Origin of the sequence: Catellatospora chokoriensis, from assembly GCF_011297315.1 — a bacterium.
Lineage (GTDB): Bacteria > Actinomycetota > Actinomycetes > Mycobacteriales > Micromonosporaceae > Catellatospora > Catellatospora citrea.
The window spans coordinates 1-54,864 of sequence record NZ_JAAOTI010000009.1 but is presented as its reverse complement, the minus strand read 5'-3'; the positions used below and the strand labels follow the sequence as shown (position 1 = coordinate 54,864).

The 54,864-nt window shown below is 71.7% G+C and carries 61 protein-coding genes (1 of these 61 only partly in view); 14 read left to right on the top strand and 47 right to left on the bottom strand.

Going from position 1 to position 54,864, the window contains the following annotated elements:
- From HAV39_RS15080 to HAV39_RS15050, 7 genes are all read right to left on the bottom strand, one after another.
- Positions 1 to 1,075: the 5' portion of a GH1 family beta-glucosidase gene (locus HAV39_RS15080; protein WP_191840035.1), read on the bottom strand. 287 nt of this gene lie to the left of the window's left edge; only the first 1,075 of its 1,362 coding nucleotides appear in the window; the start codon lies at positions 1,073 to 1,075; its stop codon lies off the left edge, out of view.
- A 32-nt stretch (positions 1,076 to 1,107) separates the two neighbouring features.
- Positions 1,108 to 1,929, bottom strand: coding sequence for a carbohydrate ABC transporter permease (locus tag HAV39_RS15075; protein ID WP_191840036.1), 822 nt, complete (start codon positions 1,927 to 1,929; stop codon positions 1,108 to 1,110).
- 95 nt (positions 1,930 to 2,024) lie between these two features.
- Complete coding sequence (locus HAV39_RS15070) at positions 2,025 to 2,924, bottom strand: carbohydrate ABC transporter permease (protein WP_191839849.1); 900 nt, start codon at positions 2,922 to 2,924, stop codon at positions 2,025 to 2,027.
- Between the two features lie 84 nt (positions 2,925 to 3,008).
- A complete protein-coding gene (locus HAV39_RS15065; protein WP_191839848.1) occupies positions 3,009 to 4,301 on the bottom strand; it encodes an ABC transporter substrate-binding protein in 1,293 nt (430 codons plus the stop codon).
- Positions 4,302 to 4,412: 111 nt separating this feature from the next.
- On the bottom strand, positions 4,413 to 6,626 hold the full coding sequence (locus HAV39_RS15060) for an RICIN domain-containing protein (protein ID WP_191839847.1): 2,214 nt from the start codon (positions 6,624 to 6,626) through the stop codon (positions 4,413 to 4,415).
- The gene (locus tag HAV39_RS15055; RefSeq protein ID WP_239121073.1) at positions 6,623 to 8,515 is read right to left on the bottom strand and encodes an RICIN domain-containing protein; all 1,893 of its coding nucleotides are present in this window, start codon (positions 8,513 to 8,515) and stop codon (positions 6,623 to 6,625) included. The genes HAV39_RS15060 and HAV39_RS15055 overlap by 4 nt, the downstream gene beginning before the upstream one ends.
- A 446-nt stretch (positions 8,516 to 8,961) precedes the next feature.
- Positions 8,962 to 9,990 (bottom strand): LacI family DNA-binding transcriptional regulator, encoded by a 1,029-nt coding sequence (locus HAV39_RS15050; protein ID WP_191839845.1) that lies wholly within the window; start codon positions 9,988 to 9,990, stop codon positions 8,962 to 8,964.
- Between the two features lie 344 nt (positions 9,991 to 10,334).
- Here HAV39_RS15050 and HAV39_RS15045 point away from each other — a divergent pair, with 344 nt between their 5' ends.
- Both HAV39_RS15045 and HAV39_RS15040 read left to right on the top strand, forming a co-directional pair.
- Positions 10,335 to 11,069 (top strand): DsbA family protein, encoded by a 735-nt coding sequence (locus HAV39_RS15045; protein WP_239121074.1) that lies wholly within the window; start codon positions 10,335 to 10,337, stop codon positions 11,067 to 11,069.
- A 2-nt stretch (positions 11,070 to 11,071) separates the two neighbouring features.
- Positions 11,072 to 11,737, top strand: coding sequence for a vitamin K epoxide reductase family protein (locus tag HAV39_RS15040; protein WP_191839844.1), 666 nt, complete (start codon positions 11,072 to 11,074; stop codon positions 11,735 to 11,737).
- A gap of 135 nt (positions 11,738 to 11,872) precedes the next feature.
- On the opposite strand, the gene hypE is transcribed toward HAV39_RS15040, so the two are convergent.
- The 16 genes from hypE to HAV39_RS14965 form a co-directional block, all read right to left on the bottom strand.
- Positions 11,873 to 13,006 carry a hydrogenase expression/formation protein HypE gene (hypE, locus tag HAV39_RS15035; RefSeq protein WP_275413995.1) on the bottom strand — a complete coding sequence of 378 codons (1,134 nt, stop codon included), beginning with the start codon at positions 13,004 to 13,006 and terminating at the stop codon, positions 11,873 to 11,875.
- Complete coding sequence (gene hypD, locus HAV39_RS15030) at positions 13,003 to 14,130, bottom strand: hydrogenase formation protein HypD (RefSeq protein WP_191839843.1); 1,128 nt, start codon at positions 14,128 to 14,130, stop codon at positions 13,003 to 13,005. Before hypD ends, hypE begins: the two co-directional genes overlap by 4 nt.
- A gap of 11 nt (positions 14,131 to 14,141) precedes the next feature.
- Positions 14,142 to 14,414, bottom strand: coding sequence for a HypC/HybG/HupF family hydrogenase formation chaperone (locus HAV39_RS15025; protein WP_120315508.1), 273 nt, complete (start codon positions 14,412 to 14,414; stop codon positions 14,142 to 14,144).
- Between the two features lie 4 nt (positions 14,415 to 14,418).
- On the bottom strand, positions 14,419 to 14,763 hold the full coding sequence (locus HAV39_RS15020; protein WP_191839842.1) for a hydrogenase maturation nickel metallochaperone HypA/HybF: 345 nt from the start codon (positions 14,761 to 14,763) through the stop codon (positions 14,419 to 14,421).
- A 220-nt stretch (positions 14,764 to 14,983) separates the two neighbouring features.
- Complete coding sequence (locus HAV39_RS15015) at positions 14,984 to 15,790, bottom strand: TIGR03620 family F420-dependent LLM class oxidoreductase (protein ID WP_191839841.1); 807 nt, start codon at positions 15,788 to 15,790, stop codon at positions 14,984 to 14,986.
- Between the two features lie 30 nt (positions 15,791 to 15,820).
- On the bottom strand, positions 15,821 to 15,928 hold the full coding sequence (locus HAV39_RS43630) for a DUF6893 family small protein (protein ID WP_373311944.1): 108 nt from the start codon (positions 15,926 to 15,928) through the stop codon (positions 15,821 to 15,823).
- Positions 15,925 to 16,497, bottom strand: a complete 573-nt coding sequence (locus tag HAV39_RS15010; protein WP_191839840.1) for a hydrogenase maturation protease — start codon at positions 16,495 to 16,497, stop codon at positions 15,925 to 15,927. Before HAV39_RS15010 ends, HAV39_RS43630 begins: the two co-directional genes overlap by 4 nt.
- A gap of 138 nt (positions 16,498 to 16,635) precedes the next feature.
- Complete coding sequence (locus tag HAV39_RS15005) at positions 16,636 to 18,066, bottom strand: hypothetical protein (RefSeq protein ID WP_244958815.1); 1,431 nt, start codon at positions 18,064 to 18,066, stop codon at positions 16,636 to 16,638.
- Positions 18,048 to 18,722 carry a DUF6084 family protein gene (locus HAV39_RS15000; RefSeq protein ID WP_191839839.1) on the bottom strand — a complete coding sequence of 225 codons (675 nt, stop codon included), beginning with the start codon at positions 18,720 to 18,722 and terminating at the stop codon, positions 18,048 to 18,050. The genes HAV39_RS15005 and HAV39_RS15000 overlap by 19 nt, the downstream gene beginning before the upstream one ends.
- A complete protein-coding gene (locus tag HAV39_RS14995; protein WP_191839838.1) occupies positions 18,715 to 19,410 on the bottom strand; it encodes a DUF5947 family protein in 696 nt (231 codons plus the stop codon). Before HAV39_RS14995 ends, HAV39_RS15000 begins: the two co-directional genes overlap by 8 nt.
- Before the next feature lie 67 nt (positions 19,411 to 19,477).
- A complete protein-coding gene (locus HAV39_RS14990) occupies positions 19,478 to 20,071 on the bottom strand; it encodes a hypothetical protein (protein ID WP_191839837.1) in 594 nt (197 codons plus the stop codon).
- Positions 20,068 to 21,840, bottom strand: coding sequence for a nickel-dependent hydrogenase large subunit (locus HAV39_RS14985; RefSeq protein WP_191839836.1), 1,773 nt, complete (start codon positions 21,838 to 21,840; stop codon positions 20,068 to 20,070). Before HAV39_RS14985 ends, HAV39_RS14990 begins: the two co-directional genes overlap by 4 nt.
- A gap of 41 nt (positions 21,841 to 21,881) precedes the next feature.
- The gene (locus HAV39_RS14980; RefSeq protein ID WP_191839835.1) at positions 21,882 to 22,937 is read right to left on the bottom strand and encodes an NADH-quinone oxidoreductase subunit B family protein; all 1,056 of its coding nucleotides are present in this window, start codon (positions 22,935 to 22,937) and stop codon (positions 21,882 to 21,884) included.
- Positions 22,900 to 23,652 carry a D-sedoheptulose-7-phosphate isomerase gene (locus HAV39_RS14975; RefSeq protein WP_203736685.1) on the bottom strand — a complete coding sequence of 251 codons (753 nt, stop codon included), beginning with the start codon at positions 23,650 to 23,652 and terminating at the stop codon, positions 22,900 to 22,902. The genes HAV39_RS14980 and HAV39_RS14975 overlap by 38 nt, the downstream gene beginning before the upstream one ends.
- Positions 23,649 to 23,894, bottom strand: a complete 246-nt coding sequence (locus HAV39_RS14970; protein WP_120315518.1) for a HypC/HybG/HupF family hydrogenase formation chaperone — start codon at positions 23,892 to 23,894, stop codon at positions 23,649 to 23,651. The genes HAV39_RS14975 and HAV39_RS14970 overlap by 4 nt, the downstream gene beginning before the upstream one ends.
- Positions 23,891 to 24,544, bottom strand: a complete 654-nt coding sequence (locus HAV39_RS14965) for a phosphoheptose isomerase family protein (protein WP_191839834.1) — start codon at positions 24,542 to 24,544, stop codon at positions 23,891 to 23,893. The genes HAV39_RS14970 and HAV39_RS14965 overlap by 4 nt, the downstream gene beginning before the upstream one ends.
- A 130-nt stretch (positions 24,545 to 24,674) precedes the next feature.
- On the opposite strand from HAV39_RS14965, the gene HAV39_RS14960 reads away from it, so the two are divergent.
- Positions 24,675 to 25,424: a SanA/YdcF family protein gene (locus HAV39_RS14960; RefSeq protein WP_191839833.1), complete on the top strand. Its 750-nt coding sequence runs from the start codon at positions 24,675 to 24,677 to the stop codon at positions 25,422 to 25,424.
- 23 nt (positions 25,425 to 25,447) lie between these two features.
- On the opposite strand, the gene HAV39_RS14955 is transcribed toward HAV39_RS14960, so the two are convergent.
- The 13 genes from HAV39_RS14955 to HAV39_RS14895 form a co-directional block, all read right to left on the bottom strand.
- Complete coding sequence (locus tag HAV39_RS14955) at positions 25,448 to 26,281, bottom strand: SDR family NAD(P)-dependent oxidoreductase (protein WP_191839832.1); 834 nt, start codon at positions 26,279 to 26,281, stop codon at positions 25,448 to 25,450.
- A gap of 88 nt (positions 26,282 to 26,369) precedes the next feature.
- Positions 26,370 to 27,020 carry a phosphatase PAP2 family protein gene (locus HAV39_RS14950; protein WP_191839831.1) on the bottom strand — a complete coding sequence of 217 codons (651 nt, stop codon included), beginning with the start codon at positions 27,018 to 27,020 and terminating at the stop codon, positions 26,370 to 26,372.
- Between the two features lie 53 nt (positions 27,021 to 27,073).
- Positions 27,074 to 27,709: a MerR family transcriptional regulator gene (locus HAV39_RS14945; protein WP_230690340.1), complete on the bottom strand. Its 636-nt coding sequence runs from the start codon at positions 27,707 to 27,709 to the stop codon at positions 27,074 to 27,076.
- A 214-nt stretch (positions 27,710 to 27,923) separates the two neighbouring features.
- Positions 27,924 to 28,388 carry a bifunctional nuclease family protein gene (locus HAV39_RS14940; protein ID WP_120315524.1) on the bottom strand — a complete coding sequence of 155 codons (465 nt, stop codon included), beginning with the start codon at positions 28,386 to 28,388 and terminating at the stop codon, positions 27,924 to 27,926.
- Positions 28,389 to 28,524: 136 nt separating this feature from the next.
- Positions 28,525 to 29,262 carry a transcriptional regulator FtsR gene (ftsR, locus tag HAV39_RS14935; protein WP_239120982.1) on the bottom strand — a complete coding sequence of 246 codons (738 nt, stop codon included), beginning with the start codon at positions 29,260 to 29,262 and terminating at the stop codon, positions 28,525 to 28,527.
- Positions 29,259 to 29,699, bottom strand: coding sequence for an FHA domain-containing protein (locus tag HAV39_RS14930; RefSeq protein ID WP_120315525.1), 441 nt, complete (start codon positions 29,697 to 29,699; stop codon positions 29,259 to 29,261). Before HAV39_RS14930 ends, ftsR begins: the two co-directional genes overlap by 4 nt.
- Positions 29,700 to 29,865: 166 nt before the next feature.
- Entirely contained in the window at positions 29,866 to 30,243 is a 378-nt protein-coding gene (gcvH, locus tag HAV39_RS14925; RefSeq protein WP_120315526.1) for a glycine cleavage system protein GcvH, read from the bottom strand.
- Between the two features lie 44 nt (positions 30,244 to 30,287).
- On the bottom strand, positions 30,288 to 31,301 hold the full coding sequence (locus tag HAV39_RS14920) for a DUF881 domain-containing protein (protein ID WP_191839830.1): 1,014 nt from the start codon (positions 31,299 to 31,301) through the stop codon (positions 30,288 to 30,290).
- 8 nt (positions 31,302 to 31,309) lie between these two features.
- Positions 31,310 to 31,642 (bottom strand): small basic family protein, encoded by a 333-nt coding sequence (locus tag HAV39_RS14915; RefSeq protein ID WP_120315528.1) that lies wholly within the window; start codon positions 31,640 to 31,642, stop codon positions 31,310 to 31,312.
- A complete protein-coding gene (locus HAV39_RS14910) occupies positions 31,639 to 32,550 on the bottom strand; it encodes a DUF881 domain-containing protein (protein ID WP_191839829.1) in 912 nt (303 codons plus the stop codon). Before HAV39_RS14910 ends, HAV39_RS14915 begins: the two co-directional genes overlap by 4 nt.
- A complete protein-coding gene (gene clsA, locus HAV39_RS14905) occupies positions 32,547 to 33,161 on the bottom strand; it encodes a cardiolipin synthase ClsA (protein WP_239120983.1) in 615 nt (204 codons plus the stop codon). The genes HAV39_RS14910 and clsA overlap by 4 nt, the downstream gene beginning before the upstream one ends.
- Before the next feature lie 209 nt (positions 33,162 to 33,370).
- Entirely contained in the window at positions 33,371 to 34,528 is a 1,158-nt protein-coding gene (locus HAV39_RS14900; RefSeq protein ID WP_191839827.1) for a cellulose binding domain-containing protein, read from the bottom strand.
- A 170-nt stretch (positions 34,529 to 34,698) separates the two neighbouring features.
- Positions 34,699 to 35,805 (bottom strand): hypothetical protein, encoded by a 1,107-nt coding sequence (locus tag HAV39_RS14895; protein ID WP_191839826.1) that lies wholly within the window; start codon positions 35,803 to 35,805, stop codon positions 34,699 to 34,701.
- A gap of 204 nt (positions 35,806 to 36,009) precedes the next feature.
- Here HAV39_RS14895 and HAV39_RS14890 point away from each other — a divergent pair, with 204 nt between their 5' ends.
- Positions 36,010 to 36,597 (top strand): alpha/beta hydrolase, encoded by a 588-nt coding sequence (locus HAV39_RS14890; RefSeq protein WP_191839825.1) that lies wholly within the window; start codon positions 36,010 to 36,012, stop codon positions 36,595 to 36,597.
- A gap of 13 nt (positions 36,598 to 36,610) precedes the next feature.
- Positions 36,611 to 37,345 (top strand): helix-turn-helix transcriptional regulator, encoded by a 735-nt coding sequence (locus HAV39_RS14885; RefSeq protein WP_191839824.1) that lies wholly within the window; start codon positions 36,611 to 36,613, stop codon positions 37,343 to 37,345.
- Positions 37,346 to 37,351: 6 nt separating this feature from the next.
- Here HAV39_RS14885 and HAV39_RS14880 read toward each other — a convergent pair whose 3' ends face one another.
- Complete coding sequence (locus HAV39_RS14880; RefSeq protein ID WP_191839823.1) at positions 37,352 to 38,266, bottom strand: SDR family oxidoreductase; 915 nt, start codon at positions 38,264 to 38,266, stop codon at positions 37,352 to 37,354.
- Between the two features lie 77 nt (positions 38,267 to 38,343).
- Between HAV39_RS14880 and HAV39_RS14875 the strand changes: the two genes are divergently transcribed.
- Entirely contained in the window at positions 38,344 to 38,862 is a 519-nt protein-coding gene (locus tag HAV39_RS14875) for a P-loop nucleotide/nucleoside kinase family protein (RefSeq protein WP_191839822.1), read from the top strand.
- A gap of 15 nt (positions 38,863 to 38,877) precedes the next feature.
- Positions 38,878 to 39,309, top strand: a complete 432-nt coding sequence (locus tag HAV39_RS14870; RefSeq protein ID WP_120315538.1) for an OsmC family protein — start codon at positions 38,878 to 38,880, stop codon at positions 39,307 to 39,309.
- A gap of 120 nt (positions 39,310 to 39,429) precedes the next feature.
- Here the strand turns inward: HAV39_RS14870 and HAV39_RS14865 are convergent, their stop codons facing one another.
- Positions 39,430 to 40,227: a class I SAM-dependent methyltransferase gene (locus HAV39_RS14865; protein ID WP_191839821.1), complete on the bottom strand. Its 798-nt coding sequence runs from the start codon at positions 40,225 to 40,227 to the stop codon at positions 39,430 to 39,432.
- 242 nt (positions 40,228 to 40,469) lie between these two features.
- On the opposite strand from HAV39_RS14865, the gene HAV39_RS14860 reads away from it, so the two are divergent.
- Positions 40,470 to 41,417, top strand: coding sequence for an aminoglycoside phosphotransferase family protein (locus HAV39_RS14860; protein ID WP_203736686.1), 948 nt, complete (start codon positions 40,470 to 40,472; stop codon positions 41,415 to 41,417).
- Between the two features lie 29 nt (positions 41,418 to 41,446).
- On the opposite strand, the gene HAV39_RS14855 is transcribed toward HAV39_RS14860, so the two are convergent.
- Positions 41,447 to 41,659 carry a type II toxin-antitoxin system VapB family antitoxin gene (locus tag HAV39_RS14855; RefSeq protein ID WP_203736687.1) on the bottom strand — a complete coding sequence of 71 codons (213 nt, stop codon included), beginning with the start codon at positions 41,657 to 41,659 and terminating at the stop codon, positions 41,447 to 41,449.
- A gap of 57 nt (positions 41,660 to 41,716) precedes the next feature.
- Complete coding sequence (locus HAV39_RS14850; protein ID WP_191839820.1) at positions 41,717 to 42,376, bottom strand: FadR/GntR family transcriptional regulator; 660 nt, start codon at positions 42,374 to 42,376, stop codon at positions 41,717 to 41,719.
- Between the two features lie 98 nt (positions 42,377 to 42,474).
- Here HAV39_RS14850 and HAV39_RS14845 point away from each other — a divergent pair, with 98 nt between their 5' ends.
- From HAV39_RS14845 to HAV39_RS14835, 3 genes are read left to right on the top strand one after another with little or no spacing between them, the layout of a single operon-like run.
- Complete coding sequence (locus tag HAV39_RS14845; protein ID WP_239120985.1) at positions 42,475 to 43,758, top strand: CynX/NimT family MFS transporter; 1,284 nt, start codon at positions 42,475 to 42,477, stop codon at positions 43,756 to 43,758.
- A gap of 52 nt (positions 43,759 to 43,810) precedes the next feature.
- Complete coding sequence (locus HAV39_RS14840) at positions 43,811 to 45,007, top strand: multidrug effflux MFS transporter (RefSeq protein ID WP_191839818.1); 1,197 nt, start codon at positions 43,811 to 43,813, stop codon at positions 45,005 to 45,007.
- A gap of 41 nt (positions 45,008 to 45,048) precedes the next feature.
- Entirely contained in the window at positions 45,049 to 46,284 is a 1,236-nt protein-coding gene (locus HAV39_RS14835) for an MFS transporter (RefSeq protein ID WP_239120986.1), read from the top strand.
- Positions 46,285 to 46,335: 51 nt separating this feature from the next.
- On the opposite strand, the gene HAV39_RS14830 is transcribed toward HAV39_RS14835, so the two are convergent.
- A complete protein-coding gene (locus HAV39_RS14830) occupies positions 46,336 to 46,965 on the bottom strand; it encodes a DUF305 domain-containing protein (protein WP_191839816.1) in 630 nt (209 codons plus the stop codon).
- 260 nt (positions 46,966 to 47,225) lie between these two features.
- On the opposite strand from HAV39_RS14830, the gene HAV39_RS14825 reads away from it, so the two are divergent.
- Complete coding sequence (locus HAV39_RS14825; RefSeq protein WP_191839815.1) at positions 47,226 to 48,401, top strand: low temperature requirement protein A; 1,176 nt, start codon at positions 47,226 to 47,228, stop codon at positions 48,399 to 48,401.
- A 9-nt stretch (positions 48,402 to 48,410) separates the two neighbouring features.
- On the opposite strand, the gene HAV39_RS14820 is transcribed toward HAV39_RS14825, so the two are convergent.
- Entirely contained in the window at positions 48,411 to 49,199 is a 789-nt protein-coding gene (locus HAV39_RS14820) for an enoyl-CoA hydratase/isomerase family protein (RefSeq protein WP_244958813.1), read from the bottom strand.
- A gap of 55 nt (positions 49,200 to 49,254) precedes the next feature.
- On the opposite strand from HAV39_RS14820, the gene HAV39_RS14815 reads away from it, so the two are divergent.
- On the top strand, positions 49,255 to 49,629 hold the full coding sequence (locus tag HAV39_RS14815) for an Mth938-like domain-containing protein (RefSeq protein WP_239120984.1): 375 nt from the start codon (positions 49,255 to 49,257) through the stop codon (positions 49,627 to 49,629).
- Positions 49,630 to 49,634: 5 nt separating this feature from the next.
- Here the strand turns inward: HAV39_RS14815 and HAV39_RS14810 are convergent, their stop codons facing one another.
- The 5 genes from HAV39_RS14810 to HAV39_RS14790 form a co-directional block, all read right to left on the bottom strand.
- The gene (locus HAV39_RS14810; protein WP_191839813.1) at positions 49,635 to 50,429 is read right to left on the bottom strand and encodes a maleylpyruvate isomerase family mycothiol-dependent enzyme; all 795 of its coding nucleotides are present in this window, start codon (positions 50,427 to 50,429) and stop codon (positions 49,635 to 49,637) included.
- Positions 50,430 to 50,550: 121 nt separating this feature from the next.
- Positions 50,551 to 50,754 (bottom strand): transcription antiterminator/RNA stability regulator CspE, encoded by a 204-nt coding sequence (cspE, locus tag HAV39_RS14805; protein WP_120315549.1) that lies wholly within the window; start codon positions 50,752 to 50,754, stop codon positions 50,551 to 50,553.
- Positions 50,755 to 50,956: 202 nt separating this feature from the next.
- Positions 50,957 to 52,492 carry a GGDEF domain-containing protein gene (locus tag HAV39_RS14800; protein ID WP_191839812.1) on the bottom strand — a complete coding sequence of 512 codons (1,536 nt, stop codon included), beginning with the start codon at positions 52,490 to 52,492 and terminating at the stop codon, positions 50,957 to 50,959.
- A gap of 106 nt (positions 52,493 to 52,598) precedes the next feature.
- Entirely contained in the window at positions 52,599 to 54,170 is a 1,572-nt protein-coding gene (locus HAV39_RS14795; protein WP_191839811.1) for an amino acid permease, read from the bottom strand.
- A gap of 80 nt (positions 54,171 to 54,250) precedes the next feature.
- Positions 54,251 to 54,520, bottom strand: coding sequence for a hypothetical protein (locus HAV39_RS14790; protein ID WP_191839810.1), 270 nt, complete (start codon positions 54,518 to 54,520; stop codon positions 54,251 to 54,253).
- Between the two features lie 114 nt (positions 54,521 to 54,634).
- Here HAV39_RS14790 and HAV39_RS43510 point away from each other — a divergent pair.
- Positions 54,635 to 54,864: nitrilase-related carbon-nitrogen hydrolase (locus HAV39_RS43510; RefSeq protein WP_342355581.1), on the top strand; the 230-nt coding region annotated here is incomplete at its 3' end.

The following is a 54,864-nucleotide window of genomic DNA, read 5'->3' as shown; positions in this document are numbered from 1 at the left end:
TGATCATCAGTGGGGTGCCGGGGTAGTCCGTGGCCAGCCGCATCAGCAACTCGTAGAGCGCGGTCGCGTCCACCGGCCAGCCCATCGCGGTGACCGGCAGGTCCTGCTGCACGTACGCGCAGCCCTCGCTGCCGGGGTTGGCCGGGCCGCAGTCGACGCCGACCCCGGCCCGCACCCGCGACGGCTGGTAGAAGTTCACCCCGAGCAGGTCGATCGGCGACGCGATCACCGCTTCGTCGCCGGCCAGGATCTGCCGGTCGACCCCGAACCGGGCGAACAGCGCCCGCATGTCCTGCGGGTAGCCGCCGCGCAGGGTCGAGTCCAGGAAGATCCGGTTGTGCAGGCCGTCGATGTGCCGCACCGCCGCGAGGTCGTGCGCATCGTTCGGATCGACCGGGCGTACGCAGGCCAGGTTCAGCGTCAGCGACACCTCGCGGGCCCCGCCCGCCCGCAGCGCCTGCACCGCCAGGCCGTGCCCGAGCAGCAGGTGGTGCACCGCCGACAGTGCGGCGGCCGGGTCCTGGCGGCCCGGGGCGTGATCCCCGCTGCCGTAGCCGAGGAACGCCGAGCACCACGGCTCGTTGAGCGTGGTCCAGGTGCGCACCCGGTCGCCGAGCCGCCCGATGGTCGCGGCGGCCAGGTCGGCGAGGTAGTAGGCGGTGTCGCGGTTGGTCCAGCCGCCCCGGTCCTCCAGGACCTGCGGCAGGTCCCAGTGGTAGAGGGTCACCATCGGGTCGATGCCCTTGTCGAGCAGTTCGTCGACCAGGCGGTCGTAGAAGTCGAGGCCGCGGGTGTTCGCCGGGCCGGAGCCGTCGGGCTTGATGCGCGGCCAGGCCACGGAGAACCGGTAGGTGCCCAGGCCGAGCTGCTTCATCAGCGCGACATCGTCGCGGTAGCGGTGGTAGTGGTCGCAGGCCACGTCCCCGGAGTGCCCCTGGAAGACCCGGCCCGGGGTGCGGGCGTAGGTGTCCCAGATCGAAGGCGTCCGGCCGTCCTCGGTGGCGGCCCCTTCGATCTGGTACGACGCGGTGGCCGCGCCCCAGCGGAAGCCCTCGGGGAACCTGAGCCCGGACAGCTCGTCCAGCCGCTGATCGGGTGCCACGGCGGTCACGACTTCACCGCTCCCTGCATGATTCCTCCGATGATGTACTTGCCGAGCAGGGCGAACACGACCAGCAGCGGCACGGTCGCGATCGCGGTGCCGGTCAGCGACAGCGAGTAGTCCTGGATGTAGCCGCTGGCCAGGGTGGACAGCGCGGTCTGCACCGTCGGGTCCTCCGGGGTCAGCACGACCAGCGGCCAGAAGAAGTCGTTCCACGCCGACATGAAGGTCAGCATGCCCAGCACGGCCGCGGCCGGTTTCGAAGCGGGCAGCACCACGTGCCAGAAGATCCGGAAGGTGTGGCAGCCGTCCACCCGGGCAGCTTCGATCAGTTCGCTGGGCACGGCCTCGCGCAGGAACTGGGTCATGAAGAACACGCCGAACGCGGTGACCAGGCCGGGCGCGACGACGGCGTACATGGTGCCGGTCCACTCGATCTTGGCCATGAGCAGGTACAGCGGGATGATGCCCAGCTGCGTCGGGACCATCATCGTCGCGATGAGCATGACCAGCATGGCGTTGCGGCCCCGGAAGGTCAGCTTCGCGAACGAGAACCCGGCCAGCGTCGAGAACAGCACCACGCTGATCGTGATCGAGATCGAGACGAGGAACGAGTTGGTCAGCGCCTTGGCGAAGTCGACGGTTCCGAAGGCGCGTTCGAGGTTGGCGAACAGGTTCGGGCCGATGCCGAGCGGCGGCGGGACCTGGCCCAGGATGCTGTTGTCGTGCGACGCGACGACCAGTGACCAGTACAGCGGGAACCCGGAGAACAACGCGAGACCCGCCAGCGCGAGGTAGGCGAGCTTGCCGGGACGCCGGTCGGCCATGAACGACTTGCGGCGACGCCGCTGCACCTGCGGCTCGACCGCCACGGCGGCGGCTTTGCGGGCTGGAGTGGTGGTGGTGAGGGGTGTCGTCGCGGTCATGAGGACCTCCGCAGGCGGCTGGTCAGGAAGTAGTTGATCGCCGCGACGATCACGATGATGCCGAACATCGCCCACGCCGCGGTCGAGGCGTAACCGAAGTCGAACCGGGAGAACGCCACCTCGTACAAGTAGAGGGAAAGCGTCTGGAACTGCCGGTCACTGCCGCCGGTCATCGAACCGCCGCCGAACAGCAGCGGCTCGGCCAGCACCTGCATGCCGCCGATCGTCGACACGATGACCGTGAAGATGATCGTCGGGCGGATCGCCGGGACCGTGATCCGGGTCAGCTGCTGGAAACTCGACGCCCCATCCAGGGACGCGGCGTCGTACAGGTCCTTGTTCACCGCCTGCATCGCGGCGAGATAGATCAGGGCGTTGTAGCCCGTCCACCGCCACAGAATCATCACGGAGATCGCGATCTGCGACGACGCGGTCCCGGCCTGCCAGTCGATCCGCCCCAGGCCCAGCGTTTCGAGGAGCCAGTTGACCAGGCCGTAGTCCTTGCCGAAGATCTGCCCGAAGATGATCGCCACCGCGGCCACCGACGTGATGTTGGGCAGCACCGCCGTCATCCGCCAGAACGTCGGCGCCCGCAACCGCTGATTCAGCACATGCGCCAACACCAGGGCCATCAACAGCTGCGGAACGGTCGACAGCACCCAGATCTGGGCAGTGTTACGCAACGCGTTCCAGAAATACTCGTCCGCGAACAACTCCTGGTAGTTCTGCAACCCCAGGAAGGTGTGGGTCTCCGACAGCAGGCTCCACTCGTGCAGGGAGACCCACGCGGTGTACGCCAGCGGGAAGATCCCGAACGCGGCGAAGAGCAGGAAGAACGGGACGATGTAGAGGTAGGGGGAACCCTTCACGTCCAGGCGGTAGAGCAGGGCTTTCATGTCCGGCCAGCGGTCCCTTCGAGCGGGGGTGGGACCGGGTCCGGCCGCGACGGTCAACGCGCCGCGGCCGGACCCGGTGCGGGGTCACAGCAGCGCGTTGACGTCCTTGACGGCCTGGGTCCAGGCCTCGTCGGACTTCTGCTTGCCCTGCTCGACACGGGTCAGACCGTTGATGATCGCCGTGTTGATGTCACCGGACTTCGGGCCCATGTACTGCGGCACCATCGTCTTGACCGAGGTGGAGAAGATCTGGCCGACGGGCGCGTTGTTGAAGAACGGGTTCTTGAAGTCCTTGATCACCGCGTCCTCGTACAGCGACACCGTCGACGGGAAGTTGCCCAGCGCCCGGAACACCTTCGCCTGCTGCTCCGGAGCCACCAGCCACTTCGCCAGCTTCGCAGCCTCCTGCACGTTCTTGCCCTGCTTGGGCAGCGTCAGGAACGAACCACCCCAGTTACCGCCACCACCAGGAACCGCGGCGATGTCCCACTTGCCCGAGGAGTCCTTGGCCTGGCTCTGGATGTAGGCCATCATCCACGACGGGCACGCCAGGGTGACGAACGAACCCTTGGCCATACCGGCGTTCCAGTCCGCCGACCACGCGGCGATCTTCCCGGACAGGCCCTTGTTGATCGCGTCGACGGAGAGGTCCCACGCCTTCTTCACACCGGCGTTGGTCTCCACCACCACCTTGTCACCGTCGTAGATGCCCACCGGCTGCTGGCCGAGCACGGAGCGGTACATGATGGTCGGGCCGTCCATCCACGCCGAACCCTTGATGTTGGCGTTCTTGAACTTCACACCCGTGGCGATGTAGTCCTCCCACGTCGGCCACAACTTGCTCACGGCCTCACGATCGGTCGGCAGACCCGCCTTCTCGAACAGGTCGCGGCGGTAGCACATCGCCATACCACCGACATCCGTGCCCAGACCGACGACCTCGCCCTTGGCCGAGGAGCCCTGCTGCCACTTCCACGCCGGCCACTGCGACTTGATCTCGGCCGCGCCGTAGTCGTTCCAGTTGTAGAACTTGCCGGGGTTGGCCGTGAACTGACCCGCCCAGCCCTCCTCGATCGCCTCGATGTCCGCGGCACCCGTGTTGGTGGCCAGGTGGGCGGCGAGGTTCTTGTGGTGGTCCTCGGCCTTGGTGATCCGCTCCACGATCTCCACATTCGGGTTCGCGGCCATGTACTCCTTGTACAGGTCCTTGTACCCGAACTCACCGAACGTCGCGATCGTCAGTTTGACCTTGCCACCGGGCTGCGCCGGGTCGTCATCGCCACCGCAGGCCGCGGTGCCGAGCACGAGCGCGGTCGCGAGCAGCGGGCCCGCGATCGCGAGAAGACGGCGACGGACGCCGGGTGTTGCTGCACTCATGGACTTCCTCCAGAGCTCGGATATGTGGGTGGTGCTGATTTGCCTGTCAGCCCGGCCGTCCGGGCAGCGCTCGCGCCGGACGGCCGGGGTGTTCGGTTGCCGCCGTCGGCCTTACGGGCCGCTGACGAGGTTGACGACGTTGTTGCCCGAGTTGGCCGTCCCGCCGGTGTTGTTGATCACTCGGTTGATGGTTCCCGTGCCGCCGAGCGAGACGGTCACCATGTTGTGGAAACTCGTGCCTGAGGTGGGCACCTCGAACGCCCGCTCGGCCACCACGGCCGGGTTGACGTTGAAGAAGCAGTAGCTGCCCAGGCCCCAGGCTTCGTGGCTGGTGACCGTGTTGGCCACCTTGTACGCCGCGTAGCCGCGGGTGGACCCGTTCATCCAGCCCGCCTGGTTCGGCGGGTCGTAGGGCAGCTCGTTCTGGAAGAAGTAGGTCCGGCCGCCGTTGCCGTTCCAGATCACCTGGTACTTCTGGTAGTGCTCGACGAACAGGCCGTAGAACGTGATGTTGTTGCCGTTGACGACCAGGCCCGTGTCGGCCGTGTTGGTGTTCCAGCCGACGCCGGAGCCGTGGTCGGCGCGCCAGATCCAGGTGTGGTCGCCGATCACGTTGTGGCTGTTGATGACCAGGCTCGTCGTCGCCTTGCCCACGCCCGCGCCGCCGATGCGGAAGAACACGTCGTGCAGCGAGGTCGGGTTGGCGGCGTGGCTCGCGCTGGAGCCGGCGGGGCCGACCTGCATGAGCGTCGCCGAGTTGGTGCTGCCCGCGTCGATGAGGATGCCGGCGAGCTTGACGCCGTCCACGTCGGCGACCGACATCGCCATGACCCCGTTGTCCGGGATGATGGTGGCCAGACCCAGGCCCAGCACGACGGTGTCGGGCCGGGTGATCCGGATGGTGTCGTTGACGTGGTAGACGCCGGGCGTGAAGAGCAGGTTCTGCCCGGCGGCCAGGGCCGCGTTGATGGAGGCCGCGGTCGCGCCGGCCTTCACGATGTGGAACTGGCTGATCGGCAGGGACGTGCCGGCGGGGGTGCCGGTCGCCCAGGTGGTGCCGGTGCTGTTGCTGCGCAGGCCGGGCACGAACACCTGGTACGCGCCCGCGCTGTCGACGTACAGGAAAGGCTTCTCCCGGACGACCGGCGTCGCGCCGACGTTGGTGTAGGGCGGGCTCGGGAACGTGTTGCCCGGTGCGCCCTGCGTGCCGACGAAGACCATGTTCCAGTTGGACCCGGCCCAGCTGCCGAACTGCGAGTTGCGCGAGATCCACTGCTGCTGGCTGCCCGAGTTGACCTGGCCGTCGACCTTGACGTCGGAGAACCAGCCGCCGCTGGCCCAGCCGCCGTCGTCGAGCAGCAGGTTGCCGCGCACGTGCATGCGGCGGTACGGCGCGGCCTGCGACACGGCCCAGCGGTCGGTGCCGCCGTTCGGGGTCACCGACAGGTTCTCCGCCCCGCGCCAGAAGTTCTGGGTGGCGTTGTTCGGCGGGAACCAGTCGGCCTCCACGTGCACCGACCCGTTGATGTTCACCGCGTCCGGCGAGAAGCCCAGACCCAGGACCTGGGTGTAGAAGCCGACGTTGACGTTGACGTTGTAGCTGCCCGGCTTGAACATCAGCGCGTACCGCTGGGTGCCGAACTGGTTCGTCTCCTGGCCCGAGAACACGCTGTTGACCTGCGACTGGATGGTCGAGGCCGACATCGACGGGTCGAAGATGCGCACGTTCGGGCCGAGGTCGGGGTTGCCGGGGTTAGGCGGCACGGTGCTGGGCGAGGGCTGCGGGCCCCCGACCGGGTTGAGGAAGAATGACTGCGCTCCCGTTCCGTTACAGGTGTACTGCACCAGCTGCACGCTGTCGGCGGTCGAGGCCGCGGGCACGTCCAGGCACTTGCCGCTGTGCCGGCTGACGAAGTGGTATGCCCCGTCGGCCTCCTCCACCGCCTGCCACTGCTGGTTGTTGCCGCCGCCGTAGAGCCACAGGTGGATCGCGGCGTTGTCGGCGGTCGAGACGTTGGAGACGTCCCAGACCTGGTTGACGGCCGGCGCGGTGCCGACCCGGAAGTAGCCGCCGCTGGTCGCGTCGAAGCGCCACTGCTGCGCGGCGGTGCCGTTGCAGGCGTACTGCTGCACCGCGGTGCCGTTCGCGCTGGCCGCGGCCCGCGCGTCGACACACTTGCCGTTGGCCTTGTTGACCACCGTGTACGTGGTCCCGGACACCACCGCGGCCTGCGCCGTGGTGGTGCCGAGCACGACCACGGCCACCGCGCCGATGCCGGCGAGCAGGGACGCGGTCAGCGTCGTGACGAGCAGGCGCCGCCTCATGAGAACGTCCACTTCTGGTTCGCGCCGGTGGTGCAGGACCAGATCTGCAGCCGCGCGCCGTCGGCGGAGCTGTTGTCCTTCACGTCCAGGCAGGTGCCGGAGAACTGGTTCACGAACTGCTGGGTGCTGCTGTTGTAGGTCCACTTCTGGGAGGTGCCGGTGTGGCAGTCCCACAGGTGGGTCAGCGTGCCGTTGGCCGCGCTGGGTCCGGCGATGTCCAGGCACTTGCCCAGCGAGCTGAGCCGGCCGGCGGAGTCGCGGGTCCAGGACTGCGCCCCGGTGCCGTTGCAGGTGTAGAGCTGGATGGCGGTGCCGTTGGCGGTCGCCGCCCCGGCCACGTCGATGCACTTGCCGGCCAGCCCCGTGATCGGGCTGGTGCCGCCGCCGGGGGTGCTGCCGGGGGTGCCCGACCAGGTGAAGGTCGCGGTGGTACGCGCCGGCAGGGTGTACACGAAGGACTGGTTGCCCCAGTTGACCCGCACCGACTGCGCCGAGGTCCCGCCGTTGTGCGCGATCAGGGCCTTGGACCCGTCCGGGTTCTTCCACGCGACGTTCTGGACCGTGCCGTTGGCCGTCGAGTCGATCCGGTACGCCCCCGGCTTGACGAACTTGGTCAGGTGGCCGGTGGTGTAGTACTCGATGGTGTAGTCGACCTGCCCTGCCCGCGAGCCGCCCTCCTGCACCGTGATCAGGCCGGTGCAGACGTCGCAGCCGCCGTTGTGCGGGCCCATGAACTGGTTGAGCGCCAGGCTCCACTTGACCAGGCTGCCGCTCCAGTTGCGGGTGTAGTTGACGATGTCGGCCATGTCCTCGTTGTGCTGGTTGCCGATCCAGGTGCCGCCGGAGTGCTCGGTGCTGAACTGCTTCACCGCCGGGTACTGGTTGTGCACCTGGGTGCCGACCGACGGGTCGCCGAAGTAGCCGTGCCAGGCGATGCCGCCGAACAGCGGGTCGTTGCGGATGCCCGTGTCGGCCAGCGTGCCGGCGCTCATGCTGGCGTAGTCGCCGTAGTTCCAGTCGTGGATGAGCACCTTGGTGGTGATGCCCGCGGCGCGGAACGCCGGGTAGACGTGGTTCTTGGTGAACTCGATCAGCCCGGAGGTGTTCCAGCTCATGCCCGGGTAGTTCATCGCGGTCGGGTTGCCCGACTGGCAGCAGTTGGGCTCGTTCTGCACCGAGATGTAGTTCACCGGCACGCCGATGGCCTGGTAGCTCTGGATGTACTTGACCAGGTACTGCGCGTACATCGGGTAGTACTCGGCCTTGAGCCAGCCCATCTGGTCCATCCGGCCGTTGTCCTTCATCCAGCCCGGCGCGCTCCACGGCACGCCCTTGACCCGCAGGGCCGGATTCAGGTTCTTCGCCTGCTGGGTGAGCAGCCGGACGTTGGTGTCGTAGCCGTTGCTGCCGAAGTCGTTGAGGTTGCAGCAGGTGTCGTCGAGCGAGACGTGGCCCGGCCGGGACAGGTCGGACGCGCCGATCGGGTTGCGCACGAACGACAGGCCGATGCCGTCGGTCGGCGAGAACAGCTTGCTCATCACCTGGTCACGGGTGGCCGCGCTGATCGGGCCGCCGCGCAGCAGGTAGGCGGTGGTGTCGGTGATGGACGCGCCGCCGCCCTCGAACTGCTGGTAGGTGGTGCCCTCGTTGACGGTGATGGTGTGGTTGGCGCTGCCGCCGGCGGGGCCGAAGGCGATGTTGCCCTGCTGCTGCAGGCCGCGGGTGACCGTGCGGCCACCGGAGTCGGACGTGGTGGTGAGCCAGACGCTGACGCTCTCCCCGGCCGCGTAGGCCGAGGGGGCGATCACCGAGCCGGTCACCAGGAATGCGGTCGCCGCAGTGGCGGTGACCGCGATGGTGGTGGTCCAGCCTGACCGGGGACGGAACACGCGGGACCCTCCTTTCGACAAAACCATGACGGGGCCATGGCAGGACGGGGACGCGGGATTCGCCGGGGCGCGCCGCGTGAGAGGTGGCGCGTCATGACGGGTCGCGTGGGGGCTGTGGAGGACCGGGCGGCGGTGGGGCTGCCGCCGACCCGGTCCGGGCTGTTCCTGGCACACAGGGCCGTCGATGTAACTGGTGTAACAGAATGATTGACGTCCTGTTGACAGCACTGAAACATAAGGCTTTCCGGCCTGTCAAGACCCAGGTATGTCCGAGAAAGACAGCAAGATTGGGCCCATTTCCAATGAAACAAAATGGAACTGCCGCTGCCTGCGAAGAAAAGGAAGGACAACTTCCTATAACGTTCGACGGCTCATGCGTCCTCGCCGGCGTCTGGCACGATGCGGCACCGGGCAAGCCGGAGACGGGCCGGGGTGGGCCCCGCGCCTCAGCGGGTCGGCGCGGGGGCGGTGGAGTCGCGGATGACCAGCTCGGTGCCGAGCGAGACGTGCACGGCCTCCAGGGTGTGCCGGTCCAGCAGGCGCATCAGCATGGTCACCGCCATCCGGCCCATCTCCTGCAGCGGCTGGCGCACCGTCGTCAGCATCGGCGTCGTCGCCCGGCTCACGTCGATGTCGTCGAAGCCCGCGACCGACAGGTCCTGCGGCACCCGCAGCCCGCGCTCGTGTGCCGCGGCCAGCGCACCGACGGCCATCTTGTCGTTGAACGCCACCAGCGCCGTCGGCCGGTCCGGCAGGTCCAGCAGCTCCCCCGCCGCCCGGTAGCCGTTGTCGGTGTTCGGCTCGTTGACGTGGCGCACCAGCTCCGGCGTGGGCAGCACCCCGGCGTCGGCCAGCGGCGCGACATACCCGGCCATGCGGGCGTCGTTGGCCAGCCACTCCGGCGGGCCGCCGATGATGCCGACCCGGCGGTGGCCCAGCTCCACCAGGTGCGACATCAGCCGCCGCGCCCCGGCGAAGTGCGCCGCGGACACCGTCACGATGTCCTTCGGGGCGAGCGTCCGGGGGTCGATCACCACGAACGGGAACTGCTGGTCACGCAGCCGCACCAGGTCGTCCGGCGCCTCGGGCGGCAGGATCAGGATCGCCCCGGCCACGTCCGGCCGGTCGGCCAGTGTCGGCAGCACCGCCGCCGACTGCGCCGCCTCACCCGCGTTGAGCACCATCTGCCGGCCGTGCAGCTCGATGGTCTCCGCGATCGAGCTGACGATCAGCCCGAAGTAGTCGGTGAGCACGTACGGGCAGCGCACGTAGACCGCGCCGGACGCCGGGGGCAGCTCGCCGCGGCGCAGCGGGGCCTTGTCGCCGCGCCGGTGCACGGCCTGCAGCACCAGGTCACGCGTGTGCGGCGCGACGTTGGCCGCGCCGTTGAGCACCCGGGACACCGTCGCGATGGACAGGCCCGTCTCCGCGGCGATGTCACGCACCGTGGCGCGTACGCCGACCGTCCTAGGCATGGGCGCACACGATACCCGACACCCAGCGTGATGACCCGTGACTGAACACGCGGCCATCATGGCGGCGCAGCCTGCCCGCGCGCCAGCCCCACGCCGCCCGTCGCGCCGCGGCGCGGCCTTGATCATCCGACTTGCCAGGCGATCGGGCGTATGCGTTCGCAAGACACGCACGGGTGCCTGGCAAGTCGGACGACCTTGGTGCCGGGCGCGACACGACACAGGTGATTCGCGGTGTTCTCCCAGGAATCGCCCAGGCGTCATGGATAGAGTCCCCAGACAGCTGGGCCGCCCCACCAGCGGTGATCTACGAATCCCCCACATCATTCCTGTGGAAAGGTGACGCGATGCCCGCGACGACCCGCCCTGCCTCGCGGCGGCCGGCCAAGACCGGCGGCAAGGGACGCAAGAATCTCAAGGCGCCGGCCACCGGCGGTATGAGCACCAACCTCAAGTTCACCATCGGCGTGCTGGCGGCGGTCGCGCTGATCGTCGGCGGGGCCGTGTTCTTCGCGATGAAGGGCGCGGCCGAGCCGGACGCCGCCGCCGCGAACCTGGTGCGGGCCGACTCGCACCGGATCTCGACCGCGGCCGACGGCAAGGTGACCGTCGTCGAGTTTCTCGACTTCGAGTGCCCGTCCTGCGGCCGGGCCTACCCGGCTGTCGAGCAGCTGCGCAAGGACTACGCCGGCAAGATCACGTACGTGGTGCGCGAGTTCCCGCTCGACATGCACCCCAACGCGATGAACGCGGCCGCCGCCGCGGAGGCCGCCGCCGAGCAGGGCAAGTTCGAGGCGATGTACAACAAGCTGTTCAGCACCCAGCAGAGCTGGGGCGGGCAGCAGGCCGACCACGCCAAGACGTTCGACGGCTACGCGCAGGAGCTGGGGCTGGACATGACGAAGTACCGCGCGGACGTCGCATCGAAACCGGTGCTCGACCGCATCGAGGCCGACCGGGCCGACGGCGCGGCCGCCGGGGCGCGGGGCACGCCGACGTTCTTCGTCAACGGCAAGCTGTTCGAGCAGACACCCACCTACGACAACCTGAAGGCCGCGGTCGACGCGGCGCTGGCGGGGTGAGCATGACCACGATCGAGCAGCGCGGCGGGACCCACGCCGAGCAGACCGGTGTCGACGAGCACCTCACCCCGCGACGGACCACCGTCGACCGCGCCATCGGCTGGATCCTGACCGTCACCGGCGTGCTCGGCACGGCGGCGGCGTTCACGCTGGCCGTGGAGAAGATCCACCTGCTGACCGATCCGTCGTACACGCCCTCGTGCAGCATCAACCCGGTGCTGTCGTGCGGCTCGGTGATGGTGACCGAGCAGGCGTCGGCGTTCGGCTTCCCGAACCCGCTGCTGGGGCTGGGCACGTTCCCGGTCGTGGTGACGCTGGGCGTGCTGGTGCTGGCCGGGGTGCGGCTGCCGCGCTGGGTGTGGCTCGGGCTGCAGGTCGGGGCGACGTTCGCGGTGGTGTTCGTGCACTGGCTGATGTTCCAGTCGCTGTACCGGATCGGCGCGCTGTGCCCGTACTGCATGGTCGTGTGGGTCGCGGTGGTGCTGCTGTTCTGGTACACGACGCTGTACAACCTGCACCACGGGCACCTGCGCGTGCCCGCTCGCCTGCGCGGCGCGGTGGACCTGGCCGTGGACGTGCACGCGGTCGGCCCGGCGCTGTGGCTGCTGGTCACGGTGGTGCTGATCGCCCAGGCGTTCTGGAGCCAGTGGCAGATCATGCTCGCCTGAACCTCCCGGCCGCCGCGACCCTCCTCCCCGTCGCGGCGGCCGGCTTCGGAAAGGAGATCGCCGTTTCGTGCCGGCACCTGGGATCGGGCCCAGGGTTCCGGCACGAAACGGCGATCTTTCCGTCCAGGCCGGGTGTCAGCAGATGCGCGGGAGCGGGTCGCCGACCAGGAGGTCCATGATGCGGGTGCCGCCGAAGCGGGTGCGCAGGAGGACCAGGTGGGCGGGGTCGTCGTCGACCCAGCCGATGATCGCCGCCTGCTCGCCCAGCGGGTGTCTGCGCAGCGCGGCGAGCGCGGCGTCGGCCGACTCCGGGGCGACCACCGCCACGAACCGCCCCTCGCAGGCGACGTAGAGCGGGTCGATGCCGAGCAGCTCCGCCGCCCCGCGTACGCCGGGACGCACCGGCACCGCCGCCTCGTCGACGACGATGCTCACCTGCGCCGCGCGGGCGATCTCGTTGAGGACCGTGGCGACCCCGCCCCGGGTCGCGTCGCGCATCGCCCGCACGCCCGCCCCGCACGCGTCGAGCAGCGCGGCGGTCGCCCCGTGCAGCGGCGCGGTGTCCGAGCGCAGGTCGACCTCCAGGTCCAGGTCGCCACGGGCGATCAGGACGGTCATCCCGTGGTCGCCGACCGGTCCGGACACCAGCACCAGGTCACCGGGCCGGGCCCGGCCGACGCCGAGCTCGTGGTCGCGCTCGCGCAGGCCGACCCCGGCGGTGGTGATGTAGCAGCCGTCGGCCTGGCCGCGCTGCACGACCTTGGTGTCCCCGGCGACGATGCGCACGTCGGCGGCGCGCGCGGCGGCGGCCATCGAGGTGGCGATGCGGGTGAGGTCGGCGACCGGGAAGCCTTCCTCCAGGATGAACCCGGCCGACAGGAACAGCGGGCGCGCGCCGGAGACCGCCAGGTCGTTGACGGTGCCGTTCACTGCCAGCTCGCCGATGTCGCCGCCGGGGAAGAACAGCGGCGAGACCACGTACGAGTCGGTGGTGAAGGCCAGCCGGGCGCCCGCGACAGTCAGCGCCGCCGCGTCGTCGAGCGCGGCCAGCTGCGGGTTGTGGAACGCCTCCAGGAACACGGCCTCGACCAGGCTCTGCGTGGCCTTGCCGCCCGCGCCGTGGGCCATGGTGAGGCGTTCCTCGCGGACCCGGGCGCGGGCCCGGCGGGCACGCGCGACCCGGTCCATGACGGCCTGCTCGCTGACGCCCGCGGCAGCCGCCGCGCCGGCGCCGGTGACCGGGCCGCCGAGGGTGACGTCGCCGCTCACCGGGCCGTCACCTGGAGCAGCCGCTGGCGGCGGAACCGGCCGAAGTTGTAGTACGCCGCGCAGGCGCCCTCGGGCGACACCATGCAGGTGCCGATCGGGGTCTCCGGTGTGCAGGCGGTGCCGAACACCTTGCACTCCCACGGCTTGAGCACGCCCTTGAGCACCTCGCCGCACTGGCAGGACTGCGGGTCGGCGACGCGGACGCCGGGCACGTCGAAGCGGCGCTCGGCGTCGAAGTCGGCGTACGCCTCGGTCAGCCGCAGCGCGCTGTGCGAGATGAAGCCCAGGCCGCGCCACTCGAAGAACGGGCGCAGTTCGAGCACGTCGCCGAGCACCTTCAGCGCGGTCGGGTTGCCGTCCCAGGGCACGACCCGGCTGTACTGGTTCTCGATCTCGCAGCGGCCCTCGGCGAGCTGGGCGAGCAGCATGTCGATCGAGTGCAGGATGTCCAGCGGCTCGAACCCGGCCACCACCAGCGGCTTGGCGTACTGCTCCGCGATGAACCGGTAGGGCTCGCAGCCGATCACCGTGGACACGTGCCCGGGGCCGAGGAAGCCGTCGAGGCGCTGGTCGGGCGAGTCCAGGATGGCCTTGATCGCCGGCAGGATGGTGACGTGGTTGCAGAAGACGGAGAAGTTGGACAGCCCTTCCGCCTTGGCCCGCAGCACGGTGACGGCGGTCGACGGCGCGGTGGTCTCGAAGCCGATGGCCATGAAGACGACCTGGCGGTCCGGGTGCTGCCGGGCGATCTTCAGCGCGTCCAGCGGCGAGTACACCATCCGGATGTCGGCCCCGGCCGCCTTGGCGTCCAGGAACGAGCCGTCGCCGCCGGGGACCCGCATCATGTCGCCGAACGAGGTCAGGATGACCTCGGGGCGCTTGGCGATGGCGATCGCGTCGTCGACGCGGCCCATCGGGATGACGCAGACCGGGCAGCCCGGCCCGTGCACCAGCTCCACCTGCTCGGGCAGGTAGTCCTCCAGACCGTGCTGGTAGATGGTGTGCGTGTGTCCACCGCACACCTCCATGAACTTGTACACCCGGCCCGGTTCGCACCGGGCGGCGATCCGGGCCGCCAGTGCTCGGGCCTGTTCGGCGTCGCGGAACTCGTCCACAAAACGCATCGTCGCCTCGCTCAGTCGATGGTGGAGCTTCGCAGGGCGGTCAGCTCGTCGGCGTACGCGTCCCCGAGGCTCTTCAGGAAGTCCATCGCGGCCGCCGCCTCGGCCTCGTCGATCTTGGATAGCGCGAAGCCGACGTGGATCAGCACCCAGTCGCCCTCGTTGATCTCACCGGGCTCGAACAGCCCGATGTTGATGGCGCGTCGTACGCCGCTGACGTCGACCTGCGCCAGGTCCGGCCGGTCGGTCATGATCTCGACGACCTCGCCGGGGATGCCCAGGCACATACGCTCAGGCCCGCAGGTCGACGAGGTGGAGTTCCTCGAGGATGAGGTCGTCGCCGCCGGTGACCACCACGTCCGCGCTACCGCAGCAGGCGCACACGGGCAGCAGGTCCATGGACTGCTCGGCCCGGCCGCAGGCCGAGCACGACACGTGCGCCGGCACGGCGACCATGTCGATCTCCGCGCCGTCGGCGGTGGTGCCCGTCGCGACCAGCGCGAAACCCTGCTTGAGGGCGGGCTCGGCGACGCCGTGGCGCACCCCGATGCGCACCTTCACCCGGTTGACCTGCCGACCGTCAGCGCGCTGCGTCACCGCGCCGAGGATGCTCTCGCAGAGTCCGATTTCATGCATTTTATCTCCTTTGTCCCGCATACCCAACGCCACTCCACCCGCCGGGGAAACGAACACGCCGCCCACCGCTTCAAGATCGCCGTTTCGTGCCGAAACCCCGGTCCGAGGCCGGGGTTTCGACACGAAACGGCGATCTTCGCGGGGGTCAGGCCTCCAGGGGGAGCGCGGCGGCCAGGCGCCGCCACTGCTCCCGCGGCAGGCCGGGCTCGCCGGTCACCACCTACACCGCCAGGTGATCGGCGCCCGCGTCCAGGTAGGCGGCGGCGCGGCGGGCGATGGCCGTCTCATCGCCCATCGCGAACACCGCGTCGAGCAGCCGGTCGCTGCCGCCCTCGCGGAAGTCGTCCTCCGTGAAGCCCAACCGCAGCAGGTTGCTGGTGTAGTTGGGCAGTTGCAGGTAGAGGTCGAGGTGACCGCGGGCCGCCGCGCGGGCGCGGTCCGGGTCGGTGTCGAGCACCGCCTTGAACTCCGGCGCGAGCACGGCGTCCGCACCGAGGATCTCCCGGGCCTGGGCGGTGTGCTCGGGCGTCACCAGGTAGGGGTGCGCGCCGGCGGCGCGGTCGCGGGCCAGCGCCAGCATGCGCGGGCCGAGCGCGGCCAGCACCCGGTCCCGCACCGGCACCGGTTCGGCGGCGGAGTCCAGCGCGGACAGGTAATCCGTCATCGCGGTGTACGGATGCGCGTAGTCCTTGGCGAGGCGGCTGTGGCTCACCCCGAGTCCCAGCACGAAGCGCTCCGGGAAGTCGCGTTCGAGCTCGGCCCGCTGCGCGGCGACCTCGGCGGCCTCGTGCTGCCAGATGCTGAGGATGCCGGTGGCCACCGTCATCCGGGAGGTCGTCTGCAGCAGCGGCCGCGCGTACGTGACGGCCGGGCCACCGCCGAGCCACAGCGTGCCGTAGCCCAGCTCGTCCAGTTCGGCTGCCGCGTCGGCGAACTCGCCGGTCATCACCTCGTCGCCGGAGCGCTGCGCCTCGGTCCACGCCGCACTCCAGACCCCGATCCGGCCCCATCGATCATGCCGTGACACGGCACCCCCTCACCTGAAAACGCCGCCGGATCACATACTGCGGATCTTGAGATACCGCTTCACGTCCGGGAACGTACGCACCAGCACCGCCGCGACACCGGCGAGCACCAGCCCCGTCATCATCTTCTTGAGCGTCATACCCGTACCCCTGTCTCTCGATCCTCTTCGGCCGGCGGCGCGGCGAGCAGCCCCGCCGGCAACGGCAGCGCGCCGGTCAGCGCCGCCTGCCCCGCCTCCCACAACTGCCGCACCAGCGCCACCGCGGGCTCCACCGCGGCCTCGACCGGCGGGCTCAGCCCCATCCGCTCGCTCAGGTCGGCCGGCTCGCAGCCGACCAGCAGCACCCGACCGGGGGCGCTGCCGCAGCTGTCGAGCAGGTCCAGCACCCGCTGCGGCTGCATGCCGTGCGGGTCGACCAGCACCGGGCCGTCGTCGGCCCGCCCGGCCGCCCGGTCGGCCGCGCTGATCTCCAGCAGCCGCACCGTGCCCGGTGCGTCACCCCGGCAGTCGACGTCGATCAGGATGGTCGCGTCGTAACCGGCCATCAGGTCGTACGCCAGATGGACGCCGCGGATGCCGTAGTCGGCCACCCGCAGCCAGGTCGGGCACGGCCCGGCCAGCAGCCGCGACGCGACCGCGACGCCGAACCCGTCGTCGCCGAGGAAGATGTTCCCCAGCCCGGCGACCAGCACTTTGCGCCTGTTCATGCCCGCTCCTCGCTGCGCTCGTCACCGGCACGAGTAGCCAGGCCCATGATTCGCTCGCGATGCTCGCTCATGCCCGCTCCTCGCTGCGCTCGTCACCGGCACGAGTAGCCAGGCCCATGATTCGCTCGCGATGCTCGCTCATGCCGACACCACCGTGACCTCCTCAGGGGCGAAGTAGCGGAACCGGCCCTGCAGGATCTGCAGGTCCGCGCCCGGATCGTCGTCGAGCGTCACGGCCAGGTGCGTCGAGCCGTCCACATCGAGCAGCACCGCCTGCACGGTGGCGACCCGGTCGACCAGGAACATGTCCTGCGCGTCGCTGCGGCGGCCGCCCGGGTGCAGGCGCACCCGGCTCCCCCGCCCGACCGCCGTGCCGTCGATGACGACGGAGTCCGCCGCCGGGTCGACGGAGGCGTCCGCGCCCGGGTCCCACCACGGTCGATCGGTGCCGAACACGTCGGCCGGCTCGGCCGCGGGCGCGGGGCGCAGCTGCCGGATCGCTCCGTGCAGCCGCTCGAACACCTCCGGCGGCAGCGTCTCGGCCCGGCCCAGCAGCTCGCCGCCGCGCGGGTCGGTGGCCCGCACCTGGCGCTTCTCCTCCTCGGTGAGGGTGAGCGTGCGCAGCACGAGCAGCTCGTCGATCTCCAGTGCGTCGAACATGTCGCCCGGGCTCTCGGGGGCGACCACCGGGTGGTCGTACAGGATCACCGGTGCGGACAGCATCACGTCGCGACTGCCCTCCGGGCCCAGCATGACCGGCCAGGTGCGCACGTTGCGGCACTCCTGCACCGCGGTCTTCGCCCACTCCGGCGGGTCGAGCAGCGACACGAAGTTGCCCGCGGTCAGCGCGAACACGCTGTGCGCCGCGATCAGCGAGTAACGCAGCGCCTCCGGCCGTTCCAGCCCGCCGACCTGCGGCGCATCCGGCAGGGCGTTAAGAAGGTGCCCTTCCTCCACGGAAACCGATGTGAAGGTGCCCTTCCTTGCGTTGGTGTGGTTGGTGACGGTGGCGGTGAGGCGGAGGACGCCGTAGGGGCCGGGCAGGAGTTCGGCGTGCAGGCGCAGTTCGCCGTGCAGGGGGTGGCGTTCGCGGTGGAGGCGGACGGACGGGGTGAGGTGCTCGGTGTCGGTGGCGCCGGGGATGGTGAAGGTGTGGACGTGGTCGGTGGCGCCGATCAGGTCGGCGGGGGTGAGGACGAGGTCGACGGACTGTTCGACGGTCTCGTCGAAGGGCAGGTGCACGACGCCGTCGACCTCGGCGGACGGGACCGGGCGCCAGCCGCCGGCCGAGTCGGTCTCGACGGTGCGGGACTGGGCCTGCAGGAAGCGCAGCCGCCAGTGCAGCCGCGCGCCGGGGCGCGGCTCGGCCAGCAGCTGGGTCTGGCACCAGGTGTACTCGCCGAGCGCGTCGTCGGCGTACGCGGGTGGCACCAGCACCCCGAACTGCCAGCGCAGCTGGTTCTTCGTGGCGGAGGCGCGATACGGGTAGAGCAGGCAGCCCTCGTAGAGCACCGCGTCGGCGACCGCGCGGGCCTGCTCGAACGGGTCGCTCAGCGCGGTGTCGGGCACAGGCCGTCCTCCTCTTCGGCCGGGGCCTGCGCCGCCAGCAGGGACGTCAGCAGCTCGTCGGCGGTGGGCACGGCGTGGCGGGCCTGGTGGCGCAGCAGCGCGTCGACGGTGTCCCGGCGCAGGCGAAGCCATGCCGTGTCCGGGAAGTACAGGTCCATCAGCTCCCGCCAGACGGCCACGGGCAGCGCGTACGCCGCCTCCCGGTCCCACGGCACCCGCCCGACCTGCACCCCTGCCCCGCCCGCCGGCGCCTCGAACATCGTCCCGCTGAACAGCAACGTCATCGGGACGGTGCCCTCGGCGAGCGCGTGCAGGTACTTGCCCAGCCCGGGTTCGAGGTCGTACGTGCAGGGCACCAGCAGGTCGCACTCGGTCGTGCCGGTGAACCCGGGCACCGTCACGCCGACGGTGGCGAAGTGCAGCGCCTGCATGCTGGTCGCCCAGCGCGCGGGCGCGCCGAAGACGTAGTCCAGCCCCTGCGCCTCGGCGTCGGAGTAGGGGCGGGCGCGCGGGTCGATGCGCAGCTGGCAGCTGAGCACGAGCGCGTGTACGCGTACCCCCTCCGGCGCGGTGACCCGCAGCCGGAAGCGCAGCGTCGGCCCGGCGGCCCACGGCAGCGCCTGCGCGTCCACGCAGGCGAACGTCAGCTCAGCCACGTGCCGCCCCCACGGACGTGGCGGCGTGGTCGGGCACCGGTGGCTGGGCGTTCGCGCGAACCTGTGCCAGCCAGCCGCCGATGGCCGCCCAGGCCTGCTCGCCGCCGTCGAAGCCGCGCCAGTGCCTGCGCACCAGGCCGACCAGGCGGTAGCAGGCGTCGACCGGCACCGCGTACGCCTCCGGGCCGTCCGGACCGCGGTGCAGCAGCAGGGCCAGCACGTCGGGCGGCAGCTGCGCCGTGTACGGGTGCCGGGCCAGCACCTTCGCCCACGCCTCGGGCGGCAGCTGCGACTCCGTCGCCCCGGCCGGGCTCGGGTACAGCGCCACCGGCCGCCCGAGGGCGCTGTCGACGAACACGAACGTCAGCCGCACCGGCACGTCCAGCGCGGCCCAGTCCAGGTCGGACAGCGGGAAGTCCGGCAGCGCCACGTGCTCGCGCGGCACCGCGGCGAACCGGCGCGGCCCCGGCTCCTGCTGCGCGACGGCCCCCGGTGAGCTGTCCGCGGGCACGAACAGCAGGTAGCAGGGGCGGCACACGCACGGCAGCGACCTGCTCGACAGGTCCGCCAGATGGTCATGGTCGGCCGGGATCGCGGCCGCGCACAGTTCGCAGCGTTCCTGCGCCGCCTGCGCGGTGACGGCGGGCGGCGCGGGCGCGGTGAGATACCGCCGCAGACCGGCGGTCATGACCGCTGCTCGCGGTGCCCGGCGGGGAAACGAACCGCCGGGCACGTGATCGGGTCGCGGCGCGCGGTCATACGGGCGCGCCGGTAGGCGCCTTCGGCCGGTGGCCGATCTGCAGCAGCTTCGGCTCCGGCGCGGCCTCCTCCAGCACCACCTCGACGATCTCCGGCGCGGCCTGCTGCACCAGCCGGGACACCGTGTCGCTCACCGGCTCGGCGGTGCTGCCGCAGCCGCTGCCGCAGCCACCGCCCGCGGTCGCGATGCGCGCGGTGCCCGCGGCGTCGATGTCGACCAGGGTGAACTCGCGGCCGAGCCGCCTGCGGGCCCGGTCCAGCGCGACCAGCACCCGTTCCTCGATCGGGACCGGGTGCAGGCCGTACAGCGCCAGCAGGCCGCCGACCAGCTCGTCCTCGGCCAGCACACGCAGTTCCTCGGTGACGCCGGGCACCGTGACCAGGCCGTCCAGCAGCCGGGCCAGCCCGGCCTCGTTGAGGTGCAGCAGCTCGCGGACCACCCCGTCGGCGGCGGCGCGAGCCACCGTCCCGCCCGCGGTCTCGACATCGGCGAGCAGTGCCTCGACGCGTACCCCCACCGTGTGCGGGTCGAGCACCATCACCCGATCCATGTGCTGGTCCCCCGCGGTGCTCATGATCCGCTCGCTCATGCCGCACCCGATGCGAAGGCGTGCGGGGTGTGCAGCTTCTTGAGCACCGAGCCGTTGCCGGTGTACATGTGCACGCCGCAGGGCAGGCACGGGTCGAAGCTGCGCACCGCGCGCATGATGTCGATGCCCTTGAAGTCCTCCTGCGAGTTCTCCTCGAAGATCGGCGTGTTCTGCACCGCGTCCTCGTACGGGCCGGGCGTGCCGAAGCGGTCGCGCACGCTGCCGTTCCACGGCGTCGGCGGGTACGGGTGGTAGTTGGCGATCTTCCCGTCGCGGATGACCATGTGGTGCGACAGCACGCCGCGCACGGCCTCGGTGAAGCCGACGCTGTTGGCGTCCTTGGGCACCTTGAACGGCTCCCAGGTCTGGGTGCGCCCGGCCCGCACCTCACCCAGCGCCTTCTCGCAGGCGTGCAGCGCGACCGCGGCCGCGTACGCCTGGAAGTAGGTGCGGGCGCGGTTGCGCTCCAGCGCGTTGCTCCACTTCGGGATCTTCCATTCGAAGGTCACTTCCGGCTTGGTCAGCGTCTTCGGCAGGTTGATCACGACGCTGTGCCCGGTCGCCCGGACGTAGCCGATGTCGACCAGGCCGGACAGCGCGGTCGACCACAGCCGGGCGATCGGGCCGCCGCCGGTGTCCAGGGCCAGGTGGTCGCTGCCGTCGAACCAGCGCGGCGACATGACCCACGAGTACGCCCCGTCGAAGTCGCGCTTCTGCGGCCTGGGCAGGGTGTGCTGGTTCCACGGGTGGCGCACGTCGACCGGGTTGCCCAGCGGGTCCCGCTTGACGAAGACCTCCTGGCCCTGCCAGTCGTCGTAGTAGGAGCTGCCGAGCAGGATGCGGATGCCGAGGTTGATGTCGACCAGGTCGTTGGTGACCAGCTTGCCGTCGACGATGACGCCCGGCGTCACGAACATCTTCCTGCCCCACTCGCTCATCCGCTCGTAGGTGAAGTCGCAGTGGTCCGGGTCGTTGAACGCGCCCCAGCAGCCCAGCAGCACCCGCCGCCGGCCGACCTCCTCGTAGCCGGGCAGCGCGTCGTAGAAGAAGTCGAACAGGTCGTCGTGCATGGGCACGACGCGCTTCATGAACTCGACGTAGCGCATGAGCCGGGAGAGGTAGTCGGTGAACAGCTGCACCGTGGCGACCGTGCCGACGCCGCCCGGATACAGCGTGGACGGGTGCACGTGCCTGCCCTCCATCAGGCAGAACATCTCCCGGGTGGACCGGCTGACCTGCAGTGCCTCGCGGTAGAACTCGCCCTCCAGCGGGTTCAGCGAGCTCATGATCTCGGCGATGGTCTTGTAGCCGTGCTGGGCGGCGTGCGGCGCGGGCGTGTTCTTGGCCTTCTCCCACACGCTCGGGTTGGTCTCGCGGACCATGCGCTCGCAGTAGTCGACCCCGACCAGGTTCTCCTGGAAGATGTTGTGGTCGAACATGAACTCGGCGGCCTCGCCGAGGTTGACGATCCACTCGCCCAGATGCGGCGGCTGCACGCCGTACGCCATGTTCTGGTTGTAGATCGAGCAGGTGGCGTGGTTGTCCCCGCAGATGCCACAGATCCGGCTGGTGATGAAGTGGGCGTCGCGCGGGTCCTTGCCCTTCATGAAGATGCTGTACCCGCGGAACACCGACGAGGTGCTGTAGCACTCGACGACCCGCTTGGCCTTCCAGTCGATCTTTGTGTAGATGCCGAGGCTGCCGACGATCCGGGTGATCGGATCCCACGACATCTCGACGAGGCCCTCCGCGGCCGCCTGCGTCGCCATGCTCGTCCTCAACGCCTTCCTTGGTTGTCAGCCGGTGCCGGTCAGCGCCGGTATCCGGTGGTGAGCTCGGTGCCGCGGTGGCGCCACTTGGGCTCCTTGTCCACGGTCTTGGCGGTCACGTGGCGCAGCATGCGGATCATCGCGCCGTACGCGCCGCTGCCGGCCGAGGAGACGGTCGCGCCGGGCGGCTCGTCCATGAACGGCATGAACTTGTCCGGGAAGCCGGGCATGGTGCAGCCGATGCAGATGCCGCCCACGTTGGGGCAGCCGCCGATGCCGTTCATCCAGCCGCGCTTGGGCACGTTGCACTTCACGACCGGCCCCCAGCAGCCGATCTTGACCAGGCACTCCGGCGTGCCGTACTGGTGGGTGAACTGGCCCTGCTCGTAGAAGCCGCCCCGGTCGCAGCCCTCGTGCACCGTCATCCCGAACAGCCACTGCGGGCGCAGCTTGTCGTCCAGCGGGATCATCGGCGCCTGCCCGGCCGCCTGGTAGAGCAGGTAGGTGATGGTCTCGGCGAGGTTGTCCGGCTGGATCGGGCAGCCCGGCACGCACACGATCGGGATGCCCGCGCCGGAGCGCCAGTCCCAGCCCAGGTAGTCGGGCACGCCCATGGCCCCGGTCGGGTTGCCCGACATGGCGTGGATGCCGCCGTACGTGGCGCAGGTGCCCACCGCGAGCACCGCGAGGGCCTTGGGCGCGAGCCGGTCCAGCCACTCGCTGGTCGTGATCGGCTGCCCGGTGGCCGGGTCGGTGCCGAAGGCGGCCCAGTAGCCCTCCTCCTTGATCGACTCGTTCGGAATCGATCCCTCGACGACCAGCACGAACGGTTCGAGTTCGCCCCGGTCGGCCTTGTGGAACCAGGACAGGAAGTCGTCCGCGCCGCCGTCCGGCCCGCACTCGAAGTCGATCAGCGGCCAGTGCACCGCGATCTTCGGCAGGCCCGGCAGCGCGCCGAGCGCGATCTCCTCGATGCTGGGCTGGGTCGCGGCGGTCAGCGCCACCGAGTCGCCGTCGCAGCTGAGCCCCGCGTTGATCCAGAGAATGTGGATCGGCTGCTCATCGGCCTGCGCAGGCTGCGCCTGTGTTGCGGTCATCTGCCAACACCCCCTGTGCCGCCGACGGGCGGCCGTCCGCGCCGCACAGCTCCGCCACGGTCAGCTCCCACAGCACGTGGCAGGCGGTGGTCTGCGCTTCCTGGATGCGGTGCACCGACGGCGACCGCACGACGAACAGGTGGTCGACGGCGCCCGGCTCGGCCAGCCGTCCCCCGCCACCCCCGCTGAACCCGACCGTGACCATCCCGCAGCGGCGCGCCCGGTCGAACGCGGCAACCAGGTTCGGCGAGTTCCCGCTGGTGGAGAAGCCCACCGCGACGTCCCCGGGCCGGGCGTGCGCGGCCACCTGGCGAGCGAACACCGCCTCCACACCGACGTCGTTGGCCAGCGCGCTGAGCACGGCCACGTCGGCGCTGAGCGCGTACGCCGCAAGCGAAGGAGCGCCGTAGCCGTGTGGCGGGGCCGCGAACAGGTCGGCGCAGGCCTGGGCGTCGGTCGCGCTGCCGCCGTTGCCGAACGCGAACAGCCGCCCGCCCGTGTCCAGCGCGACCGCCAGGCTCCGGGCGCAGGCGGCCAGCGCCTCGCCCTGCTCGGTGAGCACCTGGGCGCGCAGCAGCGCGGCCTCGCGCAGCTTGCCCGCGGTGGAGACGACCAGCTCCGCCGTGAACGCGTCCACGGTCGGCGCCGGTTGGGCGTACAGGAACGGGTACAGGGCGCCCAGGTGCGCCGGGGCGGCCCGGCCGGCAGTGCTCACCCGGCCACCTCCGGTAGCACCCGGATGGCCTCGCCGGCGTGCACCAGCACCGTGTCGCCGACCCGCGCGTCCACCAGCGCGACACTGATCTCCTCCGGCCCCGCGCCGGCGTCGGCCAGCGCCAGCCCGTCGGCCAGCAGCAGCACCACGGTCGCCGGGACGGCGGTGTCCGAGCAGGTCACACAGGACTCGCCGGCCAGGTCGCCCACGGCCCGCAGCTCCGCCGGAAGGGCGTGCCTCATGGCGTGGGCCCGTCCGGGCCGTGTTCCAGCAGCGCGTGGGTCAGTTCCCAGAGCAGGTGGTATGCCGAGACCTGCAGCTCGCGCAGCACGAGCGGATCGTCGGCGGGCAGGGTGAGCAGGTGGTCCACCGGCGGCCCGGCCCAGAACCGCCCCGCCAGCGCCACCGTGAGCAGCCCCCGCTCCCCCGCCGCAGCCAGCGCCCCGCCCACGCCCGGCCGCGTTTCGTCCTGCAGTTTCGGGGAATCTGCGCCTTCGGCCGGTCGGTAGGGCGCAGTTTCCCCGAAGCTGCAGGCCGCGGCAGATACCGCACCGCGCGGCGGCTCGGCGTCCCGTCGGGTCGGGGCGTCGCACACGGCCAGCGCGAGGTCGCCCGGCGCGGCGTGGCGCAGCCGGTACGCGGCGCGGTCCGCGCCGTGGGCGATCGCGGGCAGGGCCCGCTTGCCGACGATCACCGGATGCACGAACTCGACCGCGATGTGGTGGGCGTCGGCGTCGTCATGGCCGAAGGCGTGCAGCACGCCGCCGCACCGGAACCGCCGGGCCATCGCCGCGGCAGCTGCCACCAGGTCCGGAGCAGACTCGGCCAGGTCCGCACCGGGCCGCTCGCGCCGCTGCGCGAGCGCCGTGGTGAGCACCGCGGCCGCGGTCATACCTGCCCCCCGTGGCTAGGTTCCGTCCTGACTCACCATAGCGGCCTTATCACTACAAGAGCCGCGAATCGCCCGACCCTCCGTCGGTGCGGGTGGCTAGGCGTGGCGAGGGTGCGCGATGATGCCGCGCATGACGTCCGACCAGGAGCGACCCGAGTCCGCGCCGGCCGACGCGCCGCAGGCCGGCCCAGCCGGGTCCCCGGCCTCCTCGCGCGTTGGCCGCCGCTGGTGGCGCGTCACGCGCCGGGTCGTGCTGCTGAGCGTGCTGGCCGGCCTGCTGGCGCTCGTCGGCAGCATAGGCTGGGTGCGCCGGCAGGCCTCCGGGCACGTGTACGCGATCGAGGACGTGCCCGAGGCCCCGGTCGCCCTGGTGCTCGGCGCGCAGGTGCACGACAACGGCTCACCCTCGGGCTTCCTGGAGGCCCGCCTCGACATCGCCCGCCGCCTCTACGAGACCGGCAAGGTGCGCGCGGTGCTCGTCTCCGGCGACCACGGCCAGTGGACCTACGACGAGCCCGACGCCATGCGCCAGTGGCTGATCGCCCGCGGCGTGCCGGACCGCAGGGTGGTCGCCGACCACGCCGGGTTCGACACGTACGACTCCTGCCAGCGGGCCGTCCGGGTGTTCGGGGTGCGCCAGCTCATCGTGGTCACGCAGAGCTACCACATCGACCGGGCCGTGGCGCTGTGCCGGGACGCGGGCATCGACGCCACCGGGGTCGGCGACGACACCGCCCGGCGCTTCGGCTCCTTCTGGACCAAGGCGGTCGTCCGCGAGCAGGGCGCCTGCGTCAAGGCCATGCTGGACGTGGTCACCGGCCGCGACCCGGTGTTCCTGGGCCGCCACGAGACCGGCGTCGAGGACGCGCTGCGCGAGTAGAGGCGGCCCGGGAACACCGGGGCTCAGGCGGCGGCGGCCACGTGCAGGCGGGCGGCCGTGACGTCCTCGAACTCCTTGGTCCGGGCGGCCAGGGCCATGGTGAGGAACTGCCCGGCGTCCTCGCCGATCGGCATCCGCAGCGGCGGCTCGGCGAGCCCGGCCAGCCGGTGCACCGCCTCGGCGAACAGCTCCGGCGGGTTGAGCTCCGGGTTGCCGTGCATGGCCCGCAGCCCGGCGATCATCGGGGCCTCGACCGGCTCGTACGCCTCCACGCGCTGGCGCGGCAGCGCGGCGGAGGTGCCGTAGAGCGTGCTGAAGCCGCCGGGCTGCACGATGGTGACCTTCACCCCGAGGTGCGCGGACTCCTGCGCCAGCGACTCGGCCAGGCCCTCCAGCGCGAACTTGCTGGCCGTGTACGCCGCGAGCCCGGGGAACGGCACCGCGCCCGCGACCGAGGAGACGAACACCGCGTGCCCGCCGCCCTGCGCCCGCCACAGCGGCAGCACGAGGCGGGTCAGCCGCCACGGCGCGAAGACATTGGTCGCGAACTGCGCCTCCAGCTCGCCGTCGGAGACCTCCTCCACCGCGCCGCACTGGCCGTACCCGGCGTTGTTGACGAGCACGTCGACGCCGCCGAAGCGGTGCGCCGCGGTGGCCACCACGGCCGCACAGGCGACCGGGTCGAGCACGTCCAGGGCCTGCACCACCACCGTGTCCGGGTGCCGGTCGGCCAGGTCGGCCAACGTCTCGGGCCGCCGGGCGGTGGCCACCACCCGTTCGCCCGCCTGCGCCAACCGCTCCACCAGCGCCCGGCCCAGCCCGGTCGAGCATCCCGTCACCAGCCAGCGTCGTGCCATCGGTGCCACCCCTCGCGTCGTCGCGGCCCCCAGTGGGCCGGTCGGGTGACCAGACTGGCAGCGGATATGCACGGACGGCAATGTAAACTTACGGACGGGAGTGATTACGCCACACAGCGTGAGTCATGAGCGCGAACGGTACCGCCGCCAGCGCCACCAGCCACCCGCCGAGCACATCGGACGGCCAGTGCACCACCAGCGCCACCCGGCTCGCCCCCACCAGCACGGCCCAGCCCCCGACCGTCGCCACCAGCGCGATCCGCTGCCAGCGCGCCCACAGCAGCGGCCAGACCAGCATGAGCAGCAGCAGTGCCGCCGTCGCGAAGTGGCTGGTGTGGCCGGACGGATAGGACCAGCCGGCCGCCAGCGCCAGCATTCCCTCGGGCCGGTCCCGAGCCACCAGCGCGTGCACGACCAGGCGCAGCGTCGCACTGGCCGCCACGGCCGCGCACACGAACGCCAGGTGCGCGAGCATCCTGCGGCGCAGCAGGAATCCCAGCGTGAATGCGAGGACCGACAGCAGCACGACGGTGTCACCGGTGCGGGTGACCGCGCTCATCACCGCGCGCCACATCGGATACTCCAGGGCCAGCCGGTGCGCGGCCGCGCTGACGACGGCGTCCCGTTCCACCAGCGGGGGCCAGGTGACCTCGACCGCGACGGTCAGCAGTGCGTACGCCGCCACGGCGGCAGCCGCCGTCCAGAGCCAGCGACGGCGCGCGTCGGAGTGCACGAGCATGGTGATGTCCTACCCGCCCCGGTGACGCCCGTCACGTCGGGGGTGCCCCGGTCTCAGCCGGCGCGGCGGCGGGCCCGGCGCGCGGCCAGCTCGTCGGTCACGCCCAGCGGCAGCACGGCCGGCGCGAACGGGGTGACCGTCGCCTCCTCGACCTCGGTGCCGCGCTCGGCGGGCAGGTGCGACAGCGAGCCCTGGATCTCCTTGAACGCGCCGCCGATGGCTATCCCGAACACGCCCTGCCCGCCCTGCAGCAGGTCCACGACCTCCTCCGGCGAACGGCAGTCGTACACCGAGGTGCCGTCGGAGATGAGCGTGATGGTGGCCAGGTCGTCGGCGTCGTAGGCGCGCAGCGTCTCGATGGCGCGGCGGATGTTCTGCAGCGACACCCCGGCGTCCAGCAGGCGTTTGACCACCTTCAACACGACCAGGTCGCGGAACGAGTAGAGCCGCTGGGTGCCCGAGCCGGACGCGTCCCGGATGCTCGGCACCACCAGCCCGGTGCGGGCCCAGTAGTCCAGCTGCCGGTAGCTGATGCCGACCGCGTGGCAGGCCGTCACGCCCCGATAGCCGAGCGAACCGCCCTGCACGTCCGAGTCGGCATCCTCCGCCACGCCGCCGCGCAACGCGGCCGCACCACCGGGACGACCTGGGTCACTGCCAGGCGACTGCGGATCATGGAGCTGATTCATGCGACTACCTCCCGCCGAGTGTCGACCTGGCCAGCCTATAGCGGATGGCGCCGACCGGCGGGGAGGCAACGCTGCGACACGCCACAAACGAGTCCCGGAGCGTCACTTTTCGGTGACTCTGTCGTTAACGGATCCCGCTTCGCGGCCTTAATCGGTCGTCCAGCCTCCGCTTCGCTCCGGCTGGACACCGAGCGGCCGCTCCGACGGGCTCCTGTTACGAGGCGAAGTCCTCCGGCCGGACCTGCTCCAGGAACTCCCGGAACTTCTCGACCTCGTCCTCCTGCTCGTCCGGGATGATGATCCCGGCCTCGTCGAGGACCTTCTCGGCACAGCGCACCGGGGCGCCCACCCGCAGCGCCAGGGCGATCGCGTCACTGGGCCGCGCGGACACCCGCACCGAATCGCCGATGAGCAGGTCGGCGTAGAAGATGCTGTCCTTCAGCTCGACGATCTCCACGGCCTTCAGCGGCGCCGACAGCGCCTGCAGCAGGTCCCGGAGAAGATCATGGGTGAGCGGCCGGGCCGGCTTGACCCCCTGCTGCTCGTAGGCGATCGCCGTCGCCTCCACCGCGCCGATCCAGATCGGCAGGTAGCGGTCCCCCTCCACCTCACGCAGCAGGACGATCGGCTGGTTGGTGGGCAGTTCGACCCTTACCCCGATCACGCTCAGCTCGCGCACCGTCTCGCCTCCGTCGCGTCTGCCTAGGGCCGGTGTCTGTCGGGCCCGCCTGGCGGCGAACCGTGCGACACTGCCTCTCAGCCTCTTCTACTGCACGCTACACGCCCACGTGCACCCTCGGCTCGTACGACCGCCGTCAGCCGCCGAGCGCGTCGTTGAGCCCGGAACGCAGCAGCGCCACGTGCAGGCGCTGCGACAGAACGGTCAGCTCACGCATGGTCTCGGCCGCCCGCGCGCGGGCCGTGGGGTCCTGCTGGCGCATCAGCGGGGCCACCAGCTGAGCGTAGAGCCCGGCCTCCCGGTCCGCGGCGACCCGGTAGGCGCGCAGGTGCCGGGGCTCGACGCCGTACTCGGCGAGCTGCCCGGCCACCTCGGCGACCGCCAGGGCGTCGCCGTCGAACCACTCCCCCGCCCGGGCCGTGACCAGCCCGTGCCGCTCCAGGTCGGCCAGCAGCGCCTCGGTGATCCCGGCGCGGTGGCACAGCTCCTGGCGGCGCAGGCGCTCGTCGACGGGCTCCGCCACGGCCTCGGGCCGGTGGTCGTCGCCGACCGCGACCAGGGTCGGGCGCACCTGGGTCAGGTGGGCGCCTTCGGACAACTGCTCGCGGATGACGCGCAGGGGCAGATACTGGTCACGCTGCGCGGCAAGGATGAATCGCAGCCGCGCCACATCCTCGCGGCTGTATTTGCGGTAGCCGGACGACGTCCGCTGCGGCTCCACCAGACCCTCCGTCTCGAGGAACCGCAACTTCGAGATGGTGATGTCCGGAAAGTCGGAACGCAGCAGCCCGAGCACCTCGCCGATGCTCATCAGCGTCTGTGCCCGCGCCGCCCCGCCCCCGCCGCCGGCCGACGCCGGCACCGCTGCTGTCATGCCTCCTCGGCGCGCGGGCCGGCCACGTACAGCAGGCGGAACTTGCCGACCTGCACCTCGTCGCCGTTGTTGAGCGTGGCCGACTCGACCCGCTCCCGGTTGACGTACGTGCCGTTGAGGCTGCCCACGTCGCGCACGGTGAACGTGGACCCGTCCCGGTGGAACTCGGCGTGCCGGCGCGAGACCGTCACGTCGTCGAGGAAGATGTCGCTGTCGGGGTGACGGCCACTGGTCGTCACGTCGTGGTCGAGCAGGAAGCGGGCGCCCGCGTTCGGGCCACGACGCACCACCAGCAGGGCCATGCCCGGCGGCAGCTGTCCCGAGACCCGCCCCGGGACTACGTCAGACTCCGGCCCTTCCAGCGCCTCCTCCAGGGAGCCGAGGTGCAGGGTCGACGTGACGTCGAGCTGGGGGAACTCGTCGTCTGGTCGCGTCATCGGACCACCTCACGGTCATATCGGCCACGTATCCGTGGAACTGCTATGGGCACCGGGTAGGGCGTTACTCGACGTCAGCGGCGAGCTTAGGGAGCGAGCCTAGCGACCCTGGAAATGAAGGGTCAACCGGACTCGCTGGTCCCGATTCACGCCCCTGAATGAAGGTTCAGCTCTGGGTCAGCTCACGGTACGCTGCCGCGTCGAGAAGCGCATCCAGCGCGGACGGATCGGCGATCTCGATTTCGACGAGCCAGCCCTCGCCGTAGGGGTCGGTGTTGATGAGGTCCGGTGAGTCGACGAGGGTCTCGTTGCGAGCGGTCACCGTGCCGCTGAGCGGGGCGTAGATCTCCGACACGCTCTTGGTGGACTCGACCTCGCCGAAGGACTCGCCGGCCGCCACGACCTGGCCGGTCTCCGGCAGCTGCACGTACACGATGTCGCCCAGCGCGTCCTGCGCGAAGTGGGTGATACCGACCCGGACCGACCCGCCCTTCGTGGTGACCCACTCGTGCTCGGCGGTGTACTTCAGGTCCTCAGGAATCACGGTCGTGCCCTTTCGCTCCAGGCCGTCGTGTGGCCTAATGCCCGTCAGGAGACGGGCTTCGCGTACTCCAGGTTCGGCGTGCCCCGCACCGCGGTGATGTCGACCGGATGCGGATCACTGACGATCACGTTACCGCCGTCGCCTCGCACATCGTCAACCACCCCGCCGCGGAACTCCATGGCCTTGTCCAGGTCTTCCGGGCCGATCGCGGTCACCGTGTACGGCCCGGTCAGGCGCACCCCGTCGACCTCGATGCCGCCGCCGCCCACGTCGACGAAGTGAGTCGACGCGATCACGCGCACGGAACCGCCGTTCCCGTCGACCTGGATCGCCTCGGCCCCCGCCCCGCGCAGCTCCTGCACCGCGTTGAGCAGGTGGTTCGCGGTGATCGGGCCGGAGTCGTCGGAAAGACGCAGCGTGATGCCGGTGCCCTGGGCCTTGAGCGTGCCCGCCAGGATGCCGATGTCGTCGGCGCGCTCCTGGGCCTCCTTGAGGACCTGCTCCCGGCTGGACGCGCCCGAGTTGAGCTCGCGGCGGGTCGCCTCGAGCTCGGCGATGTCCTGGCGCAGCCGGTCCGCGCGCGAGTCGAGGTCGGCGAGGATGACGTAGAGGTCCTCCTCGCGCAGCGAGTTGTAGCCCTCGTCGGCCGAGTTGCTCTTGAGCTGGACCGCCAGTGTGAAGCCGAGCAGCACCAGCAGCACACCGATCAGGGCGCCCGCGCCACTGATCCGCTTGCGCGCGCCGTCGCTCGGGGCGTCCGCGTCCGGCTCGGGCCGCTCGCCGGGAGCCGGGTCGCCCGATCCCGCGGGGCCCGACTCGTCCGCCGTGGTGCCGGAGGTCTCCACCGCCGGGGACGCGTCGGCCACGGCCTTGTCCGCCGCCGGCTTGGCGCTCGGCGACCTGCCCGTCGAGGGCTTGGCACCCGGCGACCTGGCCGCCGAGGTCCCGGCGTCCGGAAGCTCGGCCGCGGGAGTGTCGCCGGCCGCGCCCGCCAGGGGCACCGTCGGCTCCTCGCCCGGCCCGGGGCCGACCGGCTGAGTCTTCTCGTCGTCGCTCACCGCTGCACCTACGCCTTGAACAGCCGGCGCCGGATCGCCGCCACGTTGCCGAAGATCCGCACGCCGAGGACGACGACCACGCCGGTGGACAGCTGGACGCCCACCCCCAGCTTGTCACCGAGGTACACGATGAAGCCCGCGACCAGGACGTTGGAGATGAACGAGATCACGAACTGCTTGTCGTCGAAGATCCCGTCGAGCTTCGCGCGCACACCGCCGAAGACCGCGTCCAGCGCGGCCACGACGGCGATCGGCAGGTAGGGCTGCAGCGCGTCCGGGACGGTGGGATTGAGCACGACGCCCAGCACCACTCCGGCGATCAACGCCAGTACTGCGATCACTTGCCACCTCCCGAGGGCGAGGTTGAGGGTGTCGGTGTGCCGGAGGGCGACGGCTGCGGCACGTGGGCGAACTGCAGCCGCGGCATCACCGCCGCCGGCAGCTCCAGGTCGTTCTTCTCGTCGACGTCGAAGCCGAGCTCCAGACGTTTGTCGTCGCGCAGCTTGCGGTAGGTGTCGGCGGTTCCGGTGTCGTTGAACCTGTCCGCCATGTCGGACGGCCCGATGGCGGCCACCTGGTACGGCCCGATGATGTGGGCGTTGCCGATCAGGATCGCCGAACCGGCGGTGCGGATCGGTGTCACCGAGGTCAGCCGGCGGCCGTTGACCGAGATCGCCTCGGCGCCCGACGCCCACAGCGCGTTCGTCACCAGCTGCAGGTCCAGGTCGAGGATCCGGGCCAGCCGCTCGGTGCCGGCGTTGGGCCCGTCGGAGAGGGTGACCACCACGCCGTCGCCGGTGACCTTGCGTAGCCCCGTCGCGGCCTCCAGCTCGCGCAGGCGGCCGATGGCGGTGTCGTCCAGCGCCTGCTCCCGCAGCCCGTTCACCTCGTCCTGGAGGCTCTCGGCACGCTGGTCGAGCTTGTCGGTGTCCGCGTCGCGCCGGTTGATGTCCTTGATCAGTTCGGTGCGGGTGGTGGCGCGGGCCGGCGCCCGCGCGACGACCTGCAGGTAGGCGACCGCGAGCAGCACGCCGATGACCGCGCAGACGACCACGGTGAACCCGCGGCGCGTCCACCGCGTCGCCGACGGCAGCGGGCCGCGCTCGCGGCGGGCGCGGGCGGCATCGGTGTACCCGCCGTCGAGCGGGTCCTGGAACAGGTCGGTCAGCATGTCCGTCTGCCACACCCGCTGCCCCGACGGCGGCGTCGACACCGGCCGCTCCGGCTCCCGGTCAGCGCCGGAGCTCATGCCGCGACCTCGCGGGAACGCCGCACCACGGCGGCGAACTGCAGCAGGTAGAAGATGCCCGCGATCCAGTACAGGACGATGCCCCACCAGCACAGCGCCCAGCCGCTGGCGTACGCGATGTCGTGCACCGCGCCCGTCGGCACGGCCCAGGCCAGCAGCAGGATCGGGAAGCCCATCAGCAGGATGAACGTCGCCGTCTTGCCGAGGTAGTGCACGGGCAGCGGGCCGTGGCCGAGCTTGCGCAGCACCGGGAAGGTGAGCATGAGCAGCACGTCGCGGGCCAGCAGCGCGACCGTGAACTGCCAGGGCACGATGTCGCGCACCGTGAACGCGAGCAGCGTGGCCAGGATGTAGAGGCGGTCGGCGGCCGGGTCCAGCAGCTCGCCGACGCGGCTCACCTGGCCCAGCCGGCGGGCCAGGTAACCGTCGATCCAGTCGGTGGTGCCGCCCAGGCCGAGCACGACCACGGCCCAGCCGACCTCGTCGGCGACCAGGAAGAGGTAGAGGAAGAGCGGCACGCCGAGCAGGCGGGCGAAGCTGATCAGGTTGGGGATGGTGAGGACGCGGTCGCGCGATTGCGCGCGAGCATCGCCCAGCGGCTGCTGAGCCACCGAGGCCTCCCCTCCGCCGCCGGCCACAAAAGCGACAGCCGGCACAGGCCGGCCGTATTCACCCGAATCTCCGGACATGATCCGCCGATTCACGACCCCCAGTTGTACCACGTTGCCGCGGGCGGCTGCCGACACGGCCGCAGGCGTCGGCGACGGTGCGGGGAAAGGGCGCACCCGCAGTACGGGTACGCCCTTTTTGTCCCTTTTTATCAGAGTGCGGTGCAGACCGGCACCGGGGTGCCGTTGGTGCCCTGGTAGCTGGCGAGGAAGCCGGTCGCCGTGCCCGCGCCGGGCGTCAGCAGCCCGTTCCAGCTGACGTTGAGCGCGGTCACGGTCGCGCCGCTCTGGGTGTACTGCCCGTTCCAGCTCTGCGAGATCACCTGGCCGTTCGGGAAGGTGAACCGCACCGACCAGCCGCTGATCGGCACCGTGCCGTTGTTGGCCACGCGCAGCTCACCCTGGAAGCCGCCGGGCCACTGGCCGATGATCACGTACGTCACCGAGCAGGACTTGCCCGCGCCGCCCGACGGAGACGGCGACGGCGACGGCGGACGCGACGGGCTCGGCGACACCGACGGCGGGGCCGACGGGCTCGGCGAGGCCGAGGGGGACGCCGAGGCCGACGGGGACGGCGGGTTCGACGGCGTCACGCCGCTGAGCGCCGCGGTCAGCGCCGGGTACCAGCGGTCCGACATCTTCTGGTCGCCGGCCGCGTTGGGGTGCACGCCGTCGTAGGTGTCGGTGGCCGTGTTGAAACCGGTCCACTGGTCGACGACGGTGATCGGCGACTGCGCGGTGGTCTTGCCCGCGGCCCAGGACGGGATCGCGTTGTTGAACGACACCACCCGCGCCGCACACTCGGTGCAGCTGGACGGGTTCATCGGGATGATCTTCGCCACCAGGATCCGCATGGCCGGGTTGCTGGCCCGCATCTGGTCGACCAGCTTGCTGAAGGCCGTCAGGATCTGCGTGTTGGGCAGGTTTGACCACACGTCGTTGGTGCCGAAGTGCATCAGCACGACGTCGGGCAGGGTCGCCGACAGCCAGCCGACGAGCTGGTTCTGATTGGCCACGTTGGTGGCCAGGAAGCCGCCGTGGCCTTCGTTGTCGCCGTCATGAGCGACCCCGCAGCCCTGCGCGGGCAGCGTGCCGACCATGTCGATGTTGGTGTAGCCGGTGCTCTGCAGCCGGTTCCACAGCGTCGCCCGCCAGCAGCCGGGCGAGCCGGTGATCGAGTCGCCGAGCGCCATGATGCGGGTCGGGACGGCGGCCGCGCTGCCGGTGGGAGCTGCGACGACGACGGCCGTCGCGGCCACGAGTGTGCCCAGCAGCGCCATCAGCGCCGCCCTCACGGTGGGCCTGGACATGAGCGAATCCCCTCACTGGGACGCGCGAAGACATCCGCCGCCCACGCGGAGGACCCCACGCTGGTACGAGACAGGACGTCGCTGCGGCACGGCGCAGTCGACGAGATCAGGGTGCGGCCCGGCTCCCGGGGGCCGTCAGAGCCCACCGTCGATATTAGAGGGCGCGGCGGCTACGGCGAAACAGAGCTGACCAGCAGCACGAACAGCAGTGCCACCGCGACGATGCCGACACAGGCCGCCACCAGCACCAACGTGTGCTGCGGCAGCCGCCGCGCGGCCGGCGCCGCGGCCTGCCGCCCGGCACGTTCCGGCGCGGCGGGCTCCACGGCCGGCTCGTTCAGGTACGGCGGCAGGTACACGGTCGTGCTGAAGGTCGGCGCGGCGAGCACCGACGGCGGCTCGTACCCGGCCGGGGTCAGGTGGTCCCACAGCGCCGAGGCCTGCTCCTCCTGCTCCGGCTGCGCCCAGGCGTCCGCCGGTGCCGCCCGCTGCTGCGGCACGGGGTCCGGGAGCGGGGCAGGTGACTGGCGTGCGGCTCCTCCGGCGAGTTCGACCGGGGAGATCGGGGCGTCCGGGATCAGGCCGACGCCGCACCGGTGGCGCGGATCGGCGACGGCCCGGCCGGCGGCGGTGATCATCGCGTGCACCGGGTCGGCCGGGTCCAGCCCGGCGGCGTACTCGCGCGCCTCGGCCAGCAGCTCGTGCGCGTCGTTGAAACCGCCGCAGTCGCGCCACATGGCGGCCAGGCGCAGCTGCATGCGGATGCCGACGGGATGCGCCGCGCCGTGCGCGCGCCGGTGCTCGTCGATGACCGTGGCCAGGCGCAGCCGCGCCGTCACGCAGTGGCCCTGCGCGTGCTCGACGGTGGCCAGGTCGCCCCGCGCCGCCAGCACCCGGTCCGAGTCCGGGCCGTCGAGCTCGGAGTACGCCGCGATCAGGTCGAGGTAGCGCTGCACCGCGCGGGCATGCACGCCCACCCTGGCCAGCACCGCGGCCAGCAGCCCGAGCGCGTGCAGGGTGCGCCGGTCGCGTTCGCCGTACAGCGCCCGCGACGCCGCGAAGCCGTAGGCGGCCCAGCCCCGGGCGGCGTACGGCTCGCCGAGCCCGAGCAGCACGCCGGTCTCCAGCACCACCGCCTCGGCGACGACCGGCGTGGCCTGGGCCGGGTCGGTCGGCACCGTGCCCAGGGCGGCGGACAGCAGGTCGTGCGCGGCCGACAGCGTCCCGGCCGCGATGTGCTCGCGCGCCCGTGCCACCACGTGCTCTCCGACCGGCATCGCCGCCCGCACCCCCTCGTCACCCGTCCGCGGACCGCCACCATGCCGCGTGGAGACCCTCGGGCGCCAGCCCTGGGAGGGTTACGTCACCAAACCGACCCGCCACCGCCGACCGGCGAACGGTCGGCGGTGGGCGCACCCACCGGGCACGGCCCGGGTCAACGGGGGCCGTCGTACGAACGTGAACCGACCTAGGATCGGCGCATGACCCGCCCGGCGACCCCGAATCCCTGGCCCCGCATGACCGACCGGCACCACGGCGACCCCGACCGGGTCGCGGTCATCCTGCCCGGCGGCGGCTACACACCCGCCAGGCCGCTGCTGCACCTGGCCCGCATCGTGCTCGCCCACCACGGCTGGAGCGTGCAGGAGCGGTGGTGGCAGCCACCGGCCACCCCCGACCTCGACGAGCGCGCCGGCTGGGTCGTCGCACAGGCCGTCGCCGCCGTCGAGGCCGAGTCCGCGAAGCGGATCATGCTGGTCGGCAAGTCGCTGGGCACGCTGGCCGCGCCGGTCGCCGCCGAACGCCACCTGCCCGCGATCTGGTTCACGCCGCTGATGTTCCACGCCTCGGTGGTCGACGCGCTCGGCGCGACGCAGGCCCCGACCCAGCTGTTCGGCGGTGCCGCGGACTTCTCCTGGGACCCGCGGCTGGCCGACGATCTCGGCCTGCCGTGCCTGGAGCTGGCCGGCGCCGACCACTCGCTGGAGCACCCCGACGACCCGGTCCGCAGCGCGGAGAACCTGCTCCGCGTCACCCGCCGCCTGCACGAGTTCGTGGGCGGCCTGTGACCGGCTCACGCCGGTGAAGGCCTCGCGGCTGGTGTCGCTGCTGCTCACCTTGCAGCAGCGGCGTTCCGCGCGGGCTGCGGAGCTGGCGCAGCTGTTCGAGGTCTCGGTGCGCACCGTGTACCGCGATGTCGCCGCGCTGCAGGCCGCCGGGGTGCCGCTGTGGACCGAACCCGGCCGCGCCGGCGGCATCCGGCTGCTGGACGGCTGGCGCACCCGCCTGGACGGGCTCACCGGCGCCGAGGCCGCCGCGCTGTTCGCCGGGGCGGCCCCGGCGGCGCTCGCCGAGCTGGGGCTCGGCTCGGTGCTGCTGGCCGCGCAGGCCAAGGTGCTCGCGACACTGCCCGAACCGCTGCGCGACCGGGCCCGCACCATCGCCCAGCGCTTCCACCTGGACGCGCCCGGCTGGTTCCACCGCGGCGAGGAACTGCCGCACCTGATGAGCATCGCCGAGGCGGTATGGAAGCAGCGCCGCGTCACCGTGCGCTACCGGCGCGCCGACGGCTCGGTGCGCCGCGCGCTGGAGCCGTACGGGCTGGTCCTCAAGGCCGGGGTCTGGTATCTCGTGGCCCGCGTCCCCGATGCCGACGCGGTGCGCACCTACCGGCTGGCCCGGATCACCGCCGTCGAACCGGGCGGCGACCGGTTCGAGCTGCTGCCGCTGGGCGCGGAGGTCGAGATCCTGGCCCCGGAGCAGTTGCGGGCCGAGTTCGCCGCGGTCGGCGCCGCGATCGCGGCCCGCAACTCCTGACCCGGGTCAGCGGTAGCCGGTCGGGTCGATCGGGCCGTTCTCGGCCGAGCCGTGCTCGGCGAAGTAGCGCCAGATGTCGGGGACCGAACCGTCCAGGTCGGTGAGGCCGTACTCGTGCGCGAGCGCGGCGCTGGACAGCGAGGCGCCCGTCCACCGGGCCCGCTCGGGGTCGGCGGCCAGCGCGGCCACGCCCCGGCCCAGGTACGTCGGGGTCTCGGACAGGATGAAGTGCGGCGCCTTCGCCGCGCCGTCCGCCCAGTCCTGCTCGGTGACGCCGAAGTGGTCGAGCATCGCCTCCGAGCGCAGGAAACCGGGCGTGACCACGAGCGCGGTGCCGCCGTGCGGCTGGAGTTCGGCGGACTGGGCCAGCGCGATGCGCGACACCGACGTCTTGGTCAGGTCGTAGAAGAAGGAGTTGCGGTACTTCCGGTTGTACTCGTCGGTGCCGTCGGTGACCTCGACGACCAGCCCGCCCGGATGCCGGACCAGCAGCGGCAGCGCGGCATGGCTGGTGATGATGTGGGTGTGCAGGCCGAGCCCGAGCATGCGCAGGCCGCCGTCGAGGGACTGCTCCCAGAGCGGCTTGCCCCACTCGGCATAGTCGTCGCCGCCCCACACGTCGTTGACCAGGATGTCGAGCCGGCCGTGCGCGGCGTCGATCCGCGCCACCAGCGCCCTGACCTCGTCGGGCACGAGGTGGTCGACGCGCACCGCGATGCCCTCGCCACCGGCCGCGGTGACCAGGTCGGCGGTGTCCTCGATGGTCTCCGGCCGGTCCATCTCGGACCGCTGGGCGCGGGTGCTGCGACCGGTGACGTAGACGGTGGCGCCGGCCCGGCCGAGTTCGACCGCGATGGCCCGCCCGCACCCGCGGGTCGCGCCCGCCACCAGGGCTATCTTGCCGTGAAGGTTCTGCTGCATGAGTCCATCGTCGCGGCGAACCTTGACAGGTTCCGTCAGGTTTCCCGGCGATTCCGCGCCGAGGCGACACTGGTCCGGTGCTGATCGTCTTCTCCGGGTTGCCCGGTGCCGGCAAGACCACGCTGAGCCGGCCGGTCGCGACCGCGCTCGGCGCGACCTGGCTGCGGGTGGACGCCATCGAGTCGGCCCTGTGGCGGGCCGGCGTCGACCCGGCCCAGCCCACCGGCCTGGCCGCGTACGTGGTGGCGGACGCGCTCGCCGACGCGCACCTGGCGATGGGCGCGACCGTGGTGGTCGACGCGGTCAACGCGGTCGAGCAGGCTCGGGCCGGGTGGCGGAACCTCGCCGCGCGGCACGGCACAGTGATGTACGCCATCGAGGTGATCTGCACCGATGCGGCGGAGCACCGCCGCCGCGTCGAGCAGCGCAGACCCGAGCACGATCAGGCCTTCCAGCCCAGCTGGGACGACGTGCGCACGCGCGAGTTCACGCCATGGCGCGAGCCACGGCTGCTGGTCGACACCGCCGCCCACGACACGCCCGAGCTCGTGACTCTCATATTGGGGGGCATTCGCGCGCAAGGCACGCCCGCGTGAGCTAGCGTCGGCTCCATGCCTATTCGCACCGCAACAGCCCGCTGGCAGGGAACGCTCACCGAGGGGTCCGGCACCATCGCGACCGGCAAGGGTGGCCTGCAGGGCAACTATTCGTTCAAGTCCCGTTTCGAGGAGGGTGAGGGCACCAACCCCGAGGAGCTCATCGCCGCCGCGCACTCCGGCTGCTTCTCGATGGCGTTCTCCAAGCAGCTGTCGGACGCGGGCTTCCCGCCCAACGCCGTGGTGACCAACGCCAACGTCCACCTGGACAAGACCGACGCCGGCATGACGGTGACCCGGATCGACCTGGTGACCACCGGCGACGTGCCCGGCATCGACGAGGCGCAGTTCCAGAAGCTGGCCGAGGCCGCCAAGGCCGGCTGCCCGATCTCCCGCCTGCTGTCGCCCGGCGCCGAGATCACGCTCAACGCCACGCTGCAGGCCTGATCCGCTCCCGGCGCGGCCGCTGACCAGCGATCGCGCCGGGCCGACACAGCAGACCTGTTTCCGGGTCGGGGTCCGCGGCCAGTCCGCCGATCCCGACCCGGACCTTGCCGTCCCCGGCGGTCACGATCCCGCGCGGCGGGCGACCGTGAGCAGGTGAGAGCTGGCGCCCCATAGGTGGGGCACCCCCTCGACCTCGCGCATCAGGGTCAGCGCCCGCGCGGTCCGCTGCTCGTCGGCGAGGATCTCCGGCAGTTGCCGCACGGTCCACAGCGGACCCTCGATCGCGGCGATCCGGTCCAGCTCCAGCCCCGCCTCCGCCACCTCGACCGGCAGCTCGTCGGGCTGGTGGAAGTACGCGGTGGTGAACCAGTTCGGCACCTCATCGGGGTTGCGGTGCACGCCCGTGGCGAGCGCGCCGTCCATCATCCGCGCGAATGCCGGGTCGTCGGCGAAGCCCTTGGCGTAGCCGTCGACCAGCGTCGCGTACCGGCTGATGGTCGCGGCGAGCACCAGCCCGCCGGGCCGCACCACACGCGCGGCCTCGCCCCACGCGGCGAGCCGGTCGGCACGATCGACCAGGTGGTACAGCGGACCGAACAGCAGCACCACGTCCCGGCTCGCGTCGGGCTCGGCGAGCCGGCGGGCGTCGCCGACCGCCGCGGTCACTCCCGGCAGCTCGGACGCCGCCGCCACGTGTTCGGGCATCGGATCGACGACGTGCACGGCATGCCCGGCGGCGGCCAGCGGGCCCGCGTACACCCCGGTCGCGCCGCCGACGTCGAGGATGGACAGCGGGCCGGGCGGCAGCACCCTGCCGAGCAGGTCCCAGGTGCGCAGGAACTCCCAGCGCCCGTTTCCCGCGCCGAGGCGGGAGGTCTCGCCGCCGCGCTGGTAGTACCGCCTGATCTCCGTCTGCATGCTCGTGATCGTGCGTGGGTGGCGCCGACCCGGCAACCGGGTTTCAGCCCGGCAAGGGCAGCTCTCAGCAGCGCCCATGTCGGTGCGAACCCGGCCGGCCGGAAGTCCGTCGCCCGGCCGCCGCGCCGCCGCCCGGCGGTGCCGTCCCCGTCGGCCGGTCGGCGGTCCCCGCCATCGCTCCGGCGGCGATCGTGCCCGAAAGTCCACCTCGCGACGGTGGCCGGCGGCGGTAGTGTCGCCGCGTGACGGAGCCCGAGGTGACCGAGGTGCTGGTGCCCCCGACCCTGGGCGTCGTCGCGTCGATCGGCGACCTGGCCGAGGGCCGGGACTGGCTGGACTCGCTGCCCGGGCTCATCGCCGAGCTGCGTGAGGGCTGGGCGCTGCGGCTGGGCGCGCCGTGGACCGGCGGCAGCTGCTCGTGGGTCGCGCCTGCGGAGCTGCCCGACGGACGGCCCGCCGTGCTGAAGATCAGCTGGCCGCATCCGGAGATGATGGGCGAGGCCGCCGCGCTGCGGGTGTGGCACGCGCACGGCGCGGTCACCCTGCACGCCCACGACGGCGTGCGGCACGCGCTGCTTCTGGAACGGGCAGACCCCGGCACCACGCTCGGTGACAGCGACGGGCTGCCCGCCGAGGAGCGGCTGCTCATCGCCGCGGGGTTGCTGAACCGGCTGTGGTCCGCGCCGGTCGCCGACCCGGGCGGGTTCGACCTGCTCAGCCACGTGACCGCACGCTGGGCCGGGCTCATCGAGCAGCGGATGGCCCGGCTGCGGCCCGGGTTCGACCCCGGACTGGTCGCGCTCGGTGCCCGGCTGCTGCGGGAACTGCCCACCACGGCGGCGCGCCGGGTGCTGGTGCACGGGGACGTCAACCCCGGCAACATCCTGGCCGCGCGGCGCGAGCCGTGGCTGGTCATCGACCCGAAGCCGATGGTCGGCGATCCCGGCTACGACCCGTGGAAGCTGGTCGAGCAGATCGACGACCCGTTCCGGCACCCGAATCCGGCCGCCGTGCTGCGGCGGCGATTCGCCCTGTTCGGCCAGGTCACCGGCGAGGACCCGGCCCGGCTGGCAGCCTGGGCCGCGGCGCGGCGGGTGGAGGACTCGCTGTGGTGGGTCTCCCGCGGCAACCCGCCCAGCCACCGCGCCATGGCCGAGGCCGCCATCCTGGCCTCCATCGCCGGCCTGTGACCGCTACTCGCTGATATCGATCGAGTACATCACCGATCGAGTTCGCGCAGTTGGTTGAAGTCGAACCCGCCTTCGTCCGCGACTGCCTGCGATTCCCGTAGCGCACGCTCACGACGCGAGCGGCTCTCCTCAACGGCGAAGCGCAAGGCAGCGTTGACCGTGTCGTTCTTCGTCGCCGTGCCAAGGGCGATCATCGCCTCGTCCAGGAGATCGTCTTTCACTTCAAGCACGATCTTCGTCACGGCAACTCCTCTGGCAAGGCCGACCATCCGAGATCGAGGCTTGGCACGCAAACGGAGTCAAGCGGTCTCGAGGAAGGCGCCGGCGGCGCGGGCGGCGCGGTCGGGGTCGGCGGCGCGGATGGCCTCGACGAGGTCGTCGTGGGCGACGTACTTGTCCGCGGTGAGGGTCTCGCCGATCTGCTGGCTGAGGCTGGCCCGCAGCGCACCGCCGAAGGAGGCGTAGAGCTCGGCGAGCATGGCGTTGTGCGCGGCCGCGACGATCGCGACGTGCAGGTCGGCGTCGGTGGCCACGAAAGCCGCCGCGTCGCCGTCGCGCCACAGCTGCTCGCGCCGGGCCAGCAGCGCGTCCATCAGCTCCAGGTCGGCGGGCGTACGCCGGACCGCGGCGAGCCTGGCCGCCTCCACCTCGAAGGCGCGGCGCACCTCGACGGCCTCGGCGATCTCGGCCGCGGCCAGCCGCCGGGCGACCACGCCGGTGAGTTCGTGGGTGGCGGTGACGTAGGTGCCGGAGCCCTGCCGGCATTCCAGGACCCCGGCGTGCACCAGGGCGCGCACCGCCTCGCGGACCGTGTTGCGGCCCACGCCCAGCGCCGCGACCAGGTCGGGTTCGGTGGGGATGCGGCTGCCGACCGGCCACTCGCCGGTGGCGATCTGCGTGCGCAGCTGCTCGATCACCTGGGGCACCAGGGTCTGGCGGGACGGTGTGCGCAGTGTCATTGGTTACATCCCCGGTCCGAAATTCATCCCATGATTCTACGATCGGAGGTATGCCACCGCCAGTCACCGCCGCGGCCACGCCGCCGATCGTGTCGCCGATGATCGCACCCCGCGTGACGCCGCCGACACCGGCCGTACCGGCACCTCGGTCCGCCGTACTGATCCTGGTCGGCATCCTGCTGGTCGCGCTGAACCTGCGCGCCGCCATCACGAGCCTCGGCGCGCTGCTCGACGAGGTGACCACCGGCCTGCACCTGTCCGGCACCGTCGCCGGGGTCATCACCACGCTGCCCGCGCTGGCGTTCGCGGGCTTCGGCGCGTTCACGCCGTGGCTCGCCCGGCGGCTGCCCCCGGCCCGCATCCTGGTCGGCGCGATGGGCCTGCTGGCGGTCGGGCAGCTGCTGCGGGCGGTCAGCGGTTCGCCGTGGACCTTCGTGCTCACCAGCGCCATCGCGCTGGCCGGCATCGCCATCGCCAACGTGCTGCTGCCGGTGCTGGTCAAGGAGCACTTCCCGCACCGGGCCGGGCTGATGACCGGCGTCTACTCGATGACCCTCATCCTCGGCACCACCACCGCGTCGGCCGCCTCGGTGCCGATCGCGCACGCCGTCGGCGACTGGCGCGCCGGGCTCGGCGTCTGGGCGCTGCTGGCCGCCGTCGCCGTCCTGCCCTGGCTCGGCCCGGCGCTGCGGCGCACACCCGGATCGGCGGGCGGCGGCACACGGCGGGCGGCGACCCGGGTGCGGCCCGCCCGTACCCGGCTGGGCTGGGCGATGGCGATCTACTTCGGCGCGCAGTCGCTGTCCGGGTACGCCACCATGGGCTGGCTGGCGAAGATGTTCCGCGACGCGGCGTTCACGCCCACCGACGCCGGGCTGCTGCTGGCCGGCGTGACCGCGATCGGGGTGCCGTTCGCGCTGCTCATGCCGACGCTGGCGGGCAAGCTGCGGGACCTGCGCCCGCTGGTGCTGCTGATGTCCGCCGCCATGATCGCCTCCTACCTCGGCCTGGCGCTGGCCCCGCACGCCGGGGCGATCGCCTGGGTGGCCCTGCTGGCGCTCGGCCAGGCGGCGTTCCCGCTGGCCCTGGCGATGATCGGGATGCGGGCGCGGACCGGCGAGGGCGTGGTGGCGCTGTCGGCGTTCGCGCAGAGCACCGGCTACCTGATCGCCGCGCTCGGCCCGCTGCTGGTCGGCGTCCTGCACGAGCTGACCGGCGGCTGGCAGCTGCCGCTCGGCTTCCTGGTCGCCGCCGCGGTGGTGCAGGCCTTCGCCGGGCTCGCCGCGGCGCGGCCCCGTTACCTGGAGGACGAGGCCGGGCTGGTGAACGCGCCCACCACCGTCGACGCCCACGCGGGCCGGACCGTGCCGGCCGGGTCATGACCGCGGTCACAGTGCGCCCGGCGCGGCGACGCCGGATGGTTGGGTAAGGACCGTGACCCCCGCGCCAGCCCAACGACGCACCCTGATCCTGGTCCTCGGCAGCATGTCCGCCTTCGGCGCGCTGTCGTTCGACATGTATCTGCCCGCCTTCCCCACCATCGCCGCCGACCTGCGCGTCTCCCCCGCCGCCGTGCAGCTGACCTTGACCGTGGCACTGATCGGCATCGCCCTGGGCCAGTTCGTCATGGGTCCGCTGTCCGACCGCTGGGGCCGGCGCAGGCCCATCGTCGCGGGCACCGCGCTGTTCTTCGTGTCCTCCGCGCTGATCACCGTCGCGCCGAACATCGAGACCATGACGGCGCTGCGGCTGGTGCAGGGCTTCGCGGGCGGCATCGGCATCGCGATCTCCCGCGCCGTGGTGCGCGACCTGTACTCCGGCGCGGAGGCCTCGCGCTTCTTCTCCCGGCTCACCCTGGTCTTCGGCGTCGCGCCGGTGGTCGCGCCCACCATCGGCGCGGCGGTGCTGGAGTTCACCAGCTGGCGCGGCGTGTTCGCGCTGCTCGCCCTGTACGGCCTGACCATGGTGGTGGTCGGGTGGCGCTTCCTGCCGGAGACGCTGCCTGTCGAGCGCCGCCGCACCGGCGGGCTGGCCGAGGTCGGCCGCGGCTTCCGGGTGCTGGCCGCCGACCGCCGGTTCTGGGGCTACACCGCCGCGCAGGGGCTGACCTTCGCCGGGCTGTTCGCCTACCTGTCCAGCGGCTCGTTCGTGCTGCAGGAGGTGTACGGCGTCTCCGCGCAGGCGTACGGGCTGATCTTCGGTATGAACGCGCTCGGCCTGGTCGCGGTCGGGCAGCTCAACGCCCGCCTCGTCGGCCGGCGCACGCCGCGGGCGCTGCTGTTCGCGGCGCTGGCGGGCGCGGTCGCCGCCGGGATTCTCATGATCGGCGGCGCGGGGCTGCACAGCCTCACCATCGTGGTCGCCATGCTGTTCGTCTACATCGCCAGCCTCGGCATGGTCGCCCCGAACAGCACCGCGCTGGCGCTGGACGGCCACGCGCAGATGGCGGGCACCGCCGCCGCGCTGATGGGCGCGGTGCAGTCGGTGATCGGCGCGATCGCCGGGCCGATCGTGGCCGCGCTCGGCGCGTCCAGCGGCATGCCCATGGCCGCGGCCATGTTCGGCTTCGCCGCCCTGTCCGTCGTCACCGCGACCGTGCTGACCCGCCCCGGACAGCCGAAACTCGCTTGATCGGGGTGGGCCGGGCTGGCCACCATACGCCGGTGACGACCATGGCCCAGCTGCTGCGCGACAACCGATACCTGGCGTTCTGGCTGGGCCAGGTGACCAGCGTCGTGGGCACCGCCCTGTCGTTCGTCGCGCTGCCGGCGCTCATCCTGCCCGCCCGCGGGCCGCAGGCGTTCGCCCTGATCCTGGCCGCCGAGGCGGTGGCGGGCGTGCTGCTCCTGCTGGCCGGCGGGGTCGTCGCCGACCGCTATTCACGCACCGCGGTGATGGCCGTGTCCGACGTGGTGCGCGTGGCCGGGGTCGCCGGGCTGCTCGCCTTCGGCGCGCGCGGCCCGCTGTGGCTGCCGCTGGTCGCGGCGTGCCTGCTCGGCATCGGCTCAGCGCTGTACGACCCGGCGCACCGCGCGGCCCTGCCCCAGCTGGTGCCCGACGAGCTGCGGCAGAAGGCCAACGCGCTCGACTCCGCGACCAAGCGCTTCGGCGCGGCCGGTGGCGCGCTGCTCGGCGCGGCGCTGGTCACCGCGGTCGGCCCGCAGGACGCGCTGCTCATCGACCTGGCCACGTTCGTGGTCAGCCTGGGCACGCTGCTGTGGGTGCGGCTGCCCCGGGTCAGCGGCGGCGAGCCCGCGCGCGGGGTGCGGGCCATGCTGGCCGAGGCCGCGGCGGGCGTACGCGAGGTGCGCCTGCGTCCCTGGGCGCTGGTCATCATGGTGCAGGGCACCGTGCAGGTGTTCTTCCTGTTCGGCCCCAACTTCGCGCTGCTGCCGATCGTCAGCCTGGAGCGGTTCGGGCCGGCCGCCTTCGGCTGGCTCAGCGCCGCCACCTCCGTCGGCATGATCGTCGGGTCGGCGGCGGCGAGCCGGATCCGCACGGCGCGTCCGGGGCTGTGGGCGATGAACGTCCTGCTCCCGTGCGCCCTGCTGCCGGTCTGCCTGGCCGTGCCGGTGCCGCTGGCGATCTGGTGCGCGGTGCAGGTCGTGGCGTGGTCCGGGATCGGCGTCTTCTTCGTGCTGTGGTTCACGGCCCTGCAACGCGAGTTCCCCGCCGAGGTGCAGGGACGGGTCTTCGCCCTGGAGTCGCTGGGCAACTTCGCGCTGCAGCCGGTGGCGATCGCGGTCGCGCCGCTGCTCGCGCTCGGTGTCGGCATGCCCGTGTTCGCGGCGGTCGCCGTGGTCGCGCTGCTGGTGTCGACGTACGCGGTGTTCGCCGTGCCGGGCGTCGACCGGCTGCGCACGCCGGAACGAGCCGCACCGGCCGTGCCCGCCGTCACCGAAGGCTGACCGTGCCGGGGCGGCCGCGCCACGAGGACGGGCCACCCCGGCGGCACGGATTCACTCGGTGGGGCTCGGCGTGGCTCCCAGCATCTGCCGCAGCTGCGCGAGTTCCGCCGTCTGGCTGGTCTTGACCTGCTCGGCGAGCTGCTTGGCCGATGGGTTGACGCCGTTGGCGAGCTCTGCCGTCGCGGAGGCGATGGCGCCCTCGTGGTTGGGGATCAGCAGTTCCACGAACTTCTGGTCGAACTGCTCGCCGCTCAGGCTCTGCAGCTGGCTCAGCTCCTGGGCGGGCGGCATGGACGGCATGCCGGGGCCCATGGACGGCAGCGGCGGCAGCGCCGTGCCGGACGGCATCGCCGGCACCGGCACGCCCCACTGGGTCAGCCAGGTGGTCAGCTGCTGGATCTGCGGTCCCTGCTCGGCCTCGATCTGCGTGGCGAGCTGCTTGACGCCGACCGCCTGAGCCCGCTCCACCCCCTGCTGGGCCAGCCACAATGCCTGCTGGCGCAGTGCGATCAGCTGCTGGGCGAACATGATGTCGCTGTCGTTGAACTGGGCTGTCGGGCTGGCCTGCACGACCGGCGCGACCGGGGCGGCGGGCGGCGTCTGCGTCGTCGCGCAGCCGCCGAGCGCGACGCCGGCGGCCAGGACCGCGACGGTGGCCGCGAGGGTACGAGCGGGATTCATGTGGTTCTCCGTTTCAGCAGCGAAAGCCCTTCAGTACCTTAAGTCCGACGAGCGGTACTTATAGGACGTTTCACAAACCCCACCCTCTTGACCGGCCGGAGCGGATAGGGCATCCTGGGAGCGCTTCCATCTTCTGATGTCTATGCGATAGACATCACCCCTCCGGTGTGGACCGGGGCCCGGCGCCGCACAACGCCGGGCCCCGAGGGCTTCGCCGGTCCCGCCCGCGCCGCGTGATCCACCACCGGTAGCCTGCGAACATGGCCGACGCGACACGCAGTGCGCTGCTCCGACCGCTGACTTCGCGCTCGCCCGACGAGCCGCACCGCGCCGCCACCCCGCTGGAGCTGTTCTTCGACCTGTGTTTCGTGGTCGCGGTCGCCCAGGCGGCCGCCGAACTGCACCACGCGATCGCCGGGAACCACGTCGGCCACGGGGTGCTCGGCTTCCTGACCGTGTTCTTCGCGATCTGGTGGGCCTGGGTCAACTTCAGCTGGTTCGCCTCCGCGTACGACAACGACGACGTCGCATACCGGCTGACCACCCTGGTGCAGATCGCGGGCGCGCTAATCCTGGCCGCGGGCGTGCCCCGCGCCTTCGAGCACGACGACTGGAAACTCATCACCCTCGGCTACGTGGTGATGCGGCTGGCCATGGTCACCCAGTGGCTGCGTGTACGGCACGACGACCCGCCCCGGCGCACCACCGCCACCCGGTTCGCCGTCGGCATCCTGCTCGTCCAGGTCGGCTGGGTGCTGCGGCTGCTGCTGCCGCCGGAGTGGGGCCTGCTCTCGTTCCTCGTGCTGGTCGTCTGCGAGCTGCTGGTGCCCCTGTGGGCCGAACGCGGCCGGCCGACCATGTGGCACCCGCACCACATCGCCGAGCGCTACAGCCTGTTCACGCTGATCGTGCTCGGCGAGTCCGTGCTCGCCGCGACGGTGGCCATCGAGGCCGCGTCCGGCACCGGCTACACCTCCGCGCTGATCTGGCTGGCCGCGGCCGGGCTGGTCATCGTGTTCGCGATGTGGTGGCTCTACTTCGACCGCCCCGCGCACGACCTGCTGACCTCGTTCGCCACCGCCTTCCGCTGGGGATACGGCCACTACTTCATCCTGGCCTCGGCCGCGGCGGTCGGGGCGGGGCTGGCGGTGGTCGCCGACTACGACACCCGCTCCGCGCACATGTCGGGAGTGGTCGCGGCGTACGCCGTCGCCGTGCCGGTCGCGGTCTACCTGCTCAGCCTGTGGCTGCTGCAGGTCTGCCCGCACCACCGCGGGCTGGTCGTGTACGCGTTCCCGGTCACCGTGGTGCTGGTGCTGCTGGCCCCGTTCACGCCCGCGCCGATCCAGGTGATCGCCGTGCTGCTGGCGGCGCTGGTGTCCGTGGTGGTGCTCGCGGGATCCGGCCGCGGGCGAGCGCCCGCCCCCGAGCACTGACGCCCGGCGTCAGTGCGGGGACCAGCCGAAGGCGGGGCGGCGGCGCTCGACGAAGGCGGCGATGCCCTCGGCGGCCTCGCCGGACTCGGCCATCTGACGGTGCCAGTAGGACACCCGGGTGTCGTCGTGGTGGCCGTCGCCGGCCATCGTCACGATCTCCTTCGCGGCGACCTGGGTCAGCAGCGACCGGCCGGCCAGCGTCGCGGCGAACGAGGCGACCCGGTCGGCCAGCCGGCCCGCCGGGTGCAGCTCGTCGACCAGGCCCACCCGCAGCGCCCGGTCGGCGTCGATCAGCTCGGCGGAGTACAGCAGGTGCTTGGCCGCGGCCGGGCCGATCAGCGCGACCAGCCGCCGGGTGGTCGGCGCGGGGTAGACGATGCCCAGCCGCGCCGGGGTGACCCCGAAGCGGCTGCCCTCGGCGGCGAAGCGCAGGTCACAGGCGACCGCGAGCTGGCAGCCGCCGCCGACGCAGTCGCCGTCGATCTGGGCCACCGTCGGTTTCGGAAACCGGGCCAGCCGCTCCTCGGCCAGCACCGCCAGGTTGCGGTCGCCGTCGGCGATCAGCCGGTCCACCTCGGTGATGTCGGCTCCCGCACAGAAGGCGCCGCTCGCGCCGGTGAGCACCAGCACCCGCACGTCCGGGTCGCCGGCGAGGTCGTCGAGCAGTTCCGGCAGCCGGGCCCACATGTCGTTGGTCATGGCGTTGCGCCGGGCCGGGTTGACGATCCGGATCGTCGCGACGTGCCCCGACAGCTCCAGGTCCAGACGGGGCGGGACGGCGGCGGGCGGCTCGGTCACCTGGCGGCCTTTCTGCGGGTACGGCGGGCGGGTGCATCGTGCCACAATGCCGAACGTGGATGAGCGGAGATCGCCGAAGGTGCTGTCGCTGGCGTGGGGCGAGATCGAGGTCGAGGGCGTGGGCCGGGTCAAGGACGCCGCGCTGCACCCCGGCGGCGGCGGGGCGTGGGACTGGAACACCACCGGCACCCGGCACTCCCCCGGCATCCAGCCCGCCGACGTCGAGCCGCTGCTGGCGGCGGGGGCGACCTCGGTGGTGCTGTCGCGGGGCCAGCAACTGGTGCTGCAGGTGATGCCGGAGACCGAGGCCTACCTGGCCGAACGCGGCGTCGACGTGCACATCGCCGAGACCCGGGAGGCGGTGCGCGTCTACAACCTGCTGGCCGACGCGGGCGTACGGGTGGCCGCGCTGCTGCACTCGACCTGCTGACCCGATCAGCCCATCGAGACCCGCGCCAGCCAGCCCTCCAACAGGTCACGGTCGCCGTGCACGTGGACCTGCGCGAAGTCGAGCGGCAGCCGGCGGTAGAGGATCAGCAGCAGCTCGGTGAGCGGTGCCTGCAGTGCGACGTCCGCCTTCTCGTGGCCGTGCCGCCAGGTGACGCCGTCCGGGCCGAGCGCGATGAGCCATTCGGCGGCCAGGGGCTCGACGGTGTCGGTGGCGTGCAGGTGGATGGTGCGCGGCGGGCCGAACAGCTCGGGCAGCTTCGTGAACACGCGCGTGCCCACCTGCGGATCGGTGGCCATCTCCAGGAGTTCGTCGACGGCGTCGGCGGCCAGGTCGGGCGCGAGGGTGTAGCCCGCGCCGGTGGTCAGCGCGGCGTCCGCGCGGTGCACGAGGATGTCGCACGCGGCCCGGCGGGCCCAGAAGGTCAGCGTCTGCAGCAGACCGAAGATCTCGGCGACGTCCTGCGCATCGCGTTCCCGCAGGCTCCGGGCGTACGCGTCCGCGCCGTCCTGCATCCAGGTGGTCAGCGTGTCCGGGTCGTCGGTGTCGGGCACCCCGGCGCGCGCCGGGTCGCCGATCGCGGGGCGCGGGCCCGGCTCGCCGCGCACGGCGGCGTCGGTCATGTGCACGTTGCCGCCGACGTGGCGGACCAGGTCGGCCAGCGTCCAGTCCGGGCAGGTCGGCACCTTGGCGCTCAGGTCGTCGCCGGGCAGCACCTCGCGCAGCAGCGCGGTCTGGGCGGACACCTCGTCGCAGTACCGGTCATAGGTCAGCCGTGCCATCTGCCTACCCTATCCCGGTTTGCACATCATTCGACCGGCCGCGCCTCGCGAATGGACGGCAGGTCGCCCGTGGCACGCCCGAGGGACGGGCGCGACGCCCGTCCCTCGGCATTATGCGTGCTCAGATCTTGCGGATGTTTGCGGCCTGCGGGCCCTTCTGGCCCTGGGTGATCTCGAACTCGACCCGCTGGTTCTCGTCGAGGCTCCGGTAGCCGTTGGACTGGATCGCGGAGAAGTGCGCGAACACGTCCGCTCCGCCGCCGTCCGGGGTGATGAAGCCGAAGCCCTTTTCCGCGTTGAACCACTTCACGGTGCCGACAGCCATGTCAGATACTCCTTGGTGAGGCTGCGAGTCCACTCCGTGTGAACTCTTCGCCTCCCGCACCGCGCCAATGCGGACAGCGCCCGGGTCGTTTCTCGGGCGCTTCGGTATACGGGAGGACGAGGTTATAACTCGGGGAATGTAACACGCATGCGCACCCGAACTGCGCCAATGGACGCCGTGTCGCACCTCGGGCGCGGGGTGGTCAGGCGGGGCGCAGGGCGCGTTTCTCGCGGTACAGCTCCTCGTCGGCAGCCCGGACCACGGCGTCGAGGTCGCCGCCCGCGGGCAGCGCCGCCCAGCCCATGCTCATGCCCACCGGCGTGCCGGGCACCAGCGCCTCCCAGTCCTCCCCCACCACCGCCGCGGTGATGCGCCCGCCCACCTCACGCGCCTCGGCGAGCCCGGTCTCCGGCAGCAGGACCATGAACTCGTCCCCGCCGAACCGGGCCGGCAGATCCTGGCCGCGGACGCTCTGCGCAAGCAGCCCGGCGATCCGCTGCAGCACCAAATCGCCGGAGCTGTGGCCGTGGGTGTCGTTGACGGCCTTGAACCCGTCCAGGTCGATCAGCCCGACGGCCGCGTCCGCGCCCCGGGCCGCCAGCTCGGCCGCGAACGCCGTGATGCGCCGCCGGTTGGGCAGGCCGGTCAGCGGGTCGCTCATCGCCGCGTCGGCGTGCTCCTGGGCGATCTGCCGCAGCCGGTCCTGGTCGAGGCGGGCGTTGACGCTGTCGATGTACCGGTCCCGCAGCGAGCCGTCGTCGCGCGTGATGACCCGCAGCATGGCGCGTTCGGCCTGCACCGCGCCCGCGTGGTCGCCGGTGCGCGACATCGCGATCGAGCGCAGCCGGTGCGGTTCGGCCTCCCCGAGCCAGCTCCCGGACGCCGCCGGCTCGCCGAGCAGGCGCAACGCGTCGTCGGGACGGTCCTCGGCGATCGCCTCGCACACCTCGGTCAGGTATACGACCTGTGAGAACGACCGGTCCGGGCTGTCCGGCGTGGTCCCGCCGGGCAGCGGGTCGCCGCCCGCGGGGCGGTGGCCGAACGCGGCCAGCCGGGCGGCGGCATACCGCAGGTAGGTGCGGTCGGACACGGTGAGGTCCGGCTCGGCGGCGCGGCCGAAGGTCACCACCTCCCACAGCTCACGGACGCAGTCCTCGGACATGCCCTGGTGGTCGCGTGCCACCGCCGAGCGCACCAGCGTCTCCAGGCAGGCGCAGTTGGCCTCGGCGATACCCGCGGCCACGCACACGCGCCGCCCCGCCCGCATCGCGTCGACCGCCTTGGCGTGGAAGCCCATCGCCGAGTACGTCACCGACATGTCGTGCCAGGTGCTCACCGCCGCCTGGTTCGCCTCGGTCATGCCGCGCAGCACCCGCTCGGCCTGCACCAGGTTGCTGACGGCGGTGCTCATCGACCCGTCGGCGAACGCCGCGTACGCGGCGAGCACGTGGTATTCGCCGCTGAGCCGGGGGTGGTGTCCCGCCTGCCGCAGCAGCTCGGCGATCCGGTCCAGCAGCGGCGCGGGTCGCGCGGCGCCACCCTGGTTGAGCAGGCCAGCGACCTTTTCGATGAGGGCCTGGGCGACCCGCAGCGGATCGCCGGACTCGGCGACGATGCGGTCGGCGAACGCGATGGCGTCAGCCGACCGGCCCGCCACGAGCAGGTCGCGGAACGTCACCCACTCCGCGGCCAGCTGCTCGCCGTGCGCGCGTGTGGGTGGATCGTCTCGCCTAGCCACACCTCATTCCACCTTCTTCAGCCACCGCCCGACGGTGATTCCCCGTTCGGCGTCCCGGCGAGACCGGGGCCGCGCGGCGCCTGGCGGCAGCCGCGCGGCCCGGCGGTCAGTCCAGCACCGCTACCGGGGCGTCGGCGGTCGCGACCCCGGCGGGGAGATCCACAGTACGCCGGGGTCCGGTGAACCACTTCCGCGCGGACACGATCCACCACACCCCGATCAGCAGGATCACCGTACCGACTGCGATCGGCGCGTAGTTCACCGCGGACCAGTCGAACTCGTCGCTGAACGGGACCCCGGCCGGCACCGTCGGCAGGATGAAGTACACCGAGATGATGATGATCTCGATGGAGGCGATCCAGCCCAGCACCTTGTAGCGCCTGCCCAGCGTCCACGGGCCCGGCTCGAAGCTGTCGCCGGCCTTCAGCCGCAGCATGATCGGAATGAGGAAGGCCAGGTAGAGGCCGATCACGGCGACCGAGACGACCGCGTAGAAGGCGATCGGGGCGCCGTTCTTCTGGTAGAGCGCGGGCAGGGTCAGCAGGCCGCCCGCGACGCACCCGGCGACGACGGCCCAGACCGGGGTGCCGTTGCGGTCGAGCCGGGTCCACAGCCGCCAGCCGGGCACCGCCCCGTCGCGGCTGAACGCGTACATCATCCGCGACATGCTGGTCACGCAGCTCATGCCGCAGAAGAACTGGCCGACCACGGAGATGATGATCACGACCTTGAAGAAGCCGGACGACAGCGCGCCCTGCAGCAGCACGCCGACGAAGCCGTAGCCGTCGGTGACCGCGCCCGCGTCCTGGACCGCGAACAGCAGCGCCAGCAGCAGGATCCAGCCGCCGATCGCGGAGTAGAAGATGGACCGCCACAGCGCCTTGGCCGCGTTGAGCGCCGCCCCGCGGGTCTCTTCCGCCACGTGCGCGCAGGCGTCGAACCCGGTGATCGTGTACTGCGTGAGCAGCCCGCCCAGCGGCAGGACATACAGCCAGAAGCCCAGCCCGCTGGTGCTGCCGCCGTTGAAGCCGTTGCCGTTGATCGTCTCGGTGAAGACGAAGGACGGGCTCTGGTGGCTGGTCGGCACCACGATCAGGATGGCCACGATGACGGCCGCGCCGAACACGTGCCACCAGACCGAGATGTCCTGCAGCCGGTTGATGATCCGGGCGCCGAAGATGTTGATCAGCGCGTGCAGCGCCAGGATGCCCAGGAAGAGGTAGAACGCCTGGGTGAAGGTGCCCGCCCAGCCCGGCACGGTGTTGGCCAGCACCAGGTTGAGGAAGGTGGCGCAGCCGTAGTCGACGGACGCGGTCACCGCGACCAGCCCGATGAGGTTGAACCAGCCGGTGAACCAGCCGTGCACCGGCCGGCCCAGCTTCGCCGCCCACCAGTAGATGCCGCCCGCGGTCGGATACGCCGAGACCAGCTCGGACAGGCACAGCCCGATGATCAGGATGAAGGCGGAGATGATCGGCCAGCCCCAGGAGATGGCGATCGGGCCGCCGTTCATCCAGGCCTGGCCGAACGTGGTGAAGCAGCCGGCCAGGATCGAGATGATCGAGAACGAGATGGCGAAGTTGGAGAAGCCACTCCACCCACGGTGCAGTTCCTGCTTGTAGCCGAGTTCGGCGAGTCGTGCGGTGTCGCTGTCGGTTGTCTGCGCGGGATCACTCATGGCTGCCCCTTCTGGCGCTCGACGATGCACGAGTGTCCAGCGTCACAGAGACATATGGCAATACTCCATTGGGCCGATCACTACACCGCGCCAATCATGATCAGGTTGTAGTACTCGATCATCTTGTAGCCGAAGAAGAACGCGATCGCGACGGCCAGCAGCCACGCCACGACGGCGTACGTGCGCGGGAAGCGCAGCGACACCCGGGGCCGGTCGCGCACCGCGCGGAAGACGCCGCCGAACCACCATTGCCTGCCCAGCCACTGGGAGACCCGCCAGTACAGCGTGGTGCGCGCGGGTTCGGCGTCCTTGCGCATCCACTCGGGCAGCGATGAGCTTTCTCGACTCATGGCGCGACATTCTTCCGGCGCCGGCCGCCGCCCGCAGCCCCATTACCCGCCACCTGCACTTTCGCCAGGCGACCCGGACAGCGCCCGCAGCACGTCGCGGCATTCGCGCAGATTATGCTTGCTTATCCGGCACGTCGGGACACACCGGCACACTTCGCCTGGTTACCTGGAGTACCGGCTCAACAGGCTCGCAGGAGGTGCCGCATGTCGCGCGTGGTCCGTGCCGCGCTGGTCCAGACGACCTGGACCGGTGACAAGGAATCCATGATCAAGGCGCATGAGGAGTACGCGCGGCAGGCTGCCGCGCAGGGCGCGAAGGTGATCTGTTTTCAGGAGCTGTTCTA

Bases quoted from the DNA above. Each gene is read 5' to 3' on its own strand.
- HAV39_RS15075 (WP_191840036.1), bottom strand. From the start codon at position 1,929: ATGGCCGACCGGCGTCCCGGCAAGCTCGCCTACCTCGCGCTGGCGGGT.
- HAV39_RS15070 (WP_191839849.1), bottom strand. From the start codon at position 2,924: ATGAAAGCCCTGCTCTACCGCCTGGACGTGAAGGGTTCCCCCTACCTC.
- HAV39_RS15065 (WP_191839848.1), bottom strand. From the start codon at position 4,301: ATGAGTGCAGCAACACCCGGCGTCCGTCGCCGTCTTCTCGCGATCGCG.
- HAV39_RS15060 (WP_191839847.1), bottom strand. From the start codon at position 6,626: ATGAGGCGGCGCCTGCTCGTCACGACGCTGACCGCGTCCCTGCTCGCC.
- HAV39_RS15050 (WP_191839845.1), bottom strand. From the start codon at position 9,990: ATGCCTAGGACGGTCGGCGTACGCGCCACGGTGCGTGACATCGCCGCG.
- HAV39_RS15045 (WP_239121074.1), top strand. From the start codon at position 10,335: ATGCCCGCGACGACCCGCCCTGCCTCGCGGCGGCCGGCCAAGACCGGC.
- HAV39_RS15040 (WP_191839844.1), top strand. From the start codon at position 11,072: ATGACCACGATCGAGCAGCGCGGCGGGACCCACGCCGAGCAGACCGGT.
- hypD (WP_191839843.1), bottom strand. From the start codon at position 14,130: ATGCGTTTTGTGGACGAGTTCCGCGACGCCGAACAGGCCCGAGCACTG.
- HAV39_RS15025 (WP_120315508.1), bottom strand. From the start codon at position 14,414: ATGTGCCTGGGCATCCCCGGCGAGGTCGTCGAGATCATGACCGACCGG.
- HAV39_RS15020 (WP_191839842.1), bottom strand. From the start codon at position 14,763: ATGCATGAAATCGGACTCTGCGAGAGCATCCTCGGCGCGGTGACGCAG.
- HAV39_RS43630 (WP_373311944.1), bottom strand. From the start codon at position 15,928: ATGACGCTCAAGAAGATGATGACGGGGCTGGTGCTCGCCGGTGTCGCG.
- HAV39_RS15010 (WP_191839840.1), bottom strand. From the start codon at position 16,497: ATGAACAGGCGCAAAGTGCTGGTCGCCGGGCTGGGGAACATCTTCCTC.
- HAV39_RS14995 (WP_191839838.1), bottom strand. From the start codon at position 19,410: ATGACCGCCGGTCTGCGGCGGTATCTCACCGCGCCCGCGCCGCCCGCC.
- HAV39_RS14990 (WP_191839837.1), bottom strand. From the start codon at position 20,071: ATGAGCGAGCGGATCATGAGCACCGCGGGGGACCAGCACATGGATCGG.
- HAV39_RS14985 (WP_191839836.1), bottom strand. From the start codon at position 21,840: ATGGCGACGCAGGCGGCCGCGGAGGGCCTCGTCGAGATGTCGTGGGAT.
- HAV39_RS14980 (WP_191839835.1), bottom strand. From the start codon at position 22,937: ATGACCGCAACACAGGCGCAGCCTGCGCAGGCCGATGAGCAGCCGATC.
- HAV39_RS14970 (WP_120315518.1), bottom strand. From the start codon at position 23,894: ATGAGGCACGCCCTTCCGGCGGAGCTGCGGGCCGTGGGCGACCTGGCC.
- HAV39_RS14965 (WP_191839834.1), bottom strand. From the start codon at position 24,544: ATGACCGCGGCCGCGGTGCTCACCACGGCGCTCGCGCAGCGGCGCGAG.
- HAV39_RS14960 (WP_191839833.1), top strand. From the start codon at position 24,675: ATGACGTCCGACCAGGAGCGACCCGAGTCCGCGCCGGCCGACGCGCCG.
- HAV39_RS14955 (WP_191839832.1), bottom strand. From the start codon at position 26,281: ATGGCACGACGCTGGCTGGTGACGGGATGCTCGACCGGGCTGGGCCGG.
- HAV39_RS14950 (WP_191839831.1), bottom strand. From the start codon at position 27,020: ATGCTCGTGCACTCCGACGCGCGCCGTCGCTGGCTCTGGACGGCGGCT.
- HAV39_RS14945 (WP_230690340.1), bottom strand. From the start codon at position 27,709: ATGAATCAGCTCCATGATCCGCAGTCGCCTGGCAGTGACCCAGGTCGT.
- ftsR (WP_239120982.1), bottom strand. From the start codon at position 29,262: ATGACAGCAGCGGTGCCGGCGTCGGCCGGCGGCGGGGGCGGGGCGGCG.
- HAV39_RS14930 (WP_120315525.1), bottom strand. From the start codon at position 29,699: ATGACGCGACCAGACGACGAGTTCCCCCAGCTCGACGTCACGTCGACC.
- HAV39_RS14910 (WP_191839829.1), bottom strand. From the start codon at position 32,550: ATGAGCTCCGGCGCTGACCGGGAGCCGGAGCGGCCGGTGTCGACGCCG.
- HAV39_RS14900 (WP_191839827.1), bottom strand. From the start codon at position 34,528: ATGTCCAGGCCCACCGTGAGGGCGGCGCTGATGGCGCTGCTGGGCACA.
- HAV39_RS14895 (WP_191839826.1), bottom strand. From the start codon at position 35,805: ATGCCGGTCGGAGAGCACGTGGTGGCACGGGCGCGCGAGCACATCGCG.
- HAV39_RS14890 (WP_191839825.1), top strand. From the start codon at position 36,010: ATGACCCGCCCGGCGACCCCGAATCCCTGGCCCCGCATGACCGACCGG.
- HAV39_RS14880 (WP_191839823.1), bottom strand. From the start codon at position 38,266: ATGCAGCAGAACCTTCACGGCAAGATAGCCCTGGTGGCGGGCGCGACC.
- HAV39_RS14870 (WP_120315538.1), top strand. From the start codon at position 38,878: ATGCCTATTCGCACCGCAACAGCCCGCTGGCAGGGAACGCTCACCGAG.
- HAV39_RS14865 (WP_191839821.1), bottom strand. From the start codon at position 40,227: ATGCAGACGGAGATCAGGCGGTACTACCAGCGCGGCGGCGAGACCTCC.
- HAV39_RS14850 (WP_191839820.1), bottom strand. From the start codon at position 42,376: ATGACACTGCGCACACCGTCCCGCCAGACCCTGGTGCCCCAGGTGATC.
- HAV39_RS14845 (WP_239120985.1), top strand. From the start codon at position 42,475: ATGATCGCACCCCGCGTGACGCCGCCGACACCGGCCGTACCGGCACCT.
- HAV39_RS14835 (WP_239120986.1), top strand. From the start codon at position 45,049: ATGGCCCAGCTGCTGCGCGACAACCGATACCTGGCGTTCTGGCTGGGC.
- HAV39_RS14830 (WP_191839816.1), bottom strand. From the start codon at position 46,965: ATGAATCCCGCTCGTACCCTCGCGGCCACCGTCGCGGTCCTGGCCGCC.
- HAV39_RS14825 (WP_191839815.1), top strand. From the start codon at position 47,226: ATGGCCGACGCGACACGCAGTGCGCTGCTCCGACCGCTGACTTCGCGC.
- HAV39_RS14810 (WP_191839813.1), bottom strand. From the start codon at position 50,429: ATGGCACGGCTGACCTATGACCGGTACTGCGACGAGGTGTCCGCCCAG.
- cspE (WP_120315549.1), bottom strand. From the start codon at position 50,754: ATGGCTGTCGGCACCGTGAAGTGGTTCAACGCGGAAAAGGGCTTCGGC.
- HAV39_RS14795 (WP_191839811.1), bottom strand. From the start codon at position 54,170: ATGAGTGATCCCGCGCAGACAACCGACAGCGACACCGCACGACTCGCC.
- HAV39_RS14790 (WP_191839810.1), bottom strand. From the start codon at position 54,520: ATGAGTCGAGAAAGCTCATCGCTGCCCGAGTGGATGCGCAAGGACGCC.